This is a genomic window from Sediminibacterium sp. C3, assembly GCF_000508085.1.
Taxonomy (GTDB): domain Bacteria; phylum Bacteroidota; class Bacteroidia; order Chitinophagales; family Chitinophagaceae; genus Sediminibacterium.
Genome location: NZ_KI669560.1, coordinates 3140161 through 3187262 on the forward strand (window position 1 = coordinate 3140161; position 47102 = coordinate 3187262).

The window sequence follows — 47102 nt, forward strand, 5'->3', positions numbered from 1 at the left end:
CCAACCCTTAAAATGCTGGCTTTATCGTTTCTGGTAATGATTGGTATGGTCTTATTGGTAGAAGGATGGAATGCAGAACAGGCACATGAACTCCACTTAAAGCATTATGTTTATTTCGCCATGGCCTTCTCATTCATTGTTGAGCTATTAAATATGAAAGCAAGAAGTAAAACAGCAAGGCCTGTGCAATTAAGAGAACCCACTTTAGAAAAAACCGTAGAAGGATATAACGATCAGGCAAAATAAAAGGCAAACAAAATGCACAAAAAGAAAAGCAGGTGAATAAACGTTCACCTGCTTTTTTTATTAATTAATACTATTCTTAGAAATCAAAACCCAGTGCAAAATAGTACACAGGCGCTCCTTTAAATATTCCTTTCATGGGCCAGCCAGCATCGAATTTCATAAAATACCCCAACAGGGTACTTCTCACGCCAAAACCATATCCACCCGCAAAAGGTCCAAGACCACCAGCATCAATTTTAACAACAACAGGCGTTTGGTTATTGGTAATAACTTCGCCCGGACGTTTAATTCCGTTGTATTTACCATTCCATGCAGTTCCTAAATCAAGAAACTGAACCAGTTGAAAGTTGCGCAGAAATGCATTATTGATGGGTCGGTCAAACAAGGTAGAAAACAAAGGAAGGCGGAATTCACTATTGATAACAAATGCATTATTACCGTTGGCAATATTCTGTCTGTACCCACGCATATTTACAGCAAGGGACTGGAAAGCATAGCTTTGGTCCGCAGCAGGCTGATTGCCATTGTTGAACTTGGGTCCTATCCATCCATCTACCCCACCCAGATAATAAATGAGTTTTTGATTCCCCCAAGAGAAATCAGCCGCCACTCTTCCCGCCCAGATAAAGTTGCGATAAATTTTGTGATAGTACCTGCCATCAAAGCCAAAATTCATGGTTGCTTTCCCGTTATTGAGCGCTGTTTTCTGGGTAGGCATATTTATATCCAGATATACTTTGTAACGCAAGCCATTCCAGATATTCTGTGTTGGATTGATGGTATTATCATGCACATATTCCAATCTGGATAAGATATATTTAGATACAGTGTCTTTAAAAGCCAGAGCAATTGGATTTGGCTGACCAGCCAAATTATCAAATGACTTAATTACTCCTCTGTCAGAACGTAACCCAATAGTAGCTCTAATGCTTTTTACTTCATTGATAGGATAAGTAATATTACCCTGATACAAATTAGTATAAAGCATGTTGTTAACCTGGATATTGTAGAAATTAGAGATATTGCTTCTGTAATAAGTAATTCCCCAATCTAATTTTCTGCGATTGTTCTGGAAGGAAAGTAACAGATCCTTATCGGAAAGGGAAGTTCCGAAACGCATCCCCGCAACAAATTTTACATCTTCCATCAAATCACTTACCCCCACTCTGAAAGTAAAGTTGAAATCATTTCCATTGTTCAGACGAATCGGGCCGGCACCACCTGCATAAGGTTGATAACGATTAATCAAAACATTGTTAGAGAAACCGCCCAGCAAATAATCTGAACTAAACTTTAAACGATAATCAAACAACTTAGACCTAGTTAGCGAAGACTGTCTTTGCTGAGGAGTGGCTGCTGCGTTTATTTTCACCGTAGTATCCGGTAATTCATCCGCAAATTCATTCTGAAACACCACTACTTTTTTAGCAGTATCATTAGCGGGTTTAGCATTACTGTATTGAATAGCCTTGCCTGTAGCCAGCTTTTTCTCATCTAAAATTTTCTTGACGTACTCCGTATTTCTTGCCGTAACATTTCTTCTGGCCAATGCCTGTTCATCTACTTTAAGCTTGTAAACAAATTTAAAATCCCCCTCCCGTCTTACTTCACTTACCTGGCCATTGTTTCCTGCAATTCTTGTTTCCAGTAGTGAACTCTGATAGTTGGTGATAGGGAAGGTATAAGTTGAGTCTTTGTATACCTGAAAATAACTTACGCTATCCGGCTCTTGCTTTTGCCAGGCCATCAATGTAGAATCAAATTCCTTTGGAGCAGGATTGCGCAAAATTTCTTCTCCTATATAATACAGTGTATCTAATCCATTTCGTTGAGTAGAAAAGAAACCAGCCCATCTGTTGGCAATACCATTTTCATCAGATACAAAAGTAAAGTGATTGGTATTGTATTGCATTGGATAACGAGCATTCCCCATTTTTACATTGGTTAACTGAGAAATCTGCTTTTCGTTACTGCTGTTGAGAATATCAACCATGTAAATATTGAAAGGATAGCGGCTGGGTAGCACAGTGTCTTTATTGGGTGCATTATTACCGGGCCTGTTCGATGCAAAAATAATCCCTACCCTATTCGGGAAAGATACAATGGTTGGATCCAGGTCGTCATAGACATCATTGGTAATTTGTGTTGCTTTCTGCTCTTCAATTTTATAGGTATATATATCTGCGTGTCCATTTTTTACTGCACTTAGAACCAGGGTATTGGCATCCAGCATAAAACTTGCATCCAGTATCTGATCAAACCCATCAATGGTTTGCTTAAAGCGTTTATATCGGGCAATCAAATCATATACAAACATGTTGATCTTTCCCTTCTCCCAGTATATTACAAGTAAGCGGGTACCTTTGCCGTCCCAGGCCATGATGGGATAATTAGGATTCACATCCTGACCATTGGTTAACACCCCGCTTTTCAATAATACTTTCTCATCATAGAAATTCTCCATCAGTTTAACGGTGTAAATTCCTTTTTTGAATTCCAGTACAGAATAGGTATTGCTTCGTGGATTGGGATTGGCCTGGAAGCGGAAATAATCTCTTTTGCCAATTTCCTCTGTAACGGTCAACTGACCTTTCAATTGATTTCTGCGCTGACGAATGTCCTTGATATAGCGATCTTGCTGAAACTGCATGAAATCGGTTAAAACCTCATTGAATTTTTTCTTACAAATTCTAAGACAGGCATTATTAATATTCTTGTACATTCTTGCGAGGTACAACAGATACGTTATATTTTCTTTGCGGTATTTTTCTCCAATATAATTCCAGAAAGCATGACCTGCGAGCACTGGCTTTTCAAAAGCAAACTGATAGAAAGAATTATACCTGCCACTCAAAATGGCACTTTTTAGTTCGTCGTCTTTTTCAGTACTCCAAGACTGACCTGCATACGCCACATAACCATCCACCATCCACTTGGGCAAATCCAGCAAAGCCTGATTGCTGGCAAATTCTCCAATATCATCTCCAAACAAAAGATTATCGGTGAGCACTTTAGCAATACCCTCTCTAATCTGGTTTTTAAGTTTATTGTGGTTACCATTATAATAAACAATGATTTTATTATTCACCAGTTTGGTAACACCTCCTGCATTTTGCCAGTCAGAGCCCAATCCGATATTGCTGCTTTTAAAATCATTGTAATTGTTGTAAACCACAATATTTGCCCTTCTCTGCAATGAATATTCAATGAAGTTTTCAATGGACTTTAATTCTTCTTCAGCCACCTGGCTAACAAATTTTCCAAGTTCAACACCCCCCTGTGTAATATAGGTATTGAAATTAGGCGACTGGTAAAATTTCCAGTTGAACTTCTGGTGCTGAATTCTGTTCTTGCCAAATTCAACGCTATTTACCTGCGCCTTTAGTTCTGTTGAACCAAGGATTCCAAGAAAAAAAATGAGTTTACTGATTCTATTCAATTGCATATCCGAACTTTGGTCTTTAAAATTAGTCATTTACCATTAAAAGCAGGTAAAATAGGTGTATGTTAAAGGTTAAGGTTTTTACATTTAGTCCTATTCAGGAAAATACGTATGTACTTTACAATGAAGATAAAAAAGCCATCATCATTGATCCGGGCTGCTATTTTCCTGCAGAACAGGAACAATTGCTCCAATTTATTCAGTCAAATGATCTGGAAGTGGTTAAATTGTTAAACACCCATTGTCATTTGGATCATGTTTTTGGAAACAAATGGGTTTATGACACTTTCAAAACGCCCTTGCATATTCATCCCGATGAAGAAGCCATGCTAAAAATGGCACCTCTTTCCGGAGACAAATGGGGGCTTCCTTTTGAAAACTACCAAGGACCCTTGCAATTCCTGCATCCAGGAGATACTGTTTTGCTGGGAAATGATGCCTTGAAAGTGATTTTTGCTCCAGGACACTCCCCCGCCAGTATCTGCTTTTACAGTGAATCACAGACGTTTTTAATTGGAGGCGATGTATTGTTCAGAGAAAGTATAGGAAGAACCGACTTGCCAGGAGGAAATCATGCATTGCTGCTGCAAAGCATAAGGAATAATTTGTTTGTTCTGCCAGATGAAGTTAAGGTTTTCCCAGGCCACGGATTAACCACCACCATCGGCTACGAAAAGAGAAATAACCCTTTTCTGCAATAAATCAGTATTAAAACTCCTGTTGCATGGACGACTGGAATGCGGTAATGAAAATGGCGCCCAGATTCTTGTGTGGCGGAACGTAGTCATCAAATTTTTCTCTGGCACTTCCACTAAATCGTACAGCCAGATTATTCCACAAGTTGGGCCATTTTAAATTTTTCCCCAATCGGATATCTTCACTAATGACATTGATTAATCCCTGATTAATTACTCCGGTTCCAATTTGCTTGGAAGAAATAATATGTGCTCCCGGAGCAATTTGCAGCACTTCATTCAAACGCTGGTATCCTCCGCAACTGCCCAGTAATACCAGTTTTGCAGAAGATGGCATTTTATGCACTGTCTGATTCAGATAATAACTATGCCCTCTGTGAATAACTACGCTGGGATGCAGTTGTTGCTCATTTAAATAGGCAATTAAACTATCCTGAGACTGTGTATCCAGGTCTTCTGTTTCATCCAGCGGCAAATTGGCGAAAATGGTGATGGGAACTCCTTTTCGGGAACTCACTTCCACCCACTGAGATTTTCTGGTAATTTTCCAATTAGGATTTCTGAACCTGTTTAAGAAGGCATTGAAAATAACCATCCCATCCTTGTCCCCGTAAAAAAATTGCTGCATAACCACCCTTCCGTTAGACTCATCCTTTAACATCTGATTCGGCAACTCATATACTGGCATAATCCCCAGCTTTGCAGACAAATCAATTTTATTATTCGGTTCCAGAGAGGAAAAAATGGTCTCCAGTAATTCATAAATCACTTTACCCCTCTTGCTATTGATTTCAGTGCAACGATTTAATTCGGCGCGAACTTGATTCAGCATTAATTTTTTCAGAGAAGGATTATAAATACTAGCATAAGAATCTGCCACGTCAACTGCATCTTCGAGTGAATTTGTTTTTTCTAACCCATTCACAAATCCCTTCATCAGCTTCTCCGCATCCTGCTTATCCATTTTGGCAAGAAAGTCGTCCAGTTTGTTATAGGCTGCTGCTATTTTTATGAACTTCTTGTAATAATCATAATTTACCCATTTCAAAATAGAGTCTGCCCTTGGCACTTTCATTCCTGAAAAGATTCTTGGATAAACCCCGTTTACATAACTAGATGTATATAATTCTTCTTCCCCGGTTACGGCCAGGTAATACAATTCCTGCGGACTTAAACGACTAATGATTTTAAAACGGATTGCCGGATTATTTTCATCGTGCAAGGCATTAATTTCATTGATATAAAGCTCAATACCTTTTGATTTTAACTTGGCAATTAACACTTTGGCAGCCATAGGGGTATCTCCTGCCTGCATTCTGCTGGCATAGTCTATGCGAGTCTTTACCAGCAAACTATAATATCCCGATGAAGTATCATTCCCCACAAAGCGGGTAATTGAATCCATTTTTAATTTACCTGTGTACAACTGATCTAAAAATGGAAAGTACATTCTTCCAGTACTGGTTAATGCCAGTTGCGCTACAATTTTTACAAAGGGATGATTCACCGATTGAATCTTTTTACCTAGTGGATTCGGGGCTGCAGCATAACTATATAATTCTTCCGGATTTCTGAAAGCAGCCTGTATAATTAAGCTTTCAGCGGAAGCGGTAGCAGGGCTTTTAACAAGAATGGGTAGTATTCTATCCGGATTTCTAATACATTGTTTAACTACAATACTGTCTTTTACCTCAATGATACCCACGTTCTTTACAAGTCCAATATTTTCGGCAAAAAGTCCTGCAGATTCCAGATCAAGAAACTGCATCAGAGGCGCGATTGACTCTCCTTTCAATTGCTTCTGCATAGCAGTCTGATAGGTTTCCAGTAGTTTTACAATAGAAGTAGGCGAGGGCCTGTTTACATTGCTATTGTTCAGGTAGCCGGTTAAAATTTCATTTACCCCTCTTAACCAGGTGTATTTTCCATTGTTGTCAATCAACTCGCTTTTTTCAATAAAACTTCTCAGCTGAAATATAATCTTATCTGCAGATCGCAGATCTTCCTCAGCTATAGGAACTATCCTGGCTGTATTGGCACGGATGGCTTCCCATGATCTAACAATGTATTCGTGATGCAATTGCCTCATGGCCGGAATGGTAGGCATTGAGTCGGAATGCTGTCCAAAACCACTATGAATACTGAACAAAAAGAAGCAAAAGAAGTAGAAATATTTATGCATATACACTGTAAAAATAGTCAATCAGTCAGTTAACAATTAGATAATAATACAAAATGCCATTTATGCCATGGAATGAAATTAACTTTGTGTAAACAGAATGTTAATATGGAAGTTAAGCCGAAACAGATTTTAATTGCGGACGACGAACCAGATATCCTAGAAATTATCCGCTATAATCTGGAAAAGGAAGGCTACGATGTGCATACGGCAAAGGACGGAAATGAAGCCATTGAGAAAGCCAAGCAGCTTTATCCCGACCTGATTATATTAGATATCATGATGCCCAGAAAAAATGGGGTTGAAGTTTGCTCCATATTAAGAACCCAACCCAGCTTTCAGGATACTTTAATTATTTTTTTAACGGCCATGAGCGACGAAAGCTCACAAATTAAAGGACTGGAAACCGGTGCAGACGATTATATCAGTAAACCCATCAGCCCTAAAGTGCTGGTTAGCAGAGTGAATGCATTGTTCAGAAGAGTGTCTACCAAAGAAGCAGGAAAAACCCTTCAGATTGGCAATATCAGTATAGATCCGGTTAAGTTTCTGGTAACCATCGATGGTAATGAAGTGGTACTGGCCAAGAAAGAATTCGAATTAATTTATCTGCTGGCTTCCAAGCCAGGCAGGGTTTTTTTAAGAAATGAAATCCTTACTCAGGTTTGGGGCAATGAAGTAATTGTTGGCGACAGAACCATCGATGTACATGTTAGAAAAGTAAGACAGAAACTGGGCATAGACTGTATTACCACAGTAAAAGGAGTGGGCTATAAATTTGAAATTTAACAAAGCTTAAGTTTCAATTCAGTAATTTGCTTACATGCTGAACACCAAAAATCTCTCTCCCAAGCAGTTATCCGCATTTACTGCTGCCATACTGGCTATACCTATTTCATTAGGCATCTGGATAATACAACCTGATATTACCATTGCAATTGTATCCTTGATGGTCACTTTTCTGGGAAGTTATTTTTTAATTGGCTTTGTGCTTGAGTCATTTATTTACCGGAAAATCAAACTGATTTATAAATTTATTTATCAAACCAAAGCAAGCAAAAGAGAGGAGACATATTATAAATACATACTTCCGCAAAAAGGTATTGATGAAGTACGCGAAGACGTAGAAAAATGGGCAGAACAAAGGAGTGCAGAGATAGAACTATTGAAACAGAATGAAGTTTTCCGCAAAGAGTTTCTACAAAATCTGGCCCATGAATTTAAGACCCCCATTTTTGCTATTCAGGGTTACATTGATACGCTTAGAGATGGGGCTATTGACAATAAAGAAGTTAGTTTGCGTTTTCTGGAAAACACTTCCAAGAACGTAACCAGAATGGTGAACCTGGTAAAAGACCTGGATGCTATTTCAAGACTGGAAACAGGGGAACAGCCTTTACACAAAGAATACTTTGTTATTCAGGAATTAATCAAAGAAATTTTTGAAACCCTATCTATTAAAATTGATGCCAGAAAAATCAATGCCAGTATTAAAAAAGGCTGCGAATTTCCTATTACCGTATTTGCGGATAAAGAAAAAATAAGACAGGTTATCAATAACCTGGTAGTAAATGCCATCAAGTACGGAAAAGAGAATGGCCAAATTATAGCCAGTGTGTATAAAACAGATGAGGAACATGTGCTGGTAGAATTAAGCGATGATGGAATTGGAATTGCTGAAGAGCACTTGCCCAGGGTTTTTGAGCGATTTTACAGAACCGACAGAGGCAGAAGCAGGGATGTGGGGGGAACCGGCCTGGGACTGGCCATTTGTAAACATATTATTGAGGCACACAATCAAACCATACATATTCGTTCTAAAATTGATGTGGGTACTACAGTAGGTTTCACACTCTGTATTAAGTAAATACAAATTATATTTTATTTGTATATTATCTAATTATTAACTTTTTGTAAACGAATGCCCCAACCTGCCCATTAAGGTACTTTTGCTGAAAATAAACACTATGGGCATAAACAATATCGGCCGTTTTTTCATGCCAAAAAACCAGTTATTCTACGAGTTATTTGAAGACGTGGCAGAAAAAGTTCACGAAATGGGTGGCAAACTAAAAGAAATGGTTAGCGAAGCAGACCAGGACAAAAGAAGAGCAATCCTTGCACAGATTGAAGACCTGGAACACAAGAACGACGATAATACCCACAAAGTGTTTACAGAATTGGGCCGAAATTTTATTACTCCTTTCGACAGGGAAGATATCCACTATCTGGCAACTGCCTTGGATGATATTGCTGACTACATATTTGCCTCAGCTAAGAAAATAAATTTCTACAGTGTAAACCCTAACGATACAGGCATACAGAAAATGGCCGACTTGATACTCCAGGGCACTATTGAAATTAAGAAAGCGGTAATGGGCTTGAGAGATATGAAGAATCTCAGAGAGATGACTGAAGCCATGGTAAAGGTAAACAGCATAGAAAACCAGGCAGATGACGTTTTTGATATGAGTATTGAAATGTTATTCCAGCAGGAAAACGATTTTAAGGAAGTAATCAAGAAAAGAGAAATCTATCAGGTTATGGAAATTGCAACGGACAAGTGCGAAGACGCAGCCAATGTAATTGAATCCATCATTATTAAATACGCCTAAGAGGCATTAAACATAGTTATGTTTACACTATTAGTGATCATTATTGTTTTGGCCTTTATTTTCGATTATATCAATGGATTTCATGACGCGGCCAATTCAATTGCAACCATCGTTTCCACCAAGGTATTAACGCCATTTCAGGCTGTACTATGGGCTGCGGTTTTTAACTTTGCAGCTTTCTTTATTTCCAAATACATTTTTAAAGAATTTGGCATTGGTAATACCGTTGCCAAATGGGTGAATGCTGAATTCATTACACTGGAAGTACTAATGGCGGGGATTATGGCCGCCATCACCTGGAACTTAATTACCTGGTGGTTTGGTATTCCTTCCAGTTCCTCGCACACACTAATGGGAGGCTTTATTGGAGCTGCTTTGGCGCATGCTGGTGGACTGAGTGGAGAAGCAGGAGATGTAATCAACTACGCTAAAGTAGTACCCACATTCCTGTTCATCTTCTTCGCACCATTAATTGGTATGTTCATTGCATTTGTAATTACCATTATTATTGTGCATTTATGCAAACGATCGAATCCCTATAAAGCAGAAAACTGGTTTAAAAAACTACAGTTGGTTTCTTCAGCTGCATTTAGTATCGGGCACGGAGGAAATGATGCCCAAAAAGTAATGGGAATTATTGGGGCTGCCATCATTTTCTACGAAAAGAATGCGCATGGCGTAATCATGGACTTCAACACCTTCGTTACAGCTTATCCATGGGTTCCTTTCACCAGTTTCTTGTGTATCGGTCTTGGTACCTTAAGCGGGGGCTGGAAAATTGTAAAAACCATGGGTACTAAAATCACGAAGGTAACGCCATTAGAGGGTGTTGCTGCAGAAACTGCGGGTGCTATTACCTTATTCATGACAGAACACTTTAAGATTCCTGTATCTACTACACATACCATTACCGGTGCTATTATTGGGGTTGGAGCAACCAAGAGATTAAGTGCTGTAAGATGGGGTGTAACTGTAAATCTTTTGTGGGCTTGGATTTTAACCATACCTATTTCCGCAATGATTGCCGGAATATTCTATGCTATTATTAAATTGATCGTGTAAAATAATCAGCCAAAGCAGCCAATTAGCGTATATTGCAGAAAACATTATACGCTTTTTTTATGGCAAAAATTTTAGTTACCGGAGGTACAGGTTATATAGGTTCCCATACCATTGTAGATTTAATTGAAAATGGTTTTGATGTAATCTCAATAGATAATTTTTCCAGATCTACCACCATTGCTTTAGCAGGCATAGAAAAAATCACTGGTAAAAAAATAAAAAATTATACCGTTGATTTAAAAAACTTCGATGAAACCCAAGCGGTATTCCAGGAGAATCCAGACATCAACGGTATTATTCATTTTGCTGCATATAAAGCCGTGGGCGAGTCTGTAGAAGAGCCACTGCGTTACTATGAAAACAATATGTTTGGGTTAATCAACTTGTTAAAGTGTGTACAGGAATTTTCCATACCCAACTTTGTATTTTCTTCTTCCTGCACTGTTTACGGAAATCCAGATGCCATACCGGTAACAGAAAACTCTCCAATTAAACCAGCAGAATCTCCTTATGGAGCAACCAAACAAATGGGAGAAGTAGTAATTAAAGACTTTACAAAAGCTGTACCCACCAAAACAATCTTATTAAGATATTTTAATCCGGTGGGAGCACATCCGACTTGTAATATTGGCGAACTGCCCGTAGGTAAGCCGCAGAATTTAGTACCCGCCATTACGCAAACCGCAATAGGCAAACTACCGAAGATGCGGGTGCATGGTAACGACTACCCTACCAAAGACGGATCCTGTGTTAGAGACTATATTCATGTTTCTGATATAGCCCATGCACATACTTTGGCCATACAATATTTAATGAATGGAAAAAACGAAACCAACTGCGATATATTCAACCTGGGAACAGGCGATGGAGTTAGCGTGTTGGAAGCCATACATACATTTGAAGAAGTAAGTGGGGTAAAATTAAATTACGAAATAGGACCCCGCAGGGCAGGTGATGTTATTGCCATTTATGCCAATAATGATGCTGCTGTTACTAAATTGGGCTGGAAAATAAAATACGGAATTAAAGAAATGATGGACACAGCCTGGAAATGGGAGTTGAAGATGACACAGGAAGCGGATCAGGCCGTAAATAATTAGTTATTATCATCTACTTCACTCTTGAGTGTTGCCAGGGAATTATAAAAGGAAACGATTTTAATTAAATCTGTTTCCTTTTTTATTTTCAGGTCCTCTCTTTCAATATATCCTTTTACTTCGTTAGCCCAGTCGGGGAACAAACGCATGAGATCATTTACTTTCTGAACCTTGTGCATCTGACCATCCGAATAAATGTAAAAGAAAAACATGGGATCCATTTTAAAAGTAACCCCTTGTCCGTATTCCATACGGTCAGACATAGTGAATCGAATGAACTTAAGTAATTGCGCTTTTCCTTCTGCTAATACCTGATAAAGGGTATTGGGATACTGATTATCAATTCTGGGAAAACCAGCCTGAAAAACAGCTGCTTTTTTACCCTCCTGTAAAAATTCAATTCTTTCAATTGGGGAAGTAACTACAATCAATCTTTGCTTATCATCTTCTGTAAAAACACGTCCATTATAAAGATTCAACTTAAAGTTTCCGCCCACCATATCTTCTCCTGAAAAAAGCCGGAGTCTGGCCGGAATAAAATCTTTACTAAACCAGGGACTTCCTTCAAAGGGAACACCATAATAATTTCCATCCCTGTAATAAGAGGGATCAAAATTGAACCGGAAATAATAAATATTGTAAGCTCCGGAAAGCTGAGCATTTACTTTAAATTGACCAGAGATTATCAGGATTACTAAAAGTCTAATCGATTTCAGAAACAAAGTGACCCTATTTATTCAATTGATTGTAATAATTAAAAAGTTTCTCCAAATCGGCCTGCTTTCTAAACTTGGTTCTTTCTTTTTTAATAAAGGCATTCACCTCAGCCGTTTTATCGGACATCAGAGCAAGCACCTGGTCTTCTTTGGTGATTTTTACCAGTTTGGTGCCCTGTGCAGCATAAAAATTAATCAGCTTATCGGTTGTAGTAACGGCTCCGGTACCATACACCTGTTTGGTTTCTGTTTGAAACTTAGTATCCATCAGCAAACGCAATTTGCCATCAGATAAAACCTGATAGAAGTTATTCTGATTCAGATCGTCAATTGGATCAAATCCCTTTTCAAACACTGTTGTGCTTCCATTGGGCATTTCAAATTCAACCTTGTAAATAGGACTCACTACTTCCATATCTGAACCATTAGGATCCTGGTAGAACAATCGGTTGAACTGTAATAAAAGTTTGTATTTAAACTCCCCAGAGAGCTTTCCTGCCTTTGTATATAGATTGGCTTTCAGGTATTCCGGATGAAACAGATAATTGGTATTTTCAATGGTAGCAGACTGTGTGCGTACATCAAGTCCGCTGGCATCTTTTAAAAAAATGGTTCCGCCCGGTTGCTGTGCATTAACCTTGACAAAAGATGTAACTATAAATAAACAAAACAGTATTTTTTTCATACTGTTAATATAAGAAATTTTATTGATTCAACATTTTTTCCGCATTTTCTGCCATCTGCAATGCCTCAATAAACTCATCAATTTCCCCATTAATAACGGCGTCCAGATTATAGGAAGTTAAACCAATTCTATGATCCGTAACCCTCCCCTGTGGCCAGTTATAGGTTCTGATCTTGGCACTGCGGTCGCCGGTACTTACTAGGGTTTTACGCTGACGAGCAATTTCATCTTCCTGCTTTCTAACCTGCTCTTCATACAATTTGGTTCTTAGCATGACCATGGCTTTTTCCCGGTTGGCCAATTGAGAACGCTCGGTCTGACAAACCACCACCACGCCTGTTGGAATATGGGTAAGGAATACCTTGGTTTCTACTTTGTTTACGTTCTGACCACCCGCACCACCGCTTCGGGCAGTTTCCATTTTTACATCACTCTCTTTTAATTCAAAATCCAGTTCCTCAGCTTCCGGCATCACCGCAACAGTTGCTGCAGAAGTATGAACCCTGCCCTGAGTTTCTGTATTGGGTACACGTTGCACACGATGCACCCCGCTTTCAAATTTTAATGTTCCGTAAACATCTTCTCCACTTACTTCTACAACCACTTCCTTGTATCCGCCTACGGTTCCCTCACTTTCACTCACTACTGCAGTTTTCCAGCCTTTCTTAGAACAATATTTTAAATACATGCCCAACAAGTCGCCGGCAAATAAACTGGCTTCATCTCCACCTGTTCCTGCTCTGATTTCCAAAATGGCATTTTTATCATCCTGAGGATCTTTAGGAATTAAGAGCTTAGTCAGTTCCTTTTCTAATGACTCTTTCTTTTCTTCCAGCTCAGGCAATTCCATTTTGGCCAATTCGCGCATTTCATCATCGGAACTATTCAATGCCTCTTTGGCATATTGATGATCAGCCAATACTTTTACATATTCCTCGTAAGGCTTTACAATCTTCTCCAACGAACGGTATTCCTTGCTGTAAACGCCAAATTCTTTCTGGTTATTAATAATTTCCGGATTGGTAAGGGCAATTCCTACCTGGTCAAATCTGGCTTTTATGGCTTCAAGCTTATTCAGCATAATGTCTGCGTATTTTGGGAGTGCAAAAGTACGGTTTTAAAGGGGTTTTAGCGCTTAGAATACAATTCTAATTCGGGTTCCACCGCCTTTTCTAGAGAAAATTTGCAGGCTTGCCCCTGTTTCAGAAGCTCTTTCATTTAAATTCTCCAGTCCAAAACCGCTGCTCACCTTCTCCAATTCAAAGCCTTTTCCATCATCCTCAATTTCAATTTCGGCCCGTTGGTTTACCCTGATTCGAATGGTTAGCCTGGAACATTCAGCATGTTTCAGGGCATTGGTTAATACCTCCTGCATCATCCTTAGCAAGTGGATACTTTCCGCGGGAGTTAATCGCTTGTCAACTTCAATATTTTCAATCACTTCAATAGCAATGTCAGGATAATTAGGTCGGATTCGATTCACTAAATTCTTAAAGCGGTCACTCAATGCCGTTATACTAATTTCCTGGTATTGCAGAACCCAGATGGTTTCCCGCAATGCGTTCACCATATCATCCGCATTCTCCTTTAATTTTTGCAGCGTATTACTGGTATGTTCGTCCTTTCTTTCCAGGTGGTTAATATTAGATTTTATTGCTGCCGCATAAGCCCCAAGATGATCATGTAAATCACGGGAAATCCGCTCGCGCTCCTTATAAATCTGATGTTCAATTTCAGACTGCTGCAATTGCTGCCTTATTTTTCGCTTGGTAAAAAAGCGTACCAAGATAAGCAGGCCAAAGAATAAAAGCACAATCATCGGACCCACAAAAAATGGATTTTGCCAGAATGGAGGCTTTCGAATAATAAAGATTTTTTTGATAGGAGCTTTTTCCAATTGTGCACTTGATTCTGCCGCACGAATTTCCAGTTGAAAGGATTTATAAGGCAAATTGGTAAAACTGATTCTTCGGTTATTGGGTTGCAGTGTAATCCACTTGTCAAACAATCCCAGGAACCTGTATTGATACATTACTTTCTCTGCATTAATAAATGAAGGCGAAGCAATTTCCAGAGAAATAGACTTATCATCCGATTGCAACAGATAACGATCCGCAATGGGTACCGGATTAAAATTAATAGCCGCATCCGTAATATAACAATGCAGCAACGTGTTCGGAGGCCTGAATAAATCGGGCCTGATCATCACGAGCCCCTCTGAACTACCCGATAACAAGCTCCCATTCTTATGGGCAAAAAAACTAGACAACAGAAAATCAGAAGCCGGCATTCCGTTTTGCTCAGACAATTGAAAAATCTGATTATTGTCCTGATCAATTAAGTTCATACCAGTAGTAGTAGCTACCCAAACCCGATTGAATGCATCGGTCATGATTCCTGCCACCACATCCCCGGATAAACCATTTGAATGGTTGTACTGGAAAAATTTTCCATTCAGCCACTTGTAAACTCCGTTGCTTAATGTGGCAATCCAGATATTCCCTTTCAAATCCTGCGTTGTGCCGGTTACAATGGTTCTTTTAATGGGAGAAGCTTTATCATCATTGGTTTTATACTGCAATATTTTATTCATTGATTTATCAAACACATCAATGCCTGTATTAGAACTCACCCAGGTTCTTTGTTCTCTGTCTGTAAATGAGTGCAACACATAAGATCCGGAAATTTGGTACTGCTTGGTAATCGACTCAGCCCAATATCTATTTGCCTGCAGCGTTTTGGTATCCAGCAATACAAGTCCTGATTTAGTGGAAATAAACAGTTGGCCTGTTCCAGCTTGATAGTGCAAATGAAAAATGGTATTATCAGGCAACTTTAAGTTTTCTGCATTCGCAATCAGTTTAAAAACCCCATCGGGGTAAATTACAAAGAGGCCTTCGTTTTCAATTGCAGCCCAGAGCACACCCTTGTCTCCTGCAGCCAGGGCTCTTACTTTTTCTTCGAAACCAATTTCCAGCTTTTATCAGTTTGCGCTTTTTTATAAATACCAGATACTGCCGCCAGCCATTCATTGTTATTGCTATCCACTGCAAAACCAAATACAGTTTCTGTTTTATTGAGTGGCTGAATCAAATTAAATGCACTGGCTGTATGGTTGTAAACTAGCACCCCATTGTTTGCAAAACCAACCCAGCTAATACCAGTAGCATCATGATAACTACACAAAACAGCATTGGCCTGATTAAGAATGGAAGGCAATTGAGCCCCCCGCCAATAATATGTTCTATAAGTACTGTCAACTATTAACAACCCTGAAAGACTGGAAAACCAGGCCTGGTTAGATAAATCAAAACTAAGGTGATAGATTTTCTCTGGCAATTGAAAACTGCTCAAAACCGATATGCGGCTATTGATTTTTACAATCTTTACCTGGGGTTTGTGTTCAACTCTTTCGTTGACCAGCCAGAGTTTTTGTGCATGGTCAAAAACAATTCTACTGATAGAAGCTGACGTGTCTAGTATACCACTAAATGGATGAATTCTTTTTAAAGCAAAAGTTTGCAGGTCATATTGAAACAACTTGCTTTTATTCAATCGCCAGATACCTTGTTCATTCACTGTATAGGCAGATCGATCACTATACTTGCCCATCAATTTTTTTATTAGCTTCTTTTGATGGAGCCACACATATAACTGGTCCTCCGCCACAAATGCAAGGTCACCATTCCCCAATGGAAATATTTGTTCAAAAACATATTGAATAATATTTCTTCTATTGGGGTTAATATGAATCCTTTCGAAACGATTGCTGTGGTAACTGAATTTATTCAAGCCATTTCGTGTTCCTACCCAGATATTGCCTAACCCATCTTCAGATATGGCGGTGATATACTGGTCACTTATAGTAAGCGTGTCATTTGTATCATGCTTGAATTTGGTAAACCCAATTCCATCAAAACGGTTTAAGCCATCCTGAGTTCCCAGCCATACATATCCTTTAGAATCCCTGAAAATGGCTGTGACGGCATTCTGAGACAGTCCGTTTTTTATAGTATAAGATAAAAAGCCCGGCTGCCCTGATCCCACCAGTACAAAACAGATAAATCCTAATAGTAAGGAAAGCCTTAATTGCATTTCATTAAATTAATACATTTATTATTAATCCAAATACTGCAAATGCAGTATTGATACATTAAAAAAACTAACGCAATTTTAGTCCAATGATTCAAATTGGCATTGTAGACGACAAATCACTGAACCGGAATATGATCCGGCAAAATTTGTATGGCTTAAATGAAATAGACGTTGTAATGGAAGCAGTGAATGGACTGGATTTTCTGGAAAAAATAAAAACACTACCCACAAATCTATTACCACAGGTGGTGCTAATGGATCTAGACATGCCAATTCTTAACGGAATTGACACCATTGCCATTGCTACCGTAAAATTTCCCAATATTAAATTCATAGTGGTTACTGTATTTGATGATGACGACAAAATATTTGAAGCCATTAAAGCAGGCGCTTCCGGATATTTATTAAAAGATGATGCACCAGACATGTTGGTAGATGCCATTCAAAATGCTTATCATTTAAACGGAGCTCCCATGAGTCCGGCCATTGCCAGGAAAACCTTACTGTGGTTAAAACATGGACCTAAACCTGCAAGTACTCAAAACGAGCAACAAGACAGCATGCTGAATTTGCTTAGTGAAAGAGAGCAGGAAATTTTAAAGTACCTTGTAGAAGGTCAGGACTACAAAAAAATTGCAAGTAATTTGTTTATCAGTCCACAAACAGTTCGCACACATATCAGCCGAATTTATGAGAAGCTGCATATTAATTCAAAAGCACAAGCCATTCAATTAGCACATAAATTCAAGTGGAACTAAAATACAGCATATGCTGTATTGTCATTCGTATCTCCTTACAATAGCTTCATTCAAAATTACCAACATGAAAAAGCTATTTATTACAAGCATGATGCTAATGCTTACCCAAATTATGATTGCACAAACTATTGGGGAAGTAGACTTAAAAGAAATAAATAACTATGGACTCAGAAAACTGAAAGATGCACCTAAGAAAGTTTTCATTAGTCAGTTCAGAATAAATTTCCAGACCATGTATCTGGATACAGAAAAAAAAGCCGGTGGATTCAGAGGTGGTAGTGATTATACCAGAAGCTATAAAAGCGCTGTATCTGCAAGTGTAGCTCTAGGTCTTAAAGGACTTCAGGAAAAAGACCTGATTGATGTTACCGATGAACTATACAAAAATCTGGTAGATCAACTAAAAGCAGAAGGTTTTGAAATTATTACAGCAGAACAGGCATTGGCATCTGATGAACTAAAAGACTGGGTAAAAAGAACGGGGGGCACACTGAATCAGGCCCAATACGATGGCTATGTATCTGTTTCGCCAACAGGCTTTGATTATTTAGTAAAGGGGGTAAACGATGATGGAAAAGAAAAGAATAGTTTCTTCAACAAATCCCCCAAAATTTCCCAACAACTGGGGGGCGCTGTTGTATTGGCCGTAAACCTTGCTGTACCCTTTGCCAATGAAGCTGAATCAGGAGGAAGTAAGCTACTGGGCAGATTGGGAGGTGGCGCCAAAGTAGTGGCCGAAACCAATTTGGCCATTGGGAGTGATGCGTTGGACTATAGTGGAACCACACAATTTTATGCTAACGGAAGTTCTATTGTAAGTTTAAATACAAAACAAAGCATGGCCAACTACTGTGTGGGCAACTGGCTACTAAAAAAGCCAATAACCATTGAAGGAGTTATAGAAAAGAAAAAATACAAGGCAGAAGAACAGGCTAAAGTAGATATGTGGGGACAGGACGCCGGTTTTTTCAGGGTATTTGATGTAGACGATCGCTTTATGAAAAATGTTCAGGTAATTCCGGTAGAATCTGCTAAATACAAAGCAGGAGTTGCATCGGCTGCCAATAAGTATCTGAATGCAGTAATGGACGAAATCCGCAGTAGTTTGAAATAAGATCCTCGAAAATATTAACGAATCATCCGAAAAAATACCTTGAAAATGAAGTAGGTTTGAGGCTGTAAATGAGCCACATGTCAATAGAAGTACGTCAGTTACAAAAAAAATACGGTACACAAATCGCAGTGAACGATCTCTCTTTTACCATACAGAAAGGAGAGATCGTTGGCTTTTTAGGACCTAACGGAGCGGGCAAGAGTACTACCATGAAAATGATAACCGGATCCATTGAGCCGGACAGCGGAAGCATTCTGGTAGCGGGGATTAATATGGCTGAAAATCCAATAGCCTGTAAACAAAAAATTGGATACTTATCAGAATTGAATCCCCACTACTACGATTTGTATGTAAAAGAATACCTGCAATTCGTGGGCGCTGTACATCAGTGTAATAACCTAACGCAACTAATTAAAGAGACCATTGACAGGGTGGGATTAGGACCGGAGCAACACAAAAAGATTGGCCAGTTATCCAAGGGTTATAAGCAAAGGGTGGGATTGGCAGCAGCTATTATTCACAACCCCGAAGTATTGATTTTAGACGAACCCACCACAGGGTTGGATCCCAATCAGATAATAGAAATCAGACAATTGATACAGGAATTGGGGCGGGATAAGACGGTACTGTTTTCCAGTCATATATTGCCGGAGGTAGAAGCCATTTGCAGCAGGATAATCATTATTCATAAAGGGAATTTAATGGCAAACCAGCCCATTGCCGAACTCAATCAAAAAGAATCCCTGGAATCGGTTTTCAGAAGCATGACCGGCCCTATTCGTGTATAAACTACATATTACTTATATTTGAACACATAATTAAAACAAAGAACATGAGCTACATTATTGACGTGCACGCAAGACAGATATTAGACAGCAGAGGAAATCCTACTGTTGAAGTGGATGTATTAACCGACGACGGTGCTATTGGCCGTGCAGCCGTACCCAGTGGTGCGAGTACAGGAATTCACGAAGCAGTTGAATTGCGTGACAACGACAAGAAAAAATATGTAGGCAAGGGCGTTTTAAAAGCCGTAAAAAATGTAAATACCACTATTGCAGAAGCCTTGGTGGGTATGGAAGTTTCTGAGCAGGCTGCTATTGACCAGGCAATGATTGATTTAGATGGCACACCCAATAAAGCCAAATTAGGTGCCAATGCCATTTTAGCGGTAAGTATGGCCGTAGCCAAAGCTGCTGCAGATGAAGCGGATTTACCTTTGTACAGATATATCGGCGGAACCAATTCCAAAACATTGCCCATCCCCATGATGAATATCTTAAATGGTGGTGCACATGCCGATAATAAAATTGATTTTCAGGAATTCATGATTATGCCAGTAGGCGCTCCTAGCTTTAGCGAAGGTTTGCGTTGGGGTGTAGAAATTTTCCACACGTTAAAGGGTGTATTGAAAAAGAAAGGATACAGCACCAACGTAGGGGATGAAGGTGGATTTGCACCGAATATCCAAAGCAATGAAGAAGCCATTGAAACCGTATTGGAATCCATTCAGGCAGCAGGATATAAAACTGGATCACAGATTGTAATTGCCATGGATGCTGCCAACAGCGAACTATGGGATGCCAAGAAAAAGAAATATGTTTTCCATAAGAGTTCCGGTAAAGTAATGAGCAGCGATGAGCTGGTGAAATTCTGGGAAAAATGGGTAAAGCAATACCCGATTGTTTCCATAGAAGATGGTATGGCAGAAGACGATTGGAATGGCTGGAAAGCTTTAACACAGGCAGTTGGAAGTAAATGTCAGTTAGTAGGTGACGATTTATTTGTAACCAATGTGGAACGTATTCAACAAGGGGTTGACAAGCATATTGCCAATGGCTTATTGGTAAAAGTGAACCAGATTGGAACCATTACTGAAACCATCAATGCCGTAACCCTTGCGCAACACAACGGATACAATACCATCATGAGCCATAGAAGTGGTGAAACAGAAGATACCACCATCGCTGATTTGGCAGTTGCCTTAAACTGTGGTCAAATTAAAACTGGTTCCGCTTCCAGAACAGACCGTATGGCGAAATACAACCAGTTAATCCGTATTGAAGAAATGTTAGGCGATACTGGCATTTATCCAAAAGGAAAAATCAAGTTCGGTAAATAGTTTATTGCACACTGTGCACAATTCTTACTTGGCAGATAAAGGTTTCTTACTACTTTTATCTGCCATTTTTTATGAAGAAAGCGATTCCCTATATCACCAATAAATATTTTATAGCAGCTGTACTGTTTATCGTATGGATGTTATTTTATGATCAGCGCGATTATTTTCAGCAAAAGGAAAGAAGGGACGAATTAAAAAAACTGGAGCAGAAAAAAGCTTATTACGAGCAGGAAATAGAAAAGACCAAAAAAGAACTGAACGATTTACAGAACAATCCTGCAGCCATTGAAAAGTACGCCAGAGAAAGGTACCTGATGAAAAAGGACGGAGAAGACATTTTTATTGTTGAAGATTCAGCAAAAAATTAAGTTCTACAATAATTTAATACTGATACCGTTTTAATAAAGACCGTATCCTCTTGTTCACGCAGCCAAACTGCTTATGAAAAACTTTAAAGAAGAGGAATTGATTATGTACGTATACAAGGATTGCACACCTGCGCTTACCAAAGCCATCGAGAAAGCTATATCAGAAGACGCGGAATTGAAAAAACAGGTTGAAACTATACAACGGTCTAAAGATCAACTGGATAAGCTGAAACTAAAGTCTCCCTCCAAAAAATCAATTAAGGCTATTCTGGAATACGCCAGAAAGAAGGAAAACTAGTAGACTATTTAGTTGCAATTTATTTCCGAAATTTGAAAATGACCAAGAAGCAACGTTATCAGGAAGTCATCAACTATTTTCAGGAAACCACCCCCGTTGCAGAAACGGAATTAGTGTACGACAATCCCTTTCAGTTATTGGTGGCTGTAATCCTTTCAGCCCAATGCACGGATAAAAGGGTCAACCAGACTACACCTGGTATTTTTAAAGTTTATCCAACTCCTCAAAAAATGGCCAAAGCCAGTTTTGATGATTTATTCCCCTTGATCAGAAGCATTTCCTATCCCAATAACAAAACCAAGCATTTAATTGGCATGGCCAATATGTTATTGGAACAATTTGGGGGCGAAGTTCCCATGACGGTAGAAGAACTGGTGAAGCTACCAGGAGTAGGCAGAAAAACAGCCAATGTAATTACCAGTGTAATAGATGAGCAACCCAATATGGCAGTGGACACGCATGTATTCAGAGTCAGTCACCGATTGGGATTGGTTAGCACAAAAGCTACTACCCCACTGGCCGTAGAAAAAGAATTGATTAAACATATTCCGGAAGAACTGGTACACAAAGCGCATCACTGGCTCATCTTACATGGCAGATATACCTGCCTGGCAAGGAATCCAAAATGCGATGAATGCGGCATACAAAACAGCTGCGCCTTTTTTGCAAAACAGGCAAAGAAGCTTAAATAACATATCATCGTTATGAAAAAAATCATCTGCATTGTTTTACTATTCACTTACACATTTGCAAACATAGCTGCGCAAGAAAATAAAGCGTCCAATTCCCAAAAATCAGGCAACCCAATTATCGAAGGATGGTATGCAGATCCGGAGGGTGTAATACTCAATAAACAATACTGGATATTCCCAACCTATTCAGCCAAATACAAAGACCAGGTTTTTCTGGATGCGTTTTCTTCAAAAGATTTAATCAATTGGAAAAAGCATTCCCGGGTTATTGATACCAGTGTAATTAAATGGGCTTATATGGCCATGTGGGCTCCGTCAATTGTAAAAAAAGACAAGCAATATTTTTTGTTCTTTTCAGCGAATGATATCCAAAGTAAAAAACGAAACGGTGTAAAAGACGATTACAACGGTGGCATTGGTATAGCAGTAGCATCCAAACCGGAAGGACCTTATAAGGACTACCTGGGTAAACCATTAATCAATCAATTTTACAACGATGCCCAACCCATTGACCAGTTTGTGTTTCAGGACAAAGACCAAAAATATTATCTGATATACGGGGGTTGGGGCAGGTGCAATATTGCACAGCTCAATAAAGACTTTACTGGGCTTACCCCTTTTCCAAATGGAGAACTGGTAAAAGAAATAACACCGAAAGGATATGTAGAAGGACCCATTATGTTCATTAGAAAAGGGACTTATTATTTTATGTGGTCAGAAGGCGGATGGACCAATGGAACCTATAAAGTAGCTTATGCAAGAGCCGATAATTTGTACGGACCTTTCGAAAGAGAAAGCACCATTCTGGAAGCAGATAGTACCATTGCAACAGGAGCAGGACACCACTCAGTCATTAATATTCCCGGGACAGATGAATGGTATATTATTTACCACAGAAGACCCATACCCAATAAGGACAGGGATCACAGGGTTACCTGTATAGATAAGCTACTCTTTAATGAAGACGGCAGAATTCAAAAAGTGCAAATGACTCTTGATGGGGTTGGTCCGAGAAAGCTGTAAAATGATTGTTTAATTATTTCCATATACCCGGAATCCAACAACAGTTAGATTTTCATATTTTTTCATATCAGCTGTAGTCCATTCTGTTTCTTTACCTTTTGGTCGCTTATGATAATCCCAATCAAAGTATTCTTTTACATAAACAACAATTGTTACTGGTATTTTTTTCTTAGTCCTTAAACTATCGTTTTGTTTTGAGTCAACAAACTTAAATACAAAATATCCAACACTAGACTGTAAATTATTACTCGGACTAGCCGTCACGCGTTTTATAGGTGGTTTAATCTCTTTAAGTAATATTTTTAAGGGTTTGTTTAGAAATTGTGCTTCATTCTCTTTGATTTTATTTGAATCATCTATAGTTTTCACCAATTGCTGTGAGTAACAATTAAATGAGACAATTATCATTAGAAACGATATTACTATTTGATTTGTTTTCATAAATACATATTAAATTAATTGCAATTGTTTGAAACATAAGTTATGCTTCCATTTGAAATAGTTTCATTAGTAATGAGTCTATTGAAATTACCAATACCATCTTGTTTTAACAAAGCCATTCCAGTATTATATTTGTCAAGAACATAAGACATCGCGGCCTCAACTGAAATCAGTTCAGTTAATCCTTTTTTCATAAAGGCATCTTTTACTTCATCCAATTTATCAAATATCTCTGATGGGAAATCCGGACCAAAACCCAAATCAATTGGTGGATATTTTTCCCGGAACCTATTTGCAGCGGACAAATCTATCACAACTAATGCAAACACAGCGCCATTTTTAGATACTACCATCCTTGTTGAATATTGATTGTATTTATTATTAACCCCTATAAGATTATACAAGTCACCTGGAGATGGAGGCAAATCATTAGTATGATTATGAATATCAGCAATTGCCCCTGGCCAATTAATATTTGCTGTGCAAGTTGAGGAACTTGTGCATGAAGTCATAGGTGAAGCTGTAGTATTACCGTTTGAATCTGTACCAAAAGTAATTGAGTGCTCTACTTTTGAATCTGCATTTTGAATTTGTAATTTAGCACTATCGTATTTATCGCTTTGCGATAATGTAGTAACCATCTTTGCTGCGGGTTTGGCTACTTCACATGGGTCCTTTTCGATTTCACTTGGTCCCCCACCTGAACTACTTGGCGGTGGTGTTGGAGGCCAATATTCAGTTCCTGATCCACTACCTGCACAATCAATCTTAAATGATGTGGTTTCGGTATATACACTGTAAATTATAACGTTGTCTGGAGAACTATCTAAAGATACACCTCCGCCTGTAATCACTCTTACTGTAGTATATGAGATGTCACATGAATTAGATCTGATATCACTTTGTGAAGAAATGGCATTAGCCCACGTTTGATTTTCGGCTAATTTTAGTGCAATTAGATTGTTGTTTGCGCTTTCCCTGAACCAAATATTAACCAGTTCATTCTTCAGATTCCTAAAAGACTCTAATGTACCTGTTTTTGTTTCGTTATTTGCTTTTAAATCTATGCTTTGCTGTACCACTTTGATGGCGCCATCAATTTCACCATTAATTGTCCGTAGCATTAAGTAAAATGTTGCATCTACATTTGCTTCTGAAGTATTAGATCGAAGCTCTCCTTTGTTTTCTTCTCCAAACATAAAGGGCACTTCTGTATACACTATACCCTCAATATTATAGGTACTAACTTGTGACCAGTTGAGGTGACCTGCTTTTTTCTCTGCATTAGCATCCTTAAATAGTAAGACACCATTTTTATACCCTTCACCATTTTGCTTGAGCCATTCTTTTAATTCAGCGTGTTGATCAACTTTTGAGACGTCATGCTTTTTACATGCGACCAAAAGAATCACAACAAAAAAAATGAATATGTTTTTAAATTTCATTTTGGAAATTTTAATTAAAAAACTATTTTTTTAGAAAGCATTAATAAATGAACTTAATTTCAAAAAGCTCTTTAAGAAAGCTCGTTCTCTACCAACGTCCATTTTTTCTTCTGTTGCCACAGAACTGGGCATTATGGATTACCAATGAATATTCAAAAGAAAATAATCAGTTTGAGCTTAAATCACATTAACCAAATGGTTAATACTTGGCATAGGCGGAAAGAATTAACCATATGGTTAATTCTTCATAAAATTTGAAAAAACGATCATATTTCATTTGAATCCCCCCCCCCATACATAACAATAATGTTATATGTTTGTAAAAAAGACCTGTGTTAAGAATTGCAATTGCAGAAGACGAGGAAAAACATTTAAAAGCCATTATCAAGGAAGTAACTGCATATAAGAAAAATGAAATCAACATTGTTTCAAATAATGGTTACGAGCTTTTGATGGCTTTACAAACGGTTAAGCAATTACCAGATATTCTTTTGTTAGATATAAAAATGCCGAAAATGGATGGATTGCTATTAACTCAATACATTTCATTCAAACACCCGTCAATAAAGATTATTGGCGTTTCGTCATATTCAAATGAAGCATTGGTTACAGAAGTACTAAGTGAAGGGGCTTGTGGATTTATTACAAAATTCTTTTTACATAGAGCCTCAGCTATATACCAAGGGACTTATGGTAGTAGAAATATTTTAGTTGAATCAATAGAAGCTGCATTAGAAAACAAAGAATACATAGATATTTTGTTATTCAATCAATGTGGATCACTGAAAAAATCAAAATCATCCAAAGCCATAATCAGAGAAAATTATGAAAATATACCTAATACCCATATTGAGTATTTAATATTGAATGCAGCAAACCTATCGCATACCGAAATTGCGAAAATTATGAACAAGAGCCTAGCGTCCGTTAAAAACTATTTCAACTTACTTTCTGCTGAATTTAATGTTAGCACTAGATCGGAACTAGTTTACTATTGCACCACCAATGGCATTGTAAAGCATCCAAGTTATTATGACAAGACAGCAGATTAAATCATCCCATTAATCGTATCCACTAAATACTTGTAGCGAATTAATAATAGCGACTTACATGTTGAGCACTATTTTCTGAACTATCCCCCACAAAAAAGTATATAAGTCTTTCCTTATTTAAGAACTCAATTTTTTTCAACTCTTGCTTTTGATTTTTTGATAAAAACTGTAATTGCATCTGCTGTCATCCCAACAGACCATAAATTCATTTTTGAAGTTGTGTTTTTATGAAAAGCTAAATCAGAACATTCCTCAACTCCATCTTCGTCTTTAGTAATTAAATACATGGTTTCTTTTTTCTCATCTACTTCAACATCTTTTCCACAGACTGGAGTCATATTAACTATTTTATATGTTAATATTTCCGATGGATTATTTTCAAAACGACAAATCAATTGTCCATCCTCTTTAAATTCCCAGATATTCGTTGGGCTTTCCTCTGCATACCAAACTCCAATAATATTCTTTTTTGCTTCAGTAATATATTGAGGTTCATTGACTGTTGTAATAGGTATTTTTTTAATATTCCTAGAATAAACAACAGCAACTGTTGCAATTGTAATTAATAAGGTTAGCCCTATGAAAAAATAGTTATTTGATTTCATAAATTTACATTTTAATCATTTAGTATAAGATTGATTTAATTGTCACAATCAATGGCTTGATTTATATTTTTAAAATAATTTAATCGATCAGGGAGTCCATTTGCAATATTATTTTTGCTCCCTGTATTAACAACACTTGAAACTTTTGTAGCACTAGTTAATGCATCCCATTTAAATCTATTCCACAAATTTTCTTTACACCACCACATTGAAGCAAGCATCGCAATTTCGTCTGATGAATTTACTAAATCTGGATGATTTATCAAGTCAAGTGATTTGTTTGGAAAGATTTGATGATAAAAATCTTGAAACCCTTTATAATTATTATAACCTGTTAATTGAATGGGGCCTCGTCCTCTATACAACCAACCTGCTCCAGGAATTCCTGCATTTCCGTTACTTTGACCATAAACCAAATTCGCAAATTTTTCCGGTTTCCCTACATAATCATTTGGATTTTTTAAGCCAATAGCCCACATACTTGCATCAGTGCTGAAAATTCTCGGAAATTTATTTACCATCACTTCTGCACGATAATTCATATTCTCGGCTTTTTTCAGAGTTATTAATCCACCGGATTCATGTGCAATTTGAGCTAAGAAATGTTTAATCTTATATGGATTATCAAACCCAAATTGGTTTCCATATTTATTAAGTAAATTTATTAATGACTTTAAAGTTGTTGTGTCTACTTTCTGACCATGAAATACAGCTTTCAATTCTTCTAATGATATTGGACAAGGTTCCTTTTTCTTCTGTTCGTGGCCTCCACCGGCACCACTTGAAGGAGGAGTTGGAGGCCAATTTGCACCACCATTTATACTTCCAGAGCAATCAATCTTAAACATTGTCATTTCTGTATAAATACTATATACAATTACATCATCAGGTGAACTATCTGGCGACACACCACCTCCAGTAATTACTCTCACGGCAGAATAAGAGAGATCACATGAATTAGATTTCACATCACTTTGTGAAGAAATGGCATTTGCCCATGTTTGGTTTTCTGCTAATTTTAGTGCAACTAGATTGTTATTTGCCTTTTCTCTGAACCAAATATTGACCAGTTCGTTCTTCAGATTCCTGAATGACTCTAATGTACCTGATTTTGTTTCGTTATTCGCTTTTAACGCTACGTTTTGCTGTACCACTTTGATGGCGCCATCAATTTCACCATTAATTGTCCGTAGCATTAAGTAAAATGTTGCATCTACATTTGCTTCTGAAGTATTAGATCGAAGCTCTCCTTTGTTTTCTTCTCCAAACATAAAGGGCACTTCTGTATAAGATGTTCCATCAATTTGATAAGTTCTTACTTTAGACCAATTGAGTTGACCTGCCTTCGTGTCACCATTGACTCCTTTGAATTGCAAAAAACCATTTTTATAATTTTCGCCCTTTTGCTTGAGCCATTCTTTTAATTCTTTGTGTTAATCAACTTTTGAGACGTCATGCTTTCTACATGCAACCAAAAGAAGCACAATAAAAAAAAGAATATATTTTTAAATTTCATTTTGGATGTTTTAAGTAAACACTATTTATTTAGTACGCATTTAAAAAAGAGCTTAATTTCAAAATTCTTTTAGAATCTCGTACTATTGAATCGTCCATTTTTTGTCTGTGGCCACAGAACTCGGAATGATGGATTACCATTGAATATTTATACTGAAATTAGTTAGGCAGTTTGTAAATCACATTAACCATATGGTCAATACTGGCCCAAAAAAGAAAGAATTAACCATAAGGTTAATTCTTCATAAAGTTTGAAAAAACGATCATATTTCATTTGAATCCCCCCATAAATAAGAATAATGTTATGTATTCACTTCAAAAAATACCTGATACCCAAATTGAGTATTTAATATTGAATGCAGTAAATCTTTCGCATACCGAAATTGCTAAAATCATGAACAAAAGCTTAGAAGCCGTAAAAAAATATTTCAATTTACTTACAGCGGAATTAAATGTTAGTACTAGATCAGAGCTTGTGTATTATTGCACAACTAATGGAATTGTAAAACATCCAAAGATCTATGATAAGTCAGCTAATTAATAATGAAACCTGCATTGCAGTATATAAATGCAGTCTTCTTTAACCATGTAAACCAATCGATGCTCTTCATTGATTCTACGACTCCAGCAACCAGATAAATTACCCTTTAATGGTTCTGGTTTACCAATTCCCGTAAATGGATTTCTTTGGGTGTCTTTGATTAGGTCGTTAATTCAGCTTTTTAGATTCGATTCGCGCTATTGCAGTTTCTAGTCTGGCTCTATTGGCTGGAGTGCTATTTAAGTAAATGGTTTCTTGTAAGCTATTGTACTCTTCTAAACTCATCACCACTACATTCTTGCCCTTACTTCGGGCAACCACCACAATTTCACCGTCATCATTAACAGAATTAAGGCTTTCTGCTAAGTTATTTCTGAATTCGGTAAAGTTGAGCACCTTCATAAGTACTTATTTATGTATTAAATTAAGGCATTATTACAACATCGCAGTAATTGCATCCACCAATTCCCCTTTGGTTATAGGAACGCCCATGATTTTGTTGTAGCCCTTGGCATCCACTAAATACTGGTCGCGAATAATTTTAATCAATTGACCATTGTTGATTTCCGGAATCAATACCTGATCAAAGCTGGCAATGATTTCGCCTAAGTTTTTAGGGAACGGACGCAGGTAACGAATATGTGCATGGCTTACCGCATGACCTGCTGCTTGCAATTCAGTTACTGCACTTTTAATAGCACCATAAGTAGAACCCCAACCCAATACCAATACTTTTCCTTTGGAAGGACCGCTATCTATCGTTTGCAATGGAACATAATCGGCAATCTTATCTACTTTGGCCTGACGCACTTTCACCATATGCTGGTGATTATCCGGATCGTAGCTGATATTACCGGTGATGTCCTGCTTTTCCAATCCACCAATGCGATGTTCTAAACCAGCTGTACCAGGCACTGCCCAGGGTCTGGCTAATTTTTCATCACGCTGATAAGGCATAAACTTGGCTTCCCCTTCTGCCAATGCTTTCTTAAAGCTTACTGGAATTTCTGGCAAGTCGGCACTCTGCGGAAACTTCCAGGGTTCGGCACCATTGGCAATGTATCCATCACTCAATAAAATAACCGGAGTCATATGTTGGATCGCAATTCGTACGGCTTCAAAAGCCACATCAAAGCAATCAGAAGGAGTTGCGGAAGCAATCACGGGCATAGGACATTCGCCGTTTCTTCCGTAATAAGCCTGCAACAAATCACTCTGCTCGGTTTTGGTAGGTAAGCCTGTAGAAGGACCCCCTCTTTGTATATTCACAATCACCAAAGGAATTTCGAGCATCACAGCCAATCCCATGGCTTCTGTTTTCAAAGCCATACCTGGGCCCGATGTAGTGGTAACTCCGATGGAACCACCGTAACTCGCACCAATCGCAGCGGTGATCCCCGCAATCTCATCTTCTGCCTGAAAAGTTCTTACACCAAAACTTTTGTATTTACTTAAATCGTGTAAAATATCAGAGGCAGGAGTAATCGGGTATGTTCCTAAGAACAAAGGCAGCCCTGCTTTTTCGCCAGCTGCAATCAACCCCATGGCCAATGCCTGATTCCCCATAATGCTTCGGTATAAACCAGCAGGCATTTTAGCTTTTTCAACAGTATAACGGGTAGTAAAAGTTTCTGTAGTGTCGCCGTAATTGTATCCGGCTTGCAATACTTTAATATTACTCTGCAGAATACTCTCTTTTTTACCGAATTTCTCTTGCAAGAAATCAATGGTATTGTCTAGTTTTCTATTGTACATCCAATAGATATAACCCAGCACAAACATATTCTTTGCGCGGTCTCTTTCCTTGGTACCTAAGTCGGTAAATTCTTTCAGTGCTTCGCGCGTCAGTTTGGTAACATCAATCTTGATTACTTCAAATCCGTCAAGGCTTCCATCTTCCAAAGGATTCACTCCATCGGGATAATTGGCCAGACGTAAATTCTTGGCATCAAAACCATCGATGTTCACAATGATTTTTCCACCCTTTTTAATGGCTTTCAGATTCACTTTTAGCGCAGCCGCATTCATGGCCACCAACACATCGGCAATATCACCAGGAGTATATACTTTGTCCGAAGAAAAATGCAACTGAAATCCACTCACACCCGGAACGGTTCCGATCGGGGCCCTGATTTCTGCCGGAAAGTCCGGAAAAGTGGCCAAATCAATCCCTAGTAAAGCGGTATTATTGGTAAACTGTTGACCCGTTAATTGCATCCCATCTCCACTATCTCCTGCAAACTTGATTACTACACTCTGTAAAACGGTTTCGTTATTGTTCATCTGCGCTGATTAAAGTGGCAAAGTTACCATTTTTGGGGGGCATCCAAACTGTCCTTTCGGCATCTTTTGTGCAATTATTGCCATTTTCGTAAACAAAACGGGGTTTATAACTTGTTAAAGCGCAGCCAAGACCCCTTGGAATGAAATTTGTTTATAGTAGATTTGAAACAGAAAAAATTTCACTATGGCAATTTTTAAATCGGGTAACCCTACCCTTACTGAGAAAATGTTTGATAAGAGCCACGAAATGGCGGCCAACAATATGGGCACCATGACCGTAAGAGGCGCTATCAACAAGTTTGGATTCATGATGCTGATGTTGATTGCAGGGGCAGCGTATAACTGGAACCTTTACGAACAACTGAAGCAGGATACAATGCATACTTTAATGTGGGTAGGTATCATTGGCGGATTAATTTCTGCATTGGCAATTAGTTTTAAACCCAACTGGGCACCAGTACTGGCGCCACTATACGCATTATTAGAAGGTTTATTCATTGGCGCCATTTCAGCCATTATGAACGCAGCATTTGCAGATTCTTATCCAGGTTTGATAATGCAGGCAGTAGGCCTAACTTTTGGTGTAGCCCTTGCTATGTTCCTATTGTATAATTTCAGGGTGATCAGTGCCACCGAGCGTTTTAAATCCATTGTATTTACGGCCACGCTGGGTATTGGTATCTTTTACCTAATCACCATGGTATTGCGCATGTTTGGCGTAAACGTAAGTTTCATGTACGATAGCAGTTTGTTAAGCATCGGTATCAGCTTATTTGTGGTTGGTATTGCGGCTTTAAACCTAATCATGGACTTTGATATGATTGAGCAGGGTGCTGAAAGAGGTGCGCCTAAATTCATGGAATGGTACGGTGCATTCGGACTAATGGTAACCATTGTTTGGTTGTATATTGAAATGCTTAAATTATTGAGTAAATTGAGCAGCAGAGACTAATGACTATACGCCATGGATTTTAATCGCGACGCATTCAGCAACGAAGAATTGATTCATCTCTACCGCAATTTGTTACTACCCCGCATGATTGAAGAGAAAATGCTGGTACTCCTGCGTCAGGGAAAAATCAGTAAGTGGTTCAGTGGGATCGGACAGGAAGCCATTGCAGTTGGTACTACATTGGCCATGGCTAACGATGAATGGATCATGCCATTACATAGAAACCTGGGCGTGTTTACTTCAAGACATATGCCCTTGAATAAATTATTCAGACAATGGCAGGGTAATAAAGACGGGTATAGTAAAGGGAGGGAGCGAAGCTTTCACTTTGGTGCCAAACCCTATCATATCTGCGGAATGATTTCACACTTAGGACCGCAGTTAGCTATTGCCGATGGGGTAGCATTGGCCTATACCCTTAAAAACGAAACCAAAGCATCTGTTGCCTTTTCCGGAGATGGCGGAACCAGTGAAGGAGATTTTCATGAAGCTTTGAATGTAGCGGCAGTATGGAACTTGCCAGTGATTTTCATTATTGAAAACAATGGCTATGGATTAAGCACGCCTGTTAACGAGCAGTACAAATGCGAGCAACTGGTAGACAAAGCCAAAGGTTATGGAATGGAAGGTATTCGCATTGATGGCAATAATATTTTAACGGTTTACAATACCATCAAAGGAGTTAGGGAATACTGTATAAAAAACAGAAAACCTTATTTCATTGAGTGTATGACATTTAGAATGCGCGGGCACGAAGAAGCCAGCGGCACCAAATATGTTCCCAAAGAATTGTTTGAAGAATGGGGACACAAGGATCCGGTAAAAAAGTATGAGCAGTTTCTGATTCAATCACAGGTACTCACCGAAATGGGTGTAGCAGATATCAGAAATGAATTCAAGCAATACATAGAAACCGAATTGGCGGATGCATTCACAGCTGCAGAAATGGTAGTGGATACCGAAGAAGAAATAGCTGATGTGTTTGCGCCGGTTCCGGATTCAAAAGATCGGGTTCTCATCAATAGCATTACAGATACCAATATTGAAAACACCCGCGAAGCCCGATTGGTAGACGCCATATCGGAAGGCTTAAGCATGAGCATGGAGAAACACCCCAATCTGGTATTAATGGGGCAGGACATAGCAGAGTATGGAGGTGCATTTAAAATTACCGAAGGCTTTGTAGAAAAATTTGGAAAGAACAGAGTGCGCAATACGCCGCTTTGTGAAAGCGCCATCGTAGGATCTTGTTTAGGAATGAGTCTGGAGGGATTTAAAACCGTAATGGAAATGCAGTTCGCTGATTTTGTTACCGTGGGCTTTAATCAAATCGTAAATAATTTAGCCAAGATTCATTACCGCTGGGGACAAAATGCAGATGTAGTGGTTCGTATGCCAACCGGTGGCGGTGTAGGTGCAGGTCCCTTTCATTCACAAAGCAATGAAGCCTGGTTTACGCATGTGCCCGGACTAAAAGTAGTGTACCCTTCCAATCCTCACGATGCAAAAGGATTACTCATAGCTGCTATCAATGATCCTAATCCAGTGTTGTTCTTTGAGCACAAAGCTTTGTACAGAAGCATCAGTGGCAAGTTACCACAGGCGTATTATGAAGTTGAGATTGGCAAAGCCATTACTGTAAAAGAAGGGGAAGATATCAGCATCATTACGTATGGGGCAGGCGTGCATTGGGCAATGGAATACCAGGAAGCTCATCCGGAAATTTCCATTCATATTTTGGATTTAAGAACCCTGGCACCGCTGGATTATTTGTCAATCAAATCTGCCGTTGCACAAACTGGGAAAGTATTGTTGTTACACGAAGACAATTTAATAGGCGGCATCGGTGGAGAAATCAGTGCCTGGATCAGTGAGCATTGTTTTGAATTGCTGGATGCACCTGTATTGCGTTGCGCTTCATTAGACACCCCTATTCCATTCAATATGGAACTGGAGAAAAACTATATGGCGAAAAGTCGTTTACACCAACAGGTTCAACAATTGCTAAACTACTAAGCATGAGAAAGTACAGCAGGGTAAATAATATTTTTGCGGGCATGATTGCCGCTTTAGTTGGGTTAACCACATTTGCGCAGAAAAATCCCAATGCCGGATACCAGCCTCCTTTTTTTGCCGATAAAGAAAGAGCAGCAAAAGTGAAAGCATTGGCACCTGTTATTCAATCCATGTACAGCAATTATGCAAAAGCCAATCATTTCCCCAGCTTTTCCTTTGGGGTGGTAGTAGACGGCGAGTTGATTGTCAGCGGCAGTGAAGGATATAGCGACATTGCCAATCAAACCAAAGCCAATACCAGAACCATGTATCGCATTGCTTCCATGAGCAAGAGTGTAACCGCCATGGCCATAATAAAACTAAGAGACGAAGGAAAATTAAAATTAGACGATCCTGTTGCCAACTATATTCCTGAACTTAAAAATCAGGCACTCACCAAAGATGCCGCACCCATCACCATCAGAGAATTACTTACCCATTCCACTGGTTTACCTGAGGACAATCCCTGGGGCGACCGACAACTGGCCGATACGGACGAAGAACTAATTGAGCTCTTCAAAAAGCAAATGAGCTTTTCCAATGTAAACGGAACCACTTATGAATACAGCAATGTAGGATTTGCCACTTTGGGACTAATCATAAAAAAGTAACAGGCCTTCCCTATAGTGAATACATTAACCAGCATTTTTTTAAGCGACTGGGCATGCAGGCTGCATGGGAGTATTCAAAAGTACCAGCAGCCCAACTGGCCAAAGGGTATCGTTATGTAAACAATAGCCATAAAGAAGAAGCCCTACTGCACGATGGTATTTATGGGGCAATGGGGGGATTAATCACCTCTGTAGAATCGTTCAGTAAATACATGGCATTGCACCAACAGGCATGGCCGGCAAGAAACGACGAGGAGAATATCATCATTAACAGAAGCAGTATCCGCGAAATGCATCAGCCCTGGCGCTATGCTTCGCTGAACCCCTATTTTAATTATGGCAATGGTGTAGCATGTCCCGCTGTTTCAGCATATGGATATGGATTAAATATTTTCACTGAATGCAACAACAGGGTATTTGTTGGGCATAGTGGTGGATTACCCGGCTTTGGCAGCAACTGGCGCATATTGCCGGAATATGGTATTGGTGTGGTTTTACTGGCCAATGTAACTTATGCACCAACAGCGAGTATTAATTTAAAAGTATTAGACAGTGTGATTAAACTGGCAGGACTGAAGCCCAGGCAAATACCTGTCTCTTCCGTTTTGAATCAACGTAAAAATGAATTGGCGAAACTGTTGCCCAATTTTACCAACGCGAAAACCACCGGCATTTTTGCAGAAAATTTCTTCAACGACTATTATACAGATTCATTGGTAAAACAGGCTAATGCTGCTTTTGAAGCCATTGGCAAAATCACTCAAGTAGAAGAAATGATTCCGGAAAATCAACTCCGTGGATCCTTTATCATGAATGGAGAAAAGGGGAAATTGAAAATTTTCTTTACGCTAACGCCGGAGAATCCCGCGTTGATACAGGAGTATCGGTTGAGTTTGGTGAAATGAGGGGGAAGAATAATAACCTAAACTGAAATCATTTCTAAATTTACTATTCAGGGATTTGAATTGCGCTTGAACATAAACAATTCCTTTATCGATTTCCAATTAAGTGGCATAGTCATGAAAAAAGACATCCATGTTGCACTGAATATATGATACCGCCATGAATGTTTCTCTTCAAAAAAGAATTGATCGGCAATTAACCAGGCGAATAGCCAGTAAAACCAATTCACTATAAATGACACTGCTAATCGTTTAAATGGTGTCAGACTAGAATACCAATCTTTGTATTTCTTTATCATTAATTTTTAATCTTTTTTTGGCCAATTGATCCAGGCTTTTATCTGTTAGCTTTTGCATGATAAATGCCAGAGGTCTTTTACCTTGTGCCCCTTCTGCCCGATTGAAACCCGCTATTGAATCAGTTCTTAAGTAAGAATTATCTAAAGTAGTCAAGCTATCAATAAATTTTAAATCTTGTTGAGTTAAAATAGGCTCAGCAAATCCGCTGTAATCACTATTGATAATCTCGCGAACTGCACTTGAATTATTAAAGCTTTTTATTAAAAGTTGCCGAAAATAGGTTAGTTTAAATTGTTCTATATAGATATGCCTATACTGCTTGTTTAACAAACTCGACATACGAGTGCTTGAGCATGAATTAGAAATAAATAATACTAAGAAAAGAATGGAATAAACGAACCGTGTATTCGGAATTCGATCTGGTTTTATTTTCATTGGCAGTAAAAATAATCAAAATATTTCTGAAGGCTCCCCATTTTGAGTACCTGTTAAAAGTATAATTTTTTCTTTTATTGCTAATGGGCTTCTTTTCGCTTCGGCTTCGCCTACGCTACAATCAGCCCATTAGACTGGTTTTGTTTTTCTCGGTATACCCTTGGTGGTAATCCTCCAAGTGCATCATGTGGTCGATGGTTGTTGTAATCCTCTATCCATGCATCCGAAATTTCTCTTACTTGATTTAGGTTATCAAATGAATAGGCATCCAATACATGGCCACGGAAGCTTCTATTGAATCTTTCGACATAAGCATTTTGTGATGGCTTGCCTGGTTGTATATACTGGAACTCAATTTCATTGGCCTTGCTCCATGATTGGGTTAGCTTAGATATAAACTCTGGGCCGTTATCCATTCTAATCTTTTGTGGTTTACCAAAGCGGTTTATTAAATGGCGCAGTACCCATATTACTCTACTGCTTTTTAAAGAATAATCAACCTCAATGAATAATACTTCTCTGTTAAAATCATCTATCACATTAAATGATCTGAATTTGGTTCCGTTACTTAATACATCAGATATAAAATCTATGCTCCAGGTTTGTGTAAAGAGTTCTGGTACTTCTAATGATTGTTTTTCCCGTGGGGGCAATCTTTTCTTAACCTTGCGCCTTAAAGGCAGTTTTAAATCCTTGTAAATACGATGTAGTCGCTTGTGATTCACAACCACACCTTGGTTCCTTAATCGGTGATAATACTTCCAAAAGCCTTCTATTGGCTGGTCTTCAGCTAGATTCTCTAGAAGCTTGATAATGGTACTATCATCTTTAATAGACCGATAGTGCAAATTGCTTCTGCTTATTCTTAGTACCCGACACGCCTTGCCGATGTCTTTTGGACGCTCAATTTTAAGCTCCTCTATGATTCTTCGCTTTTCGCAAGGCTTTAAAGCTTTTTTTCGATGATATATTTTGCCGTATCTAACTCCATGGCCAAGTTGGCATACATCCGTTTTAATCGAGCATTTTCTTCCTCAAGCTCTTTGATTCGTTTAAGCTCACTGACTTCCATACCACCATAACGTTCCCGCCATTTATAAAAAGTGGCTTTACTAACTCCATACTCCCGATGGATCTCCTCGGCTGATTTTCCTTGCTCAAACTCCTTTAAAATGTTGGCAATCTGTGTGTGACTGAACTGACTCTTTCTCATGGTTTACGATTTAAATTTATAAACTTTTTGTCTACAAATTAACCGTACTCTTTTTTGGGGAGCTTACCACCAGTTGCTGTTCCACAATTAAATTGTAATACAGCTTTCGGATTGTCTGGTATCAACAAAATGCCTTTTAGTTTTATTCCGTCTTCGCTTGTTGTTTCAAAATCTTCTTGTTTCATTTCTGTAATTTGTCGCTTTGTAGTGTCGTCTGCTAAGGTTGCCGCTAACGGTTTACGGCTTTGCGTAGTGGCGGCATTTTAGCACTGCCGTTGATTTGAATTACTATTGTTCAATTTAGCACAAATGTTCAATAGAAATCCGTTATCCGCCATTACGCAAAACCGATGTTGTACGTTCGCCCTTCTTTCTGGTGTGTCATAATGCGTTTTGTTTCAAGGAGTTGTTTGCAATATGCAGGTGAATTAAACTAAGAATCCCTCCATAGAATTTCTTCCCGTTGGCAAATGATACCATTTTTTATTCTTACTCACTTTTAAAGCTGATGGCCGAAATGTAACCCTCTGCACCCGGACCCTGCACAATGCCCACGCCACCAAATTTTTGTAAATGTGCCGTTGCGGGTGCTGCTATTTTTTGTGTAAACAACAACTGTCCATTCGCATAAAGGTTAATGACCGAACCGCTCTTTTTTATAGCCAGTTTATTGGTAACTTCTCCTTTATCCTTGTTCCGGTTGATAGCTGCAGAAAAAAACCAGCCGCCATTGACCTTGGAATCGGCGTAATTTGTCCATTGATTATTGATAAAGCTGTACGTACCAAAATAAAAATTGCCCGTGGTCGGATCGGCCATGAATAACAATTTGGTTTTAGCCCCACTCGGGTTGTCATTTATTTCTACCACCAATCCCAATTCGCATTTAGGGACTTCAATCTTGTAGGTGTGGTAAATAGCTTCGTAGGTGTAGTCGGAAACTTCTTTACCGTGAAGCGGAGTTACACCCCAGGTATAATTTCCTTTGAAGGTTGTAAAATGCAATTGCCCGTCTTTTAGATACCGCATTATGTTTTGATCATTCACCGGTACTTCCAAAGCAACCCAGTCATAGTTTTCTACGGCCTCTTTCCAGTTCTTGAAAGAAGCCGTGACGGGTGTTGTGCTGCCGCGCTTTGGAGAATTTTGGAAATGGAGCATTCCGTTCACAAATTCGCCTTCCAATTCCAATTTGCCTGATAAAACACCTTTCCCTGTCATTTCTTCTTCTTTCCAGTCTCCGGTATAAGTGACCCCATTCTCAAATTTTCTTACCCCCCAGCCATGCGGTTTGCCATCCTTGAATTCGCCATAATATCCAACGGTAGGATGCGACAAAATACCAATGCCTTCAAATGTATTGTCCTTCCAAAAACCCTCGTATGTACCTAAGTATCCTACATCTGCCTTACCAAATCCATTTGCCATCCCATTTTCTACCTGGCCTTTATAATTGGTTAGAGCCATTGTGACAGGCATTGTAAACTGTAATTCCTTGTATTTTTTATCGGAAGTAAATAGATCGTTTTCGTAATGACCGTTATTGTCTACAAAATTATTTGGACCGAATTTTTTGCCGTTAAAGAAGAGTCCTACATACAAAGTGCGACCTGAACTCAAATCGATCAGCTCCCCCTTACCGTGCCAAATATTATCTTTCCATTCTCCGTAATAATAAATATTTTCAGGTGTTAGACCTGTTCCTCTGCCATTAGCCATCCCGTTCCTGATATCCCCGTAATAATAGACCGTTTTAAGGGGCTTACCCGGCGTTTCTATTTTCAGCTTTTGTTCGGCAATGGATTTGTTTTTAGACAAATTTGATACTACCTGAGGCGGGTTGTGTTTCCATTCAATTTCCCGCAGGTAAAGGCCCCAATGATCAATGCCCAGCTTTCTATACACCTTTGGTTCCTTCAGGGTGCTAATTGGATGCATGCAGCCGCCCTCAAGCGATTTTTTCATCATGGCGTAAGCATCATCTTTTTTGTCTTTCGTCATTCCCTTCAAGGTAAGCACGGCATAGGTATTCAGGGCTTCGGCATCGCCGGCTTCGCCATACCGTTTTAGTTCATCGGCGTAGAGGTCGGGATTCCAATCGGGACTTACGTCGGTAAATTGGCTTGATGGGAAATCAAAGATCTTAAACCTGCTCACTCTTTTTACCGTTTCATAGCCACTGATATTATGATGCTTGCGGATGGCTTCCAGGTCGTCCCAACCGAGAAGCCCCCTTATATGATGATGAGGCCAATCCATAGCCTTATTGATTGTTTTTACCAGCTCCGGTTCATACAGTGCTGTATTTAACAACAGCAAACGCAATAGTTCCCTATCATTTTGCTTCACCAGGAAATCAACAAGAATTTTAAAAGCTTTTAGCTCATCCTTTGGTTGGCCTTTTAAAAGACTGACCGATGCGGGAAATTCTTTCATCCAATTCCTCAGGTAATGGTTCATTTCCACCTTCATGACCGAATCTGCCATGGCGAAAGCACTGGTTTCAATGGTTTGGTAAGTGCTGCCCTGATAGCCCAGGTTTTCCCAAAAGGTCATTCCGTGAAAAGGCATCAGTGCATTGATCTGTTTTTGTTTTTGCGGGAAACGTTTGGCCAGCTTTTCCAATATTTTCACAGCGGTATAACCGGCCATATCAAAGTCGGCCACCAGCGCCATCAATTCTTCAAAGCCGGCCGTCTTTTCTTTCTGTAAAAAAGTTTTATATGCTATAGCGGCACGGTCGCTGCGTTCGTGGTATTCATCTACGATATCCCATTTGTTATTGATTTGTTTTTCCCGCACCCAGTTAACAGCCATGATGTAGGCTTCCGAATGGTGAAAGCCATCTTTTAAAAATAACTTGACATAACCCATCGTCAGTTGGTCGGCCCAGGCTTTCCGGCTTTTCGCCTCGATAAGTTCCTTCGACCTTTTAGCACTATTTTCCCAACTCTGCTTTTCTATCAATGCTTCTTTTTTGCGCCTTTCGGCACGTTCCCTTTCCAGTTCTTCAGGTGTTTTGCGTCCGGCCCTGCGGTCCCACATATCGGCCATTTCCTTCAGCGCATTTTTATCAACGCTCCAGTCAGATGTTTTTATACTGCCGCTCATACCGGCACTACCGGTTGTTTCCATGTATTTCTTAAACTGCTGGTCTCGCTGATACTGGTAATAATCCGCAGTAGTGTTACCTTGTCCGAAGGCAGCGGTACAAAAAAGGAAACCTGATAAAAAGAATAGAAAACGCATGACCTTTCAAGATTATATAAATAAAGATGATGTTTTGTTTTGATAATCGTTATTATGACGATTGTTTTTTCGTCTCCACAATCTAATCATTAGACCAAGCAATAAAAAGGCGAACATCTGACCAAACATTGCCCGGTTGTAATATCCCTCATACTCCTCATTGCTGCTTACGAGCACCCGGTCTGGAAATGCTGTCTCGCTTCTTCTGTTCTTTGGCACATAACGGACATACAACGACTTCGATTTTAATTCTTCTTCTGAAGGCAGCGGATTGTTATTGGTATAAAGTTCGGAATAATTTTGCTCTGTGCTGTCAGCAACACCATCCCTTATGTAGTATAACACACGACGGATACTGGCAACAGCTTTACCTGACATTGGCTTTATATCAACTGATTTTACCGAAGCCTTCACGGTGATACTTGCTTTTTTGTATGCATTATCACGCAAGTACGACCTTATTCCAAGAGAGCCGAAAATAACGCCAACAAATATTGATATGATGCTTATTGCCTTCATAGTGTAACTTATATTTCAGCATTTTTTGGTTGAAGACTGTACCACATAGGGTGACGTACAATCGAGTCACGCAAGGGATTTTCACCCTTACGTTCTCACAGAACCGTGCTTGATAGTCTCCCATCACACGGCTCTTCTTGTTCATTAATCACAAGTTAATTATAACTTACGGATGTGCCACTTGCCAGTGTGGGAATAAATGAGGATTGAGTTTGTATTGTATTTGCAACCATTTAATTGCTGCTCTTACCCCCAAACCCTTTTCCCATTTAACCCATTTTAATAGTCTCGCATTTAATTGTTTCCAGACATAGTTCATATGACCACTTGAGAACTTATGAAAGTAATTCATGATTCCCCGTATTTGTGGTGTTAAATATTGGGCTATTACTGCAAGTGGTTTTCGCCGCTTGTGTATATTCCAATCTTTAAACTTTTCGAGTAAACTAATCCTGGATTTAGTACTGATGAAGATGCTTGGAACAATCAAAACCTTTTCTTTGAACTTTACACAATTGGGGCGTACTGTAAATCCTAAAAAATCAAAGCCTTTGGGGTATTTCTTTTCAGAGTATCCTCGCAGATTCACAATTTTAGTTTTTGTGGGGTGCAATCTTAGTTTACACTCCTGCATTCTCTGCTTGATTTTGTTAAGCACATATATTGCTTGTTTCTCCGTCTTGCAATGAACTACTATATCGTCTGCATATCGTTCAAATGGCTTCTCTGGATGTTCCTTTGCCATCCACCCATCAAATACTACATGTAGAAAAATATTTGCTAACAACGGACTAATTACTCCACCTTGTGGTGTACCTAACACAGTTCTTGTGGCTTTGCCATCCTGCTCTATTATCCCCGCTTTTAACCATCTCTCTACATACAATTGTACCCATTTGTCTTTGCAGTAATGCGCAACCGCATTCATTAATAGTTCATGGTTAATGGTATCGAAGAAGCCTTGTATGTCAATGTCTATCACAAAATCGTGATTAAAACAATTACTGTTGGCTTTTGCAACAGCATCGTGACAGCTTCGATTTGGTCGATATCCGTATGACCCCTCATGAAAAACGGGTTCCACCTGCATTTCTAAATGTTGCTTAACAACTTGTTGTGCTATGCGGTCCATGACAGTCGGAATGCCTAAACTTCTTATTCCACCATCTTTCTTTGCAATAGCAACTTGGCGAACAGGTGCTGGAAAATATGATCCTGAAGAAAGTCTGTTCCATAGCTTGTACAATAATCTATATGCATTTTTGTCTACATATTCCCATGTCATACCATCTATGCCAGCACTCCCTTGATTGGCTCTTACTTTCTTGTAAGCCTGCCACACCATTAACTTGGTAATTGGTTGTGATTTTGTCTCAAAATAATCTGTCATCCCATTACTGGTTGTAAATTGGTTTTGATAACTAAACAAGCTTAATCCTTCGCTCCACTTATTTTCATAAGCTTCCTCACTACTATGATTAAGTCTGCCGCCATTGCTTCGCCTCATCCAAAAGCGTTTGTTCCTCTTTCGATTTTACAAAACAACAATGACTTCACTTGTTCCATAAAACAGCCTATAATACAGTCCTGCCAACTTAACCCCGGATGCCGTGTAACCTATAATCTGGTATCCATTACACTCTATTCGTAAACACAAACGTAACTGCTTACTTTCGACATCGCTATTGCCCTTACGAGGCTTCATCATTGGTTCACTTGCGTTCAGCTCTTGTACTACGCACCTACAGAAATCATCGTTTCTGTTTTTCTTTATCGCTCACCACAAAATCGTTTCCAATTATTGCAGCATAAAGTGGTTTGAAAACTACTCCAGAAAGTCGTCTTCGGAAGACCATCATTTCTCACTATTATCAGAGAAATTCTTCCATCTGTTTTACAGCATTTAAACATTAATCTCAATAATGTTTAATTCAAGTCACACACGGTTCGGGGCTTGGCGTAGTGGAGGAATTTCAGCACAAAAGTTCAATCGAAGCCGTTCTGCCCCGCTTTTGGCAATACCTTGTTAGCGGATGCCCTTTTCGATTATTTCAGTCATACCAATAATTTTTGGACAGTTTTGTTCCTAACTGTCCGAAAAGTTTTTGGATTTCATTGCCAATTTCTTCGTTGTTTTTTTCGTAACACCATTGAAGAAAAAACAGATTATCAACCGTTTCTATCTCTTGTTTGTTTCCATTTTCATCAGTAATGCTTGTATTCTTTATTATGCTGTTCTCTTTGGATTTCAATATGATATTGATGTCTTTCAGCACTTCTATAATATCTCTCAACAATACCGATTGCTTTTCAATTATAGGATTGTCGTAATAATTTTTCCGTTCTACAATTAAGCTCAGTGATTGTCCGCTGTTGTCTAACTGAAAATTCTGAATTACTTTGAATTTTCGGTCTTCGGGATAATTCAAACTGTCTTTAATTTGATATTCAACTTCTTTCTGCAATTTTTTGTTGAGATAATCTACCAATATCAATTTCTTTTTATGAAAATTTTGTAGTTCGGAAATACTCCAATTCAATCTTTTGCCAAGATTTCTTATTCTAAGCAATTTGTTGCTATGGATAACGAGTTTATTGTTTTTTGTTGCGGGATAATATTCGTTTCCTGACATTATCATATACGTTTGAATGGCACTTTTTTCACCAATCATTTTAATGGTAATGGTGTTCTTTTTGTAATCGGCAATTAGGGTGTCAATTTCGTGTAAAGGAATAACAAATTTGGCTTTCCATATTATTTCGCTCAGGTTTTTGCCGTCATCATCTTTGTCATAATGTGTTTTGAAATACACCAAATTCATAGACATAGGGTCAAATGTTAACCATTGCCTATTTGCTTCATCGGGGTCTTCTTGTATTGTGCCTATGGTTTCGTTAAATTGGGCTGAATACGATTGTTCTACAAGTGTTTGTAACGCATACAAGTAATTTCTTTCGTCTTCAAAATTGTTGATTTGTGCGAAAGAAATGTTGTGCAGAAATACGGTAAAAAGTATAAGGGCAATTTTACTCATAGTTTAGTTTTTTGTTACAGCGGCTTCTTCTTTTACTTTTTTACCGTTTTGGTAAGTGGTAATAATTGTAGGTTTGTCTTTATCATCATAGCTAATCCAAGTGCCATTACCGTTTTTTAGTGATCCTTTTGGTAGTGGATTACCATTATAATCATTAATTTCTATAATTTCCCAGCGTAAACCGTATACATCATTAGCATCGTATTTGTATAATATTTTTTGCCTAATTTGCGAGTTCGATTTATTCGGATGATACCAAACAGCGATACCTGCCCGATGTCCGTTTTGATATTCTACTTTAGCTAAGAGATATTTGCTGTCTTCTTTGTAAAGTTCTAAAGTGCCAGTTCCTTTGGAAGAAATAAGATTTCCTTTATTGTCATAAATATCTTGTACTTTTTTAAACACACCATTTTCCCATATTTCCGAGTGAGCAGGCTTTCCATTGTTGGGATTATAGAAAACAATCAACCCATCTTGTTTCCCATTTTTATAATTTCCTGTTTGAGATAGGTAGTTGTTATTCTTATTTTCACCGTATCCATACTTAAAGCAAAAAAATCTTTTATAGTTCCCATCAACTACACCGTCATTATTATATTGTTCTATGGTAACTAAATAACTGCTTGTACTATAAAATTTCCATTCGCCTGCTTTTTTCCCATTTATCTCTTTCCCCATTGCTGATGTTGCTCCATTTTTATGGAAATATCTTTTTATATTGTTTTCAGTAACAATTCTATTGTGAATGTCAATTTTATAGTAGTCTTGTTCTTTTGGATATTCGACATCAGCAACAATGGCGTGTCCTATGTTGTCAAATGGATGTGCCACTTTGTATTTTGGTTTAATAATTTCATTGCCTTGTATATCAATGTAACCGTAATAATCATCTTTTTTTACTACTGCCCTGTATTGATTAAAACTCCCAATTTCGTCATATTTAGGTTCTACAAGTTCATTTCCATATATGTCTATTAACCCCCAGTAAACTTTTTCTGAATATTCAGAGCCAATTCCGGCTCTTCCATAACCTTGTGTATCGAAATCCTTTTTATGAGTATATTTCGGTTTTATCAGCCAGGTGCTGCCTTTTGAAACGCCCCACAAACTACTTTTAGGGTCAAGTGAGAATTTTATATTTTGTGCTGTAATGTTGCCTGATGAAAGCAATGCTATGACTGATAATAGAATGAGTTTCTTCATAATCATATCTTTTCTTTGTTTTTCGGGTTTTTCGTTGTAGGGTTTCCGCTAACGGGCAGGGCTTTACGCTGGTTGGATATTCTATGTTAATTGTGCTGGCTTGGCCACTAAAAACTCGATTAGCTAATGCCAAATTACTGAAGTTGATTAGCAATAACAAAGCTGATGGGCCATTGTTGGAAGTCCAACTTGCGTAAAGCCTTTTGTTAGCTGTGGTTTTATTCTTGTATTCTGTTTTTCAAATCCATTTGTGCGTGTAATATCCTAGCTATTTCAATTTTACCCAAGCTCAGGATTCTGTAGAAAAGTATATGCTGTCCAGCTTTAAATCCTAAAATTTCTGCATTTACCTCTGGATAATTTTTGCCCTTCACCTTACTATCTGCTATGTCTTGACAAGTATCTAAAAGCATGAAGTAGTATTTGTCAGCTTGTCTCTCTGACCAGGTATCTACTGTATATTCCCATATTGATGATAAATCTTGAACTGCTTTATTTGTTAAAGTGTAACTAGCCATTTATTCTTCTAGCAGCTTTTAATTTTTCAAGATGCTTTTTAGGGTCGAAACTTCTAGCCACACCACTTTCAATACCATCTTTAATGGCTTTTTTGAGTGCTTGAATTTTTGACTCTTCCTCTTCTAAAAGCCTAAGTCCTGCTCTTATTACTTCGCTAGCATTCTTAAATCTTCCTGTTGCAACTTTGTCATCAACGAAATCTTCAAAGTGATCCCCTAATGAAATGGATGTATTGCGGCCCATTGATTAATATTTAAGTGAATATACCAAAAATTGGTGATTTTTCAAAAAAATGAAGGGAAAAAATTCACAGCTAATCGAGTCACGCAAGGGATTTTCACCCTTACGTTCTCACGGAACCGTGCTTGATAGTCTCCCATCACACGGCTCTTCTTGTTTATAAATCACAAGTTAATTATAACTTACGGATGTGCCACTTGCCAGTGTGGGAATAATTGAGGATTGAGTTTGTATTGTATTTGCAACCATTTAATTGCTGCTCTTACCCCCAAACCCTTTTCCCATTTAACCCATTTTAATAGTCTCGCATTTAATTGTTTCCAGACATAGTTCATATGACCACTTGAGAACTTATGAAAGTAATTCATGATTCTCCGTATTTGTGGTGTTAAATATTGGGCTATAGTTACAAGTGGTTTTCGCCGCTTGTGTATATTCCAATCTTTAAACTTTTCCAGTAAACTAGTCCTGGATTTAGTACTGATGAAGATGCTTGGAACAATCAAAACCTTTTCTTTAAACTTTACACAATTGGGGCGTATAGTGAATCCTAAAAAGTCAAAGCTTTTGGGGTATTTCTTTTCTGAATACCCTCTCAGATTGACTATTCTTGTTTTGGTAGGGTGTAAGGTTAGTTTACACTTCTCCATTCTCTGCTTGATTTTGTTAAGCACAAATATTGCTTGTTTCTCCGTCTTGCAATGAACTACTATATCGTCTGCATATCGTTCAAATGGCTTTTCTGGATGTTCCTTTGTCATCCTGCCCTATTATCCC

General features: G+C 38.6%; 41 protein-coding genes and 3 pseudogenes (1 of these 44 running past the window's edge). 19 read left to right on the forward strand and 25 right to left on the reverse strand.

What is annotated here, in order from left to right:
• A protein-coding gene (locus tag F777_RS0114690; RefSeq protein WP_026752712.1) for a TerC family protein crosses the window boundary here: on the forward strand, nt 1–246 show its 3' end. Its footprint begins 552 nt before the window's first position; the window shows 246 of its 798 coding nt (coding positions 553–798); the start codon falls outside the window, past its left edge; it ends in the stop codon at nt 244–246.
• Between the two features lie 76 nt (nt 247–322).
• Here the strand turns inward: F777_RS0114690 and F777_RS0114695 are convergent, their stop codons facing one another.
• Nucleotides 323–3691, reverse strand: a complete 3369-nt coding sequence (locus tag F777_RS0114695; protein ID WP_037370329.1) for a hypothetical protein — start codon at nt 3689–3691, stop codon at nt 323–325.
• 59 nt (nt 3692–3750) lie between these two features.
• Between F777_RS0114695 and F777_RS0114700 the strand changes: the two genes are divergently transcribed.
• Nucleotides 3751–4389, forward strand: coding sequence for an MBL fold metallo-hydrolase (locus F777_RS0114700; RefSeq protein WP_026752714.1), 639 nt, complete (start codon nt 3751–3753; stop codon nt 4387–4389).
• Nucleotides 4390–4396: 7 nt separating this feature from the next.
• On the opposite strand, the gene F777_RS0114705 is transcribed toward F777_RS0114700, so the two are convergent.
• Complete coding sequence (locus tag F777_RS0114705) at nt 4397–6565, reverse strand: hypothetical protein (protein WP_152530933.1); 2169 nt, start codon at nt 6563–6565, stop codon at nt 4397–4399.
• A gap of 105 nt (nt 6566–6670) precedes the next feature.
• On the opposite strand from F777_RS0114705, the gene F777_RS0114710 reads away from it, so the two are divergent.
• From F777_RS0114710 to galE, 5 genes are all read left to right on the forward strand, one after another.
• Nucleotides 6671–7351: a response regulator gene (locus F777_RS0114710; protein ID WP_026752716.1), complete on the forward strand. Its 681-nt coding sequence runs from the start codon at nt 6671–6673 to the stop codon at nt 7349–7351.
• Nucleotides 7352–7385: 34 nt separating this feature from the next.
• Nucleotides 7386–8429 carry a sensor histidine kinase gene (locus tag F777_RS0114715; protein WP_026752717.1) on the forward strand — a complete coding sequence of 348 codons (1044 nt, stop codon included), beginning with the start codon at nt 7386–7388 and terminating at the stop codon, nt 8427–8429.
• A gap of 100 nt (nt 8430–8529) precedes the next feature.
• Nucleotides 8530–9177, forward strand: a complete 648-nt coding sequence (locus tag F777_RS0114720; protein WP_026752718.1) for a DUF47 domain-containing protein — start codon at nt 8530–8532, stop codon at nt 9175–9177.
• A gap of 18 nt (nt 9178–9195) precedes the next feature.
• Nucleotides 9196–10239, forward strand: coding sequence for an inorganic phosphate transporter (locus tag F777_RS0114725; RefSeq protein WP_037369573.1), 1044 nt, complete (start codon nt 9196–9198; stop codon nt 10237–10239).
• A 59-nt stretch (nt 10240–10298) separates the two neighbouring features.
• Nucleotides 10299–11339 carry a UDP-glucose 4-epimerase GalE gene (galE, locus tag F777_RS0114730; RefSeq protein ID WP_026752720.1) on the forward strand — a complete coding sequence of 347 codons (1041 nt, stop codon included), beginning with the start codon at nt 10299–10301 and terminating at the stop codon, nt 11337–11339.
• Here galE and F777_RS0114735 read toward each other — a convergent pair.
• The 5 genes from F777_RS0114735 to F777_RS0114755 are packed head-to-tail and all read right to left on the reverse strand — an operon-like array spanning nt 11336 to nt 16832.
• The gene (locus tag F777_RS0114735) at nt 11336–12058 is read right to left on the reverse strand and encodes a hypothetical protein (RefSeq protein ID WP_026752721.1); all 723 of its coding nucleotides are present in this window, start codon (nt 12056–12058) and stop codon (nt 11336–11338) included. The two genes, galE and F777_RS0114735, sit on opposite strands and share 4 nt — an antisense overlap.
• A gap of 7 nt (nt 12059–12065) precedes the next feature.
• Complete coding sequence (locus tag F777_RS0114740) at nt 12066–12737, reverse strand: hypothetical protein (protein ID WP_026752722.1); 672 nt, start codon at nt 12735–12737, stop codon at nt 12066–12068.
• A gap of 19 nt (nt 12738–12756) precedes the next feature.
• The gene (gene prfA / locus F777_RS0114745) at nt 12757–13818 is read right to left on the reverse strand and encodes a peptide chain release factor 1 (RefSeq protein WP_026752723.1); all 1062 of its coding nucleotides are present in this window, start codon (nt 13816–13818) and stop codon (nt 12757–12759) included.
• A 54-nt stretch (nt 13819–13872) separates the two neighbouring features.
• The gene (locus tag F777_RS0114750) at nt 13873–15660 is read right to left on the reverse strand and encodes a sensor histidine kinase (protein ID WP_026752724.1); all 1788 of its coding nucleotides are present in this window, start codon (nt 15658–15660) and stop codon (nt 13873–13875) included.
• Between the two features lie 26 nt (nt 15661–15686).
• Nucleotides 15687–16832, reverse strand: coding sequence for a ligand-binding sensor domain-containing protein (locus F777_RS0114755; RefSeq protein WP_026752725.1), 1146 nt, complete (start codon nt 16830–16832; stop codon nt 15687–15689).
• Nucleotides 16833–16918: 86 nt separating this feature from the next.
• Between F777_RS0114755 and F777_RS0114760 the strand changes: the two genes are divergently transcribed.
• The 8 genes from F777_RS0114760 (at nt 16919) to F777_RS0114795 (ending at nt 23207) form a co-directional block, all read left to right on the forward strand.
• Nucleotides 16919–17590 carry a response regulator transcription factor gene (locus tag F777_RS0114760; protein WP_026752726.1) on the forward strand — a complete coding sequence of 224 codons (672 nt, stop codon included), beginning with the start codon at nt 16919–16921 and terminating at the stop codon, nt 17588–17590.
• Between the two features lie 64 nt (nt 17591–17654).
• Nucleotides 17655–18704: a hypothetical protein gene (locus tag F777_RS0114765; protein ID WP_026752727.1), complete on the forward strand. Its 1050-nt coding sequence runs from the start codon at nt 17655–17657 to the stop codon at nt 18702–18704.
• 77 nt (nt 18705–18781) lie between these two features.
• Entirely contained in the window at nt 18782–19492 is a 711-nt protein-coding gene (locus F777_RS16950; protein ID WP_037369576.1) for an ABC transporter ATP-binding protein, read from the forward strand.
• 44 nt (nt 19493–19536) lie between these two features.
• Entirely contained in the window at nt 19537–20826 is a 1290-nt protein-coding gene (gene eno / locus F777_RS0114775) for a phosphopyruvate hydratase (protein ID WP_026752728.1), read from the forward strand.
• Nucleotides 20827–20897: 71 nt separating this feature from the next.
• On the forward strand, nt 20898–21194 hold the full coding sequence (locus tag F777_RS0114780) for an FtsB family cell division protein (protein WP_026752729.1): 297 nt from the start codon (nt 20898–20900) through the stop codon (nt 21192–21194).
• Between the two features lie 73 nt (nt 21195–21267).
• On the forward strand, nt 21268–21492 hold the full coding sequence (locus F777_RS0114785) for a hypothetical protein (RefSeq protein ID WP_026752730.1): 225 nt from the start codon (nt 21268–21270) through the stop codon (nt 21490–21492).
• A gap of 38 nt (nt 21493–21530) precedes the next feature.
• Entirely contained in the window at nt 21531–22184 is a 654-nt protein-coding gene (nth, locus tag F777_RS0114790) for an endonuclease III (protein WP_026752731.1), read from the forward strand.
• 12 nt (nt 22185–22196) lie between these two features.
• Entirely contained in the window at nt 22197–23207 is a 1011-nt protein-coding gene (locus tag F777_RS0114795; RefSeq protein WP_026752732.1) for a glycoside hydrolase family 43 protein, read from the forward strand.
• Nucleotides 23208–23216: 9 nt separating this feature from the next.
• Here F777_RS0114795 and F777_RS0114800 read toward each other — a convergent pair whose 3' ends face one another.
• Together F777_RS0114800 and F777_RS0114805 are read right to left on the reverse strand one after the other, a co-directional pair.
• Nucleotides 23217–23648, reverse strand: a complete 432-nt coding sequence (locus F777_RS0114800; protein ID WP_026752733.1) for a hypothetical protein — start codon at nt 23646–23648, stop codon at nt 23217–23219.
• Nucleotides 23649–23662: 14 nt separating this feature from the next.
• Nucleotides 23663–25093, reverse strand: a complete 1431-nt coding sequence (locus F777_RS0114805; RefSeq protein ID WP_026752734.1) for a hypothetical protein — start codon at nt 25091–25093, stop codon at nt 23663–23665.
• 332 nt (nt 25094–25425) lie between these two features.
• Between F777_RS0114805 and F777_RS0114820 the strand changes: the two genes are divergently transcribed.
• Entirely contained in the window at nt 25426–26145 is a 720-nt protein-coding gene (locus F777_RS0114820) for a response regulator transcription factor (RefSeq protein WP_026752735.1), read from the forward strand.
• 125 nt (nt 26146–26270) lie between these two features.
• Here F777_RS0114820 and F777_RS0114825 read toward each other — a convergent pair whose 3' ends face one another.
• The 5 genes and pseudogenes from F777_RS0114825 to F777_RS0114845 form a co-directional block, all read right to left on the reverse strand.
• Nucleotides 26271–26750, reverse strand: coding sequence for a hypothetical protein (locus tag F777_RS0114825; protein WP_026752736.1), 480 nt, complete (start codon nt 26748–26750; stop codon nt 26271–26273).
• A gap of 35 nt (nt 26751–26785) precedes the next feature.
• Nucleotides 26786–28126, reverse strand: coding sequence for a glycoside hydrolase family 19 protein (locus F777_RS17480; protein ID WP_051408642.1), 1341 nt, complete (start codon nt 28124–28126; stop codon nt 26786–26788).
• Between the two features lie 676 nt (nt 28127–28802).
• Nucleotides 28803–28979, reverse strand: a pseudogene (locus F777_RS17715) (Txe/YoeB family addiction module toxin); the annotation flags it as partial.
• Complete coding sequence (locus tag F777_RS0114840; RefSeq protein WP_026752738.1) at nt 28975–29208, reverse strand: type II toxin-antitoxin system Phd/YefM family antitoxin; 234 nt, start codon at nt 29206–29208, stop codon at nt 28975–28977. The pseudogene F777_RS17715 and the gene F777_RS0114840, both read right to left, overlap by 5 nt.
• A gap of 33 nt (nt 29209–29241) precedes the next feature.
• Complete coding sequence (locus F777_RS0114845) at nt 29242–31089, reverse strand: 2-oxoacid:acceptor oxidoreductase subunit alpha (RefSeq protein WP_026752739.1); 1848 nt, start codon at nt 31087–31089, stop codon at nt 29242–29244.
• 184 nt (nt 31090–31273) lie between these two features.
• Between F777_RS0114845 and F777_RS0114850 the strand changes: the two genes are divergently transcribed.
• The 3 genes and pseudogenes from F777_RS0114850 (at nt 31274) to F777_RS18275 (ending at nt 35612) form a co-directional block, all read left to right on the forward strand.
• Complete coding sequence (locus F777_RS0114850) at nt 31274–32041, forward strand: Bax inhibitor-1/YccA family protein (RefSeq protein WP_026752740.1); 768 nt, start codon at nt 31274–31276, stop codon at nt 32039–32041.
• A gap of 12 nt (nt 32042–32053) precedes the next feature.
• Nucleotides 32054–34057: an alpha-ketoacid dehydrogenase subunit alpha/beta gene (locus F777_RS0114855; protein ID WP_026752741.1), complete on the forward strand. Its 2004-nt coding sequence runs from the start codon at nt 32054–32056 to the stop codon at nt 34055–34057.
• 170 nt (nt 34058–34227) lie between these two features.
• Nucleotides 34228–35612, forward strand: a pseudogene (locus F777_RS18275) (serine hydrolase domain-containing protein).
• A gap of 264 nt (nt 35613–35876) precedes the next feature.
• Here the strand turns inward: F777_RS18275 and F777_RS0114870 are convergent.
• From F777_RS0114870 to F777_RS16970, 11 genes and pseudogenes are all read right to left on the reverse strand, one after another.
• Nucleotides 35877–36248 (reverse strand): hypothetical protein, encoded by a 372-nt coding sequence (locus F777_RS0114870; RefSeq protein ID WP_026752743.1) that lies wholly within the window; start codon nt 36246–36248, stop codon nt 35877–35879.
• Between the two features lie 248 nt (nt 36249–36496).
• Nucleotides 36497–37557 (reverse strand): annotated as a pseudogene (locus tag F777_RS16965) (IS3 family transposase); the annotation flags it as partial.
• A gap of 38 nt (nt 37558–37595) precedes the next feature.
• Nucleotides 37596–37742, reverse strand: a complete 147-nt coding sequence (locus F777_RS18050; protein WP_161631526.1) for a hypothetical protein — start codon at nt 37740–37742, stop codon at nt 37596–37598.
• Nucleotides 37743–38046: 304 nt separating this feature from the next.
• Nucleotides 38047–40806 carry an MORN repeat-containing protein gene (locus tag F777_RS0114890; RefSeq protein ID WP_026752745.1) on the reverse strand — a complete coding sequence of 920 codons (2760 nt, stop codon included), beginning with the start codon at nt 40804–40806 and terminating at the stop codon, nt 38047–38049.
• Between the two features lie 12 nt (nt 40807–40818).
• Complete coding sequence (locus F777_RS0114895) at nt 40819–41325, reverse strand: hypothetical protein (RefSeq protein ID WP_037369585.1); 507 nt, start codon at nt 41323–41325, stop codon at nt 40819–40821.
• 166 nt (nt 41326–41491) lie between these two features.
• Nucleotides 41492–42832 carry a group II intron reverse transcriptase/maturase gene (gene ltrA, locus F777_RS0114900; RefSeq protein ID WP_071790335.1) on the reverse strand — a complete coding sequence of 447 codons (1341 nt, stop codon included), beginning with the start codon at nt 42830–42832 and terminating at the stop codon, nt 41492–41494.
• A 544-nt stretch (nt 42833–43376) separates the two neighbouring features.
• Nucleotides 43377–44360, reverse strand: coding sequence for a hypothetical protein (locus tag F777_RS0114905; RefSeq protein WP_026752748.1), 984 nt, complete (start codon nt 44358–44360; stop codon nt 43377–43379).
• A gap of 3 nt (nt 44361–44363) precedes the next feature.
• On the reverse strand, nt 44364–45566 hold the full coding sequence (locus F777_RS0114910) for a WG repeat-containing protein (RefSeq protein WP_161631527.1): 1203 nt from the start codon (nt 45564–45566) through the stop codon (nt 44364–44366).
• Between the two features lie 218 nt (nt 45567–45784).
• Nucleotides 45785–46084 carry a type II toxin-antitoxin system RelE/ParE family toxin gene (locus F777_RS0114920; protein ID WP_026752750.1) on the reverse strand — a complete coding sequence of 100 codons (300 nt, stop codon included), beginning with the start codon at nt 46082–46084 and terminating at the stop codon, nt 45785–45787.
• The gene (locus F777_RS0114925) at nt 46077–46328 is read right to left on the reverse strand and encodes a type II toxin-antitoxin system ParD family antitoxin (RefSeq protein ID WP_026752751.1); all 252 of its coding nucleotides are present in this window, start codon (nt 46326–46328) and stop codon (nt 46077–46079) included. The genes F777_RS0114920 and F777_RS0114925 overlap by 8 nt, the downstream gene beginning before the upstream one ends.
• Nucleotides 46329–46507: 179 nt before the next feature.
• The gene (locus F777_RS16970) at nt 46508–47086 is read right to left on the reverse strand and encodes a reverse transcriptase domain-containing protein (protein ID WP_037369589.1); all 579 of its coding nucleotides are present in this window, start codon (nt 47084–47086) and stop codon (nt 46508–46510) included.
• Nucleotides 47087–47102: the final 16 nt, after the last annotated feature.

Coding starts and splice junctions, on each gene's coding strand:
- F777_RS0114845 (WP_026752739.1), bottom strand. CDS start 31,089: ATGAACAATAACGAAACCGTTTTACAGAGTGTAGTAATCAAGTTTGCA.
- F777_RS0114870 (WP_026752743.1), bottom strand. CDS start 36,248: ATGTCGAGTTTGTTAAACAAGCAGTATAGGCATATCTATATAGAACAA.
- F777_RS0114785 (WP_026752730.1), top strand. CDS start 21,268: ATGAAAAACTTTAAAGAAGAGGAATTGATTATGTACGTATACAAGGAT.
- F777_RS0114840 (WP_026752738.1), bottom strand. CDS start 29,208: ATGAAGGTGCTCAACTTTACCGAATTCAGAAATAACTTAGCAGAAAGC.
- nth (WP_026752731.1), top strand. CDS start 21,531: ATGACCAAGAAGCAACGTTATCAGGAAGTCATCAACTATTTTCAGGAA.
- F777_RS18050 (WP_161631526.1), bottom strand. CDS start 37,742: ATGAAACAAGAAGATTTTGAAACAACAAGCGAAGACGGAATAAAACTA.
- F777_RS0114720 (WP_026752718.1), top strand. CDS start 8,530: ATGGGCATAAACAATATCGGCCGTTTTTTCATGCCAAAAAACCAGTTA.
- F777_RS0114925 (WP_026752751.1), bottom strand. CDS start 46,328: ATGGGCCGCAATACATCCATTTCATTAGGGGATCACTTTGAAGATTTC.
- F777_RS0114740 (WP_026752722.1), bottom strand. CDS start 12,737: ATGAAAAAAATACTGTTTTGTTTATTTATAGTTACATCTTTTGTCAAG.
- F777_RS0114895 (WP_037369585.1), bottom strand. CDS start 41,325: ATGAAGGCAATAAGCATCATATCAATATTTGTTGGCGTTATTTTCGGC.
- F777_RS0114800 (WP_026752733.1), bottom strand. CDS start 23,648: ATGAAAACAAATCAAATAGTAATATCGTTTCTAATGATAATTGTCTCA.
- galE (WP_026752720.1), top strand. CDS start 10,299: ATGGCAAAAATTTTAGTTACCGGAGGTACAGGTTATATAGGTTCCCAT.
- F777_RS0114700 (WP_026752714.1), top strand. CDS start 3,751: ATGTTAAAGGTTAAGGTTTTTACATTTAGTCCTATTCAGGAAAATACG.
- F777_RS0114855 (WP_026752741.1), top strand. CDS start 32,054: ATGGATTTTAATCGCGACGCATTCAGCAACGAAGAATTGATTCATCTC.
- F777_RS0114795 (WP_026752732.1), top strand. CDS start 22,197: ATGAAAAAAATCATCTGCATTGTTTTACTATTCACTTACACATTTGCA.
- eno (WP_026752728.1), top strand. CDS start 19,537: ATGAGCTACATTATTGACGTGCACGCAAGACAGATATTAGACAGCAGA.
- ltrA (WP_071790335.1), bottom strand. CDS start 42,832: ATGAGGCGAAGCAATGGCGGCAGACTTAATCATAGTAGTGAGGAAGCT.
- prfA (WP_026752723.1), bottom strand. CDS start 13,818: ATGCTGAATAAGCTTGAAGCCATAAAAGCCAGATTTGACCAGGTAGGA.
- F777_RS0114695 (WP_037370329.1), bottom strand. CDS start 3,691: ATGCAATTGAATAGAATCAGTAAACTCATTTTTTTTCTTGGAATCCTT.
- F777_RS16950 (WP_037369576.1), top strand. CDS start 18,782: ATGTCAATAGAAGTACGTCAGTTACAAAAAAAATACGGTACACAAATC.
- F777_RS0114825 (WP_026752736.1), bottom strand. CDS start 26,750: ATGAAATCAAATAACTATTTTTTCATAGGGCTAACCTTATTAATTACA.
- F777_RS0114725 (WP_037369573.1), top strand. CDS start 9,196: ATGTTTACACTATTAGTGATCATTATTGTTTTGGCCTTTATTTTCGAT.
- F777_RS0114850 (WP_026752740.1), top strand. CDS start 31,274: ATGGCAATTTTTAAATCGGGTAACCCTACCCTTACTGAGAAAATGTTT.
- F777_RS0114765 (WP_026752727.1), top strand. CDS start 17,655: ATGAAAAAGCTATTTATTACAAGCATGATGCTAATGCTTACCCAAATT.
- F777_RS0114920 (WP_026752750.1), bottom strand. CDS start 46,084: ATGGCTAGTTACACTTTAACAAATAAAGCAGTTCAAGATTTATCATCA.
- F777_RS0114890 (WP_026752745.1), bottom strand. CDS start 40,806: ATGCGTTTTCTATTCTTTTTATCAGGTTTCCTTTTTTGTACCGCTGCC.
- F777_RS0114705 (WP_152530933.1), bottom strand. CDS start 6,565: ATGCATAAATATTTCTACTTCTTTTGCTTCTTTTTGTTCAGTATTCAT.
- F777_RS0114780 (WP_026752729.1), top strand. CDS start 20,898: ATGAAGAAAGCGATTCCCTATATCACCAATAAATATTTTATAGCAGCT.
- F777_RS0114910 (WP_161631527.1), bottom strand. CDS start 45,566: ATGAAGAAACTCATTCTATTATCAGTCATAGCATTGCTTTCATCAGGC.
- F777_RS16970 (WP_037369589.1), bottom strand. CDS start 47,086: ATGACAAAGGAACATCCAGAAAAGCCATTTGAACGATATGCAGACGAT.
- F777_RS0114905 (WP_026752748.1), bottom strand. CDS start 44,360: ATGAGTAAAATTGCCCTTATACTTTTTACCGTATTTCTGCACAACATT.
- F777_RS0114710 (WP_026752716.1), top strand. CDS start 6,671: ATGGAAGTTAAGCCGAAACAGATTTTAATTGCGGACGACGAACCAGAT.
- F777_RS0114805 (WP_026752734.1), bottom strand. CDS start 25,093: ATGAAATTTAAAAACATATTCATTTTTTTTGTTGTGATTCTTTTGGTC.
- F777_RS0114760 (WP_026752726.1), top strand. CDS start 16,919: ATGATTCAAATTGGCATTGTAGACGACAAATCACTGAACCGGAATATG.
- F777_RS0114755 (WP_026752725.1), bottom strand. CDS start 16,832: ATGCAATTAAGGCTTTCCTTACTATTAGGATTTATCTGTTTTGTACTG.
- F777_RS0114715 (WP_026752717.1), top strand. CDS start 7,386: ATGCTGAACACCAAAAATCTCTCTCCCAAGCAGTTATCCGCATTTACT.